We start from the raw sequence: 55,448 nt of genomic DNA, 5'->3' as shown, positions 1-55,448 counted from the left end.
AGAGCGGCACGCCCTACGCCTCGGTCAAGCTGAGCCTGCCGCCGGCGTTGAAGGCCCAGCCGGACCTGCACGCGGCCCTGTACGCGGCGGCCGTGCGCGACCTGCGCCAGTTCGTGGAGGGCGCCCAGGCCGACCGCACCGAGGCGGGGACCGAGCCGGGCATGGCGCCCTATGAGAAGACCATAGAGTTCAAACCCGCCGCCGAGACCGGCAAGCTGCTCAGCCTGGAGCGGGTGGACTACGACTTCACCGGCGGCGCCCATGGCAACAGCCTGTTCGCCGGGGTGCTGTGGGACAAGGCGCTGAAGCGTCAGATCACCACCGCCGACCTGTTCCGCAAGGGCGCCGACAGCCGGGCGCTGGACCAGGCCCTGTGCGCCGCAATCAACGCCGCCAAGAAAGAACGCTCGCCGGACGCCGAGCCGGTGTCGTTGGGCGGGACGCAGTGGTCGTGCCCGCGCGCGCTGACCACGCCGTTCGTGCTGACGCCCGGCACGGTTCCGGGCAAGGCGGGGGGGCTGACCTTCCTGATCGGGCCGTATCAGGTCGGGCCGTACGCCGAGGGTCCCTATGAAATCGTGGTGCCGCAGAGCGTGTTCCGCGCGCTGATCGCCCCGGCCTATGCCGAGGAGTTCGCCGGTGCGCCGATCAAGTCCGGCGACGCGCGGCCGGCCCAGGGCTGACGGTCACAAGGCCCAGACCGACGACCGCTTGACCGCCAGGTCCTCCAGCTCGCGCGTGGTCGGCACCTGGTATTCGGCCAGGAAGGTCAGGCCGTCGCGCGGGAAATAGGTGCGGCCCGGATCGCCGATCAGGACCCGCGCGCCTTGCACCCTGGCCTGGGCCAGCCAGGCCAGGACGCGGTCGGTCATCGGCTTTTCATAACAGACGTCGCCGGCGCAGACGACGTCGGCCGGGGGCGGCGGGGCGTCCAGCAGGTCGCGGTCGGTGAAGGCCAGATCGACGCCGTTGGCGGCGGCGTTCAGCGCGACGGCGGCGGCGCAGAAGGGGTCGATGTCGGCGCACAGCACGCCGGCGGCGCCCGCCTTCATCGCCGCGATCCCGACCAGGCCGGAGCCGCAGGCGAAGTCGACCACCCGCTTGCCCGCGACTTCCTCAGGGTGGTCCAGGATCCAGCGCGCCAGGGCCTGGCCGCCCGCCCAGGCGAAGGCCCAGAACGGCGGCGGCAGACCCATTTCGCCCAGTTCTTCTTCGGTCAGACGCCAGATGGGCGTGATCTCGTCGGCCAGCCAGAGCTGGATTTCCGGCGCGTGCGGCACGGCTTGCAGACGGGTGTTGGCGGCGATGAAGGCCGCCGGATCGGCGATGGTCATCCGCGCGCCGTCGCCGTCTTCAACACCTGGGCGTAGCCGTCCGCCGTCTCCATCCGCGCGCTCTCGGGCCGGGTGCGCAACGCGCGGTGCAGGTCGGGCAGGCGCCAGCAGGGGACGTGCATGAACAGGTGGTGCTCGGCGTGGAAATTGACCCAGTAGGGGGCGATGAAGGCGCGGGCCAGCCAACCGGCCCGCGTGGTGCGCGCGGCGCGGAAGGCGTCGTCGGCCGAACCCTCGACACAGGCGTGTTCGGCGATGTTGCGGATGCGGGTGACCATGGGGAACCAGGTCGCCATCGGCAGCAGCCACAGGACGAAATAGGCCCACCAGACGCCCGCCAGGGCGCAGATCGCCAACAGGCCCAGATTGACCAGCAGGAAGGGGGCGACCGACTGGCCGGTGACCACCGCGCCCTGGGCCAGGTCTTCGTCGCGGGCGTCGCGGAAGGCCTTCAGCGCGAACAGCACCCTTTGCTTGAAGAAGGTCTGGCCGGTCAGGTCGCGGATCAGTTTTCGCCGCAGAGAGGCGCGGGTGACGGGGAAGGGCGCCGACAGGGGCAGGTCCGGGTCCTGGGCCTGCTGGGCGTATTTGTGATGCGCCAGATGATAGGGGCGATAGGCGGCCAGGCTGGCGCCGATGGGGACGGCGCACAGCCAGTGGCCGAGCGCGTCGTTCAGAGACCGGTTCGGCGACAGGCCGCCGTGCGCCGCCTCATGCATCAGGATCGCCAGGCCCAGTTGGCGCGTGCCGATCACCATGACCGACAGGGGAATCAGCCAGGGCCAGATCACGCCGACCACGACTGCTGCGATGATCGCCGCCCAGCAGTGCAGCACCAGCAACGGCCCGATCCAGGCCGAGCGCCGCTGGAACGGCGCCCATTGTTCGGGCGTGAACAGACTGGCGGCGGCGATGCGGGGCGCGGCGGGCATGGGGCGAGGTTACGCCCTTGCGGCGGGTCTCGCAAAAGGACGAACTTGTGTCAGGCTGGCCCAACATTTTGTCAGGTTGACATGACATATTGTTCGTGTCAGGTTGTCCTTACACAAGGAGAACGACATGGAACTCGCTTCCGCCAAGGGCACGAACGCCCACAAGAAATACCTGTTGCGCACCATGGCCTTCATGGGCGGCTATGTGGCGATCAACGCCGCCGCCATAACCGGCGCCTTCGACGACATCGGACGCACGGCGGGCCTGGCCCTGGGGCTGGTGGTGGCTGCGCCGGTGGCCGGTCAGATCTGGGCCACCCTGGCCCTGATGGGTGAGAGCGACGAGTTCATGCGCGCCCTGCTGGCCAAACGGTTCATCGTCGCCTCGGGCCTGGCGATGGCCATCGCCTGCGCCTGGGGCTTCATGGAAAGCTATGGTGATGCGCCGCACGTTCCGGCCTGGATGATCTATCCGCTGTTCTGGGCCTTGTTCGGCATCGTCAGCCCCTTCATTCGGACCAGCCGCTGATGAGGAACCGTCTGAAGGTGCTGCGCGCCGAACACGGCTGGACGCAGCAGGATCTGGGCGACCGACTGGGCGTGTCGCGCCAGGCCGTCAACGCCCTGGAGACTGAGAAACATGATCCCTCGCTGGACCTGGCCTACCGCATCGCCGCGGTGTTCGGCCGCCCGGTGGAAGATATTTTCGACAACCCCCACGCCTGACGCGAAGTCAGGATAACCTTACAAGGACATCATCATGCTGCACATCGCTCGTCACGCGGGGCGCTCGACCCTGCGCGCCCTTCTGGTGGTCTCCGCCGTCGCCCTGGCGGCCGGAAGCGCGGTCTCCATCGCCCGCGCCGAGACATCGACGCAAGCCCAGGCCCAGGCGCCCTTCGTCTCTGACCGGCTGTCGGTCGAGGTGGTCGGGTCGGGACCCGACGTGGTGCTGATTCCCGGCCTGGGATCGTCGCGCGAAGTCTGGCGCGCCGAGGCCGAGCGGCTGAAGGCGACGCACCGTGTGCATCTGGTGCAGTTGGCCGGTTTCGCCGGAGAGCCGTGGAGCCATGGCGACGGCGCCTTCCTGCAGCCGGTGGTGGATGAGCTGGCCCGCTATGTCGCCGAACGGACCACGGGCCGCCCCGCCGTCATCGGCCATTCCATGGGCGCCCTGACCGGACTGTTGCTGGCCCAGCAGCATCCCGAGCGGGTCGATCGTCTGATGAGCGTCGACAGCCTGCCCTTCTTCGGCTCGTTGTTCGGCCCGACGGCGACGGTCGAGACCGTTCGTCCGGCGGCCGAGCAGATGGCCGCCGGCCTGGCCGCGACATCGGACGAGGACTTCCTGGCCGGGCAGCGGCAGACGGCCAATGGCATGTCGCGCAATCCGGCGGAGCGCGAGCGGATCGTGCAGTGGTCGCTGGCCGCCGACCGTCACGCCCTGGGCGCCGCCATGCGCGACGTCATGACCACCGACGCCCGTCCGGGCCTGGCGGCCATGACCACGCCGGTGACCGCCCTTTACGCCTCGGACGCCGACGGCGGCGCCCCGGCGGCCATGGCCGACGCCATGTGGTCGTCGCAATACGCCGCCCTGCCGGGCGTCAAACTGGCCCGCATCGACGACAGCCGCCACTTCATCATGGCCGACCAGCCCGAGGTCTTCGCCCGCGCCGTCGATGAATTCCTGAAATAGGGCGCGGCGCACCGCGTGAACCATGACCGCATGCGGCGGCCGACACAGCCGCTGCATGCATAACCTCAGTTGATCCAAAGCGCAGTTATAATCGATTTTCCCTGTTTCCTGTCCGGGTCTAGCCTCACCTGCAGATGACAATTCAGGAGGATCGACCATGGACGGCAATACAGGCGCTTCCGCCCCGAACAACGCCCCCAAGAAGGACCCCGCCAGCCTGCGGACCCTGTTGGGCCGCACCAACCAGGACTGGTGGCCCAAACAGTTGTCGATGGACATCCTGCATCAGCAGGGCAAGTCGGGCGACCCGATGGGCCAGGACTTCGACTACGCCAAGGCGTTCGAGAGCCTGGACTATGACGGGCTGAAACGCGACCTGACGGCCCTGATGACCGACAGCCAGCCGTGGTGGCCGGCCGACTACGGCCACTATGGACCCTTCTTCATCCGCATGGCCTGGCACAGCGCGGGCACCTACCGCACCGCCGACGGGCGCGGCGGAGCGGGCGCGGGGCAACAGCGGTTCGCGCCCCTGAACTCGTGGCCCGACAACGGCAATCTGGACAAGGCGCGGCGCCTGCTGTGGCCGATCAAGCAGAAATACGGGGCGGCCATCAGTTGGGCCGATCTGCTGATCCTGGCCGGAAACGTCGCCATCGAATCGATGGGCGGGCCGGTGTTCGGCTTCGGCGGCGGCCGCGCCGACGTGTGGGAGCCGGAGAAGGACGTCTATTGGGGCGCCGAGCAACAGTGGGTCGGCGAGCCGGGCAATGAAACCCGCATCCAGCCGGACAAGGGCCTGACGCTGGAGGCGCCGCTGGCGGCGATCCAGATGGGTCTGATCTACGTCAACCCGGAAGGTCCCGGCGGCGTGCCAGAGGCCCTGGCCTCGGCCCGCGACATCCGCGAGACCTTCGCCCGCATGGGCATGAATGACGAAGAGACCGCCGCCCTGACCGCCGGGGGCCACACCTTCGGCAAGGCGCATGGCGCGGGCGATGCGGCCAAGGTCGGCGCCGCGCCCGAGGCCGCCGCCATGGCCCAGCAGGGCCTGGGCTGGATCTCGGCTCACGCCAGCGGGGTGGGCGGAGACGCCATCACCTCGGGCCTGGAGGGCGCCTGGACGCCGACGCCGACGACCTGGGACATGAGCTTCTTCGACATGCTGCTGGACCACGACTACGAACTGGTCCGCAGCCCGGCGGGCGCCAAACAGTGGCAGCCGGTCGGCAATCCGCCCGAGACCCTGGCCCCGGCCGCCCATGCGTCGGGCCAGCGCGTGCCGACGATGATGACGACCGCCGACATGGCGTTCAAGATCGACCCCGCCTACCGCCAGATCATGGAGCGGTTCCGCGCCGATCCGGCCTATTTCGCCGACGCCTTCGCCCGGGCCTGGTTCAAACTGTGCCACCGGGACATGGGTCCCAAGGCCCGCTACCTGGGTCCCGATACGCCCGAAGAGGATCTGATCTGGCAGGACCCGATCCCGGAACGCAGCGGGCCGATGATCGGCGACGCCGAGGTGAAGGCGTTGAAGGCGGCGATCGCGGCCTCGGGCCTGTCGACGGCCGAGATGATTTCGACGGCCTGGGCCTCGGCGTCGACCTATCGCGGGTCGGACCATCGCGGCGGCGCCAACGGCGGGCGACTGAGGCTGGCGCCCCAGAAGGACTGGGCGGTCAATGAACCGGCCAAGCTGGCCAAGGTGCTGAAGGCCTATGAGGACATCCAGACTGCGTCGGGGACCAATGTCTCCATCGCCGATCTGATCGTTCTGGGCGGCTCGGTCGGGATCGAGCAGGCGGCCAAGGCCGCCGGCCACGCCGTCGAGGCTCCCTTCACGCCCGGCCGCACCGACGCCTCTCAGGACCAGACCGATGTCGAGGGCTTCGCCGTGCTGGAGCCTAGGGTCGATGGCTTCCGCAACTATCTGTCGACGCTCTTCAACGTGCCGACCGAGGATCTTTTGGTGGATCGCGCCCAGCTTCTGGGGCTGACGGCGCCGGAGATGACGGTGCTGGTCGGCGGCCTGCGGGTTCTGGGCGCCAACCACGGCGGATCGAGGCACGGCGTCCTGACCGACCGTCCGGGCATGTTGAGCAACGACTTCTTCGTCAACCTGTTGGACATGGGCACGGCGTGGACGGCGGCCGACGGCGCCGATGAAGAGGTGTTCGTGGGCGCCGATCGCGCCACCGGCGCGGCGCGCTGGACGGCCACGCGGGCCGATCTGGTGTTCGGCTCAAACGCTCAACTGCGGGCCTTGTCCGAGGTCTATGCCTCGGCCGACGCGGGCGAAAGGTTCATGAAGGCCTTCGTGGCCGCCTGGGTCAAGGTGATGAACGCCGACCGCTACGACCTGCCGCGGTCGGCGCGCAAGGCCGTCTGAGGTCCCGCTTCCCGACCCTCGTCGCGGGCGCGGCGGGGGTCGGATCAGGCGCTCAGGCCGCCAGACGGCCCTTGGCCTGGTCGGCCGAAAAGACGATGTCGGGATCGGGTTGGGCGGCTTGCAGGCCCGGGCGGTTCAGCCGGTGCAGGATGTGGCGGATGATGTTCAGCCGCGCCTTCTTCTTCTTGTCGGTGGCGACGACCGTCCAGGGGGCCGGGTCGGTGTGGGTTTGCGCCAGCATGCCGTCGCGGGCGGCGGAATAGGCGTCCCAGCGCTTCTGGGCCTCGGCGTCCAGGGGCGAGGTCTTGAAACGTTTCAAGGGGTCGGTGATCCGCGCCGCCAGGCGTTTGGCCTGTTCATCCTTGGAGATGTCGAGCCACAACTTGATCAGGATGACGCCGTCGTCGGTCAGCATCCGCTCAAACCCTGGGGCGTCGTGCAGGAATTGTTCGTGCTGGGCGGGCGTGCAGAAGCCCATGACCGGCTCGACCCCGCCGCGATTATACCAGGAGCGGTTGAAGATCACGACCTCGCCCCTGGCGGGCAGATGGGGAACGTAGCGCTGGAAATACCACTGGCCGGTTTCGCGCTCGGTCGGCTTGGGCAGGGCGACGACGCGGGTCTGACGCGGGGCCATGTATTCGGTGATGCGTTTGATCGCGCCGTCCTTGCCCGCGCTGTCGCGGCCCTCGAACAGGATCAGGATGCGCAGGCCCGTTTCGATGGCCCAGGCCTGGGTTTCGACCAGTTGGATCTGCAGCCGTTCCAGCTCGGTCTCATAGTCGTCGGATTTGCTCATGATCCCATGTTGCCGCCGGGACGCGGGCGGGTCCAGATGCGGCGTGCAAGCTGAACCGCTTGTAAGATGACCGCTCGTCGGCGGCGCGGTAGGGCTGGACCTCATGAAACGGGCGAATTCGATGATCCGGCTGAACCGTCGCGCCCTGGTCGGCGCCGTCGCCGCCGCCGTCGCGACCCCGAGCTGGGCGCGGCGGGCCGATGGACCTGACGCCGCCCTGAATGCCGCCCTGAATGCGGCCCTGGCGACGCCGGGCGCGCCGCCGGCGATGGCGGCCGGGATCGTGACGTCGGGCGGGCTGGAATGGTCGGGCGTGGGCGGAGTGCGGCGGGTTGGCGCCGATGAAGCGGCCACCAGCCAGGACCGCTGGCACATCGGCTCGAACACCAAGGCCATGACGGCGGCGGCCTATGCGCGCCTGGTCGAACGCGGCCTGGCCGACTGGGCGACGCCGCTGTCGGACATCTTCACGGGGGTGACGATCGATCCGGCCTTCGCCGCGGCCACGCCGGACGACCTGGCGCGGCATGTCGCGGGGCTGAGCGATCAGACGGCCTTGGTTCTGCCGATGGCGGCGCGGGCCGACACGCGGCCGGTGGTCGTCCAGCGCGCGGCCCAGGCTGCGATGGCCCTGGGCCGGCCGCCGGGCGGAACGCCGGGGCGGTTCGCCTATGGCAACGTCAACTATGTGCTGTTGGGCGCCGCCATCGAGCGGATCACCGGGCGGCCGTGGGAAGCGGTCATCGTCGACGAGGTCTTCAGGCCTCTGGGCCTGTCCGGTGCCGGGCTGGGCGCACCGGTGCACGACGCCTCGGGCCTGGGCAACGTCTGGGGCCATCAGGGACCGCCCGAGGCGCGGGTCGCGGTCGATCCGACGACGCCGTGGGCGGACAATCCGCCGATTCTGGGTCCGGCCGGGACGGCGCACATGACGCTGTACGACTATGCCCGCTGGCTGCAGGTCATGATCGGCGGCGAGCAGGCCTGGCTGTCGGCCGAAGGGGTGCGCGGCCTGATCACGCCGCGCGAGGGACAGCCCTATGCGCGCGGCTGGATCACGCGGCCCGAGACCTGGGCGGGCGGAACGACGACCATCGCCCATGAGGGGTCCAACACCCTGTGGCACGCGATCGCCGTGGCCGCGCCGGACAAGGGTCTGGGTTTCTTCGTGCTGTCCAACGGCGGGCTTGAGGGCCGGTCGGCGGCGGTTCCGCTGATCCGTCAACTGATCGTCGCCCGCACGGCCTGACCGCCGCCGCGCCTTGCCGAACCGCGTCAGACCGTTAAGGCTGACCGTCGATGGATCGCGATTTCGCCGATTTCTGGAATCTGATGTGGGAGTTGGGGCTGGGCCTGTGCGCGGCCTTCGCCCTGTTGAACCTGTTCGCGCCGCATCAGGACCTGCCGTGGAAGCCGCTGGACCTGAACCGGCCGGTGGGCGCGGCCACGGCGGCCAAGGTGGCCGACTTTGAACTGGCCCGCAGCGCCGCGGCCGAAGAGGTGGCGGCGACGACCGACGCCTGCATCCAGGTGCTGCGCGAGGCGGGCGTGCAGGTGGAGCGCGCGCCGGATCGCGACGACGGCGGTTTCTGCGTGGTGCGTGGCGCGGTTCGCATCACCGGCGGGGCGGTGACGCCGCTCAGCCCCGGCGGGCTGACCATGCAGTGCCCGCTGGCGGTGCGCTACGTCATCTGGGACCGGCAGGTGCTGCAACCGGCGGCCGAGGCGACGTTCGGATCGCGCGTGTCGCGGGTGGAGAATTACGGAACCTATTCCTGCCGCCGCATCAACGGTTCGACCGAGGTCAGCGACCGGCCCAGCGAACATGCGCGGGCCAATGCGCTGGACGTCTCGGCCCTGCGGCTGGAGGACGGGCGCACGATCAGCATCGCGGGCGATTGGGACGGACGGGGCGAGACCGGGACCGACGGGGCGCGGTTCCTGAAGCGCGTTCGCGACGGCGCCTGCCGCGTCTTCTCCACCGTGCTGACGCCGGACTACAACGCCGCCCACCAGGATCATCTGCATCTGGACGGTTCGCCGCGCGGCCTGTGCGCCTGACGCCGGTAACCATGTTCGCCTGAAGAGCGAACGCTTTGCTGTTGACCGTCCACAAATCACAGGCGAGAACTTCGCCGCAGTCCGGATACGACGCGGCCCAACGGCCGCGTTTCGCTCTTTCTACCGAACGAGCTTGTCCAGTTGGGCTGACGGGCGATCCCGAGGGACGCCCGCCTGGAAAGCGCGTTTACGGAGACGCAGACATGGCGACCGGCACGGTTAAGTGGTTCAACCCCACCAAGGGCTTTGGTTTCATCCAGCCCGAAGGCGGCGGCTCGGATGTGTTCGTACACATCACCGCCGTTCAGAAGGCGGGTCTCACGGGTCTCGATGAGAACGCCAAGGTCGAGTACGAGCTGGAGACCCAGCGCGGCAAGACGGCGGCGGTGGACCTGAAGCTGATCGGCTAAGCGGCCCTTCAGGCTTTGAGAATTGAAAGGCCCGGGAGCGATCCCGGGCTTTTCTTTTTTGTTGGCCCTAATGCTCGCCGCGCGGCGGTTTACGGCTTGAGGGCGCGGCTATGCGCGAGTCGGTGCGTCAGGTCATGGCGGGCTGTGGTGCGGGTGCCTGTCGTGACCGTTGGGCCAGCACGACGGCGGCCAGGACCAGGGCGCCGCCGGCGGCTTGAATGGGGGTCAGGGTCTCGCCGAAGACCCACCAGCCCAACAGGGCGGCGACGATCGGCTGGATCAGGATGGTCACAGCCGTGACCGAGGCGGGCAGACGGCCCAACGCCCAGGCCACGCCGCCCTGGCCGAACACGTGCATGACGCCCAGACCGACGCAGGCGGCCCAGCCGGCGGCGGTGGCGGGGATCATGTCCTCGCCCAGGATCAGGGCCAGTCCGCCCAGCAGGGGCGCGCCGACCAGGGTGGCCCAGAAGGTGACGCGCATCGCTCCCGCTGAAGTGCGGGCGCGCTGGACCGCCAGGAAATAGCCCGAGTACCAGACCGCCACGGACAGGCTGAACAGATCGCCGAGCAGGGGGTTGGAGCCTTGTCGGCCGTTCGCGCCAGCGGCCATGGCGAAAGCGCCCAGCAGCGCCAGGACCAGAGCGGCCACGAACAGGCGGCCCGGCCGCTCCTTCAGCACCAGCCAGGCGAACAGGGTGACGACGACGGGGGTCAGGTTGCACAGCACCGTGGCGTTGGCCACCGAGGTCATGACGATCCCATAGTGCCAGAAGCCCAGATCCAGGGCGAAGAACAGACCCGCCAGCAGCATCCATTTCGACGGTCGGCCCACGCCGGCTTTCGTCCCCTCGGCGGTTGGCCGCGCGGCCAGGACGAACAGCAACGGCAGGGCCAGGACGAAACGCCAGAAACCGGCGGCGGCCGGGCCGGTCTCGGTCAGGCGCACCAGGATCGGCGCCAGCCCCAGAACGCAGGCGGCGACCAGCAGAACGGCGAGGGCGCGTGCGCGTGAGGACATGAAGCGGCTGTATCCCGCGCTGTCTTCAGGGGGAAGGGAAACCCAGTTGGGCCTTCACCTGCGCCGCCGTCACGCCGCGTTCGCGCAGGTCGGTCAGGGTCGCGGCCTGATCGCGCTTGGCCAGGCGGCGGCCGTCGGGACCCAGGATCAGGCGGTGGTGGCGATAGATCGGCGTCGGCAGGTCCAGCAGGGCCTGAAGCACGCGCTGGACCGAGGTGACCGGGGCCAGGTCGACGCCGCGCACGATGTGGCTCATGCCCTGGGCCGCGTCGTCGACCACCGAGGCGACGACATAGCCGGCGCCGATGTCCTTGCGCCCCACCACCATGTCGCCAAGCGTTTGCGGCGCGGCGCGACGAAGGCCCGGCTCCAGCCCTTCTTCGGTCCAGGTCAGGCGGTCGAAGCCGCCCAGACGATCCTCGGCCGCGCCCAGCGACAGGCGCCAGGCGAAGGCCTCGCCGCGCGCGAGGCGTTCGGCCTCTTCGTCCGGCGAGGCGGGACCGCCGCGAAAGGCCTGGGCGTCGGCCGGATCGTCGCCGTGCGGCGCCGCGCCGGCCAAGGCCATCAGCTCCTTCCTGGTGCGGAAGCAGCGATAGAGGACGCCCTGGCCGCGCAAGGTCTCCAGGGCGGCGTCATAGGCGGGGCGATGCTCGGACTGACGCCGCACGGGCGTCTCCCAGTCCAGGCCCAGCCAGGCCAGGTCCTCGTGAATTCCAGCCTCGTACTCGGGACGACAGCGGGTGAAGTCGGTGTCCTCGATGCGCAGGACGAAGCGGCCGTCCGCCGCCTTGGCCGCAGACCAGGCGGTCAGGGCCGAAAAGGCGTGGCCCAGGTGCAGACGGCCGGTCGGCGACGGGGCGAAACGGGTGGCGAACACTCAGGCGACGGGGGTCATGGGACGCGGGCCAGGGCGCCGGCCTTGACCGCGCCCTCGACGGTCTGGCGCAGCCGATCGGGATCGTGGCCCTCGAACTCGGCCAGCAGGTCTTCGACGGCGAAGGCCGGCTGGGCGAACATCCAGCGCACCGGCGCGGCCATGGGACCAGGCGGGATGGGGTGATGCAGGCCGGTGACGCGATAGAAGGTCAGCACCGGCGCCTGGGGCAGGGCATAGGGCGCGATGCGCGGCGACAGCCGGGCCTGGGCGGCCATCATCTCTTCCAGCATGGCCGGACTGGACACCTGATCGGCCAGGCGGCGGGCCAGGTCGGCCAGATGCGCGGCCAGGGCCTGGCCGTCATCCGCATGGGCGGGCGGCAGGAAGGCGCGGAAGGCCGAATCCTGAACCAGGGTCTGGGCCAGAACGCCCAACAGGGCGCGCCCGTCCAACGGGGTGACGGAATAGGTCAGGTGCAGCGACGCTCCGCCGTCGGCCAGGGCGTCGTGGTACCAGCCGCGCGGCAGATACAGCAGGTCGCCGGGCTTCATGCGGATCTCGTGCATCACCGGGCCGCGCGTGGCTTCGACCCAGCGGCGCGCCTCGGGCGAGTCCGGCGGGAAGACGTGCGGGTTGTCGGCGCGGTTCTGATAGACCCGCCAGACCTTTTCGCCCTCCAGATGGAAGGCCCAGACGTCGTGGCTGTCGAAATGGGTTCCGAAGGCCCGCACCCCGTGGAAGGAGCAATAGACATTGGCCCCGACCAGGGCCGCGAACCGCCGCGACAGAACGTCGGCGACGGCCGCCATCCTGGGGCTTAGGAACTGGACCTCATTGGCGACCAGGCTGGCGCCGTCGGCCAGACAGACCTGAACCTTGGCGGGCGAGGGCCGCAGCGTCACCTGGCCGTCCTGGGTCGGCACGCGGTTGCAATAGTCGGTCTCGGGGATGCGGGTGACGTCCTTGTACAGCCGCAGATGGGCCGCGTTCCAGATCGAAGCCTGATCGAGCAGGGCGTTGAAACCGGCCCAGTCCAGCGGACGGCGGGCGGGCGAACCCCCGCCTTCGGCCGGGACGTACAGCGGTTTTCGGTCGTGATAGTCCGCGAAGAACTCGGCCGAGGTGATCGGCGCCAGGATTTCGTCCAGGGTGGTCATGCCCAGACGCTAAAGCGCCATCAAAAACCTGTCGATTCCGAAACCATGTCCAAGACCATCCCAGACGCGAAAGCCCTGGCCGCGGCGCGCGCGGCCTTGGTCCGGGCCGATCCGGCCCTGGCCCAGGCGCATGAGCGGACGCCCGTGTTTGAATGGCGGGCCAGGCCCGGCGGCTTTCAGGGCCTGTTGCGCATGATCGTGGAGCAGCAGGTGTCGACGGCGTCCGCGGCCGCCATCTGGCGACGCGTCGAGGCGGGCTTGGGCGAGATGACGCCGCAGGCCCTGTTGGCGCACGAGGTCGAGACCCTGCGCGGCTGGGGCCTGTCGGGACAGAAGGCGAAATACGGGCGCGAGATCGCCCTGGCCCAGGTCGAGGGCCGGATCGACCTGGAGCGGATGCAGGCGCTGAGCGACGACCAGGCCGTGGCGGCCTTGACGGCGATCAAGGGCGTCGGCCGCTGGACGGCCGAGACCTATCTGATGTTCTGCGAAGGGCGGACGGATGTCTTTCCCGGCGGCGACGTGGCCTTGCAGGAGGCCCTGCGCTGGGCCGACGGGACTCCGGCGCGTCCGACCGAGAAACAGGCCTATGCCCGGGCCGAGGCGTGGCGTCCCCATCGCGGGGTGGCGGCGCATCTGCTGTGGGGCTGGTACGGCGGGGTGAAGCGCGGGGAGATCATGCTAGAGGAGGCCGCATGACGACGCCTCTGGTCGACCCCGCCCTGACCGATCCCGAAACCGTGCTCGGCGCCCTGGACTACGCCGGGGTGGCCGTGTTCGCCGCGACCGGCGCCCTGGCCGCCGCGCGCGAGAAGCACGACTTGGTCACCTTCGCCTTCTTCGCGGCGATCACCGGCGTCGGGGGCGGGACGGTGCGGGATCTGTTGATCGGGGTTCCGGTCTTCTGGGTGCAGGACTGGCGCTATATCGCCGTCTGTCTGGCGGCGGCGGCGGCGGTGTGGCTGTTGGGCGCGCGGCCGTGGCGGTTCCGGCTGCTGCTGTGGCTGGATGCGCTGGGCCTGGGCGCCTATGGCGTCATGGGCGCCGCCAAGGCCGAGGCGGCGGGTGCGGCGCCGTTGATCTGCATTGTCATGGGGGCGTTGACGGCCTGTTTCGGCGGGGTGGTGCGCGACCTGCTGGCGGGCCAGCCCTCGATCCTGCTGCGGCGCGAGATCACCGTGTCGGCGGCCCTGCTGGCGGCGACGCTGTATGTGGTGATGCGGGCTTTCGACCTGCCGCCCTGGCCGTCGGCGATCACGGCGGCGACGGCGGGGTTCGGCCTGAGGGCCGGGGCGCTGGCCTGGGGCTGGAGCCTGCCGGGCTTTCCGGGGCGGGCGAATTGAGCGTCATGGTCCCGACGTCGAATCAGGCGTAGGCTCTTCCCGCTAGACAAGGGGGAGCGTGTCTTCAGTCCTGTCGCGTCGCACATTCCGAGGCGGAGGCTCTGATGCAGGGCCACGCGCGTCCTCACGGCGGTTTTCCGGCCTTGGTGCTGAACGCCGACTTTCGGCCGTTGTCCTATTACCCGCTGTCGATCTGGCCGTGGGAGGAGGCGGTCAAGGCGGTCTGGCAGGACCGGGTGGACGTGGTGTCCTGTTACGACAGGGTGGTGCGGTCGCCCTCGATCGAGATGCGGCTGCCCAGCGTCATCGCCCTGCGCCGCTATGTCGAACAGGACCGGCAGCCGGCCTTCACCCGTTTCAACGTCTTCCTGCGCGACGGTTTCGCCTGTCAGTACTGCGGCCACTCGGCCGAGCTGACGTTCGACCACGTCATTCCGCGCAGCCGGGGCGGGCGCACGTCCTGGGACAATATCGTCGCCGCCTGCGGTCCCTGCAATCTGCGCAAGGGCGGACGCACGCCCCAGCAGGCGGGCATGCCGATCCGACGCCGACCGCACCAGCCCAGCGCCTGGCAGCTTCAGGAAGCGGGGCGCCGCTTTCCGCCCAACCATCTGCACCAGAGCTGGCTCGACTACCTCTATTGGGACATCGAGCTGGAGCCGTAGAGGCGGACTCTGGTTCAGGAACCGGCGTTTTCATCATATCTTAGAGCCTCTTCCCCAACGTCACCGGCCTGGGAGCGGGGGGAGGCGTGCATGACGGATGCGACGACGACGACAGACAGGGCGGGCGCCCCGCCCGCGGATCGGGCGCACAAGACGCCTTTCTTCCATCGGATCATGGCCATAGGCCATCTGCGTTACTGGGTCATCGGGGCGTGGGGCCTGGCCTTGCTGACCACCGTGCCGTGGCACTGGGCCGCGATCTGGTACGTCGTGGCGACCGTGTCGGGCGTGGGACGAACCATCGCCGAGACCCGGATTCAGATGACGGACCCGAAACGGCACGCGCGGGTCAAGCTGATCGTCGCCACCATATCGGGCGCCTGCTGGGCCGGGGCGCCGTTGCTGAGCTTCTTCATGGGCGGGACGTTCGGCGGCATGCTGGCCATCGCCCTGCTGTGCGCCGGCTACACCCTGGTCTTCACCCAGATGCGGGCCAATTCGCGCGAGGCGATGATCGTCTCCATGCCCTATACGTTGACGGTCGCCATCATCGTGGCCAGCCTGTGGGGCCAGCCGGGGATGCTGACGGTGCTGGCCATCGGGCCGGTCATGGCCATGGCCCTGCTGATCAAGGTGGTCATCACCGAGATCAAGGACAATGAACTGGCCGCCATCAACGCCCGCCAGGCCGAGCTGATCGCGGCGCTGGTGGTGGCGGGCGAACAGGCGCGGGCGGCCTCGGACGCCAAGTCGAACTTCCTGGCGGTGGTGTCGCACGAACTGCGCACGCCGATGAACGGCGTCCTGGGCGCGGCCCAACTGCTGGAAAGCACGACCCGCCTGGGCGAGGCGCAACAGAATTATGTCTCCATCATCCGCCGGTCGGGCGAGAGCCTGCTGGTGCTGCTGAACGACATCCTGGACCTGGCCAAGATCGAAGCCGGGCGGATAGAGATCGACGCGGCCGAGACCTCCATGGCCGATCTGGTCGAACGCAGCGTGGGACCGTTCGAGGCCCAGGCGGCGGCCAAGGGGCTGGATTTCGAGGTCACGCGCGTGGGCGAACTGCCGCACCGGCTGAACACCGATGCCCTGCGCGTCGCCCAGATCGTGCAGAACCTGTTGAGCAATGCGGTGAAATTCACGCCCGAGGGCAAGGTGGAGCTGACCGTGCGCGGGCGCAGGATCGGCGAGACGCGGGCGCGGCTGGACTTCGCCGTGGCGGACAGCGGCGTGGGCATAGCCGAGGCCGATCAGGGCAAGCTGTTCCAGCCCTTCACCCAGGTCGACGCCTCTTCGACGCGCGGCTATGGCGGCACGGGCCTGGGGCTGAGCATCTGCCGCAAGCTGGCCCAGCTTCTGGGCGGGGACATCGCCCTGACGTCGGCGGCGGGGGCCGGATCGACCTTCACCCTGTCGCTGGACGTCGATGTCGAGAGCTGGGAGGCGACGCCGATCACGGAACGCGCGGACGCGGCGGTCGAGACCACGGCCGGGCCGTTGAACGTGCTGGTGGTCGAGGACCATCCGGTCAACAGAATGGTGCTGCAAGCCTGGCTGACCTCGATGGGTCATGCCTGCGCCATGGCCGAGAACGGACGCGAGGCGTTGGACGCGGCGGCCGAGGCGGCTTTCGACATCATCATCATGGACGTCAACATGCCGGTCATGGACGGGCTGACGGCGACGCGGGCGCTGCGCGGCGGCGACGGGCCGAACCGTGAGACGCCGGTGGCGGTGCTGTCGGCCTCGGCCCGGCCGGAAGACCACGCCTCGGGCTTTGCGGCGGGCGCCGACGCCTATGTCGACAAGCCGGTGGACTTCGCCGCCCTGGCGCGGGTGCTGGCGGCCACGCCTCATGGACGCGAGGCGGTGCGCGCCCTGCCGACCCTGAGCGCGGCGGCCTGAGGTCTAGTTCGAGGTGGTTCGCGCCGCCGCCTGGGCCGCACGGCGGCGCTCGGCCTCGGCCTTCTGCCAGTCCTGAAACTGTTCGACGTGCGGCAGACGGCGCAGCACGCGGTTGCGCGGGTCCAACAGGATGTGGGCGCCGGGTGCGGCGGTCAGCTCACCCCGGCCGTCGGTCATGGCCAGGGTCTGGACACGGCCGTCGATCTCGACCTCGACCGGCATGGGGAAGGGGCGGCCTGACGGCGTGATCCAGGACAGGCTGACCCGGTCGCCGTCGCGGACCATGCGCAGCTCGGGCAGGGCGGCGTTGTACAGATAGGCGTCGAAGAACCAGCCCAGGTCGCGGCCCGAGGCGCGCTCGGCATTGGCGATGAACTCGGGCGTCGTGCCGTAGCGCGGGCGGAAATTGCCGGGACGCGGGTCGGGGCGACCGTAAACGCTGGTGCGCACGGCGCTCCAGAAGGCCTCGTCGCCGATCAGCAGGCGCAGGGTATGGGCGATCAGGGCGCCCTTGCCGTAGATGTCCTGGCCCGGCCCGACGGTTCCTTCATAGACCTCGCCGGAGGTGTGGCTCTGACCCGAGACCAGGGGGAAGCGATTGGCCAGCCGCAACCGCATGGCCTGAAGCTCGCTCTCCATGGCCCGGTCGCCGTGCAGCCAGCGGGCGTAGAGCGGCTGCATATAGGTGCCGAACCCTTCATGCAGCCACATGTCGTCCCAGTCGGCATTGGTCAGTTGGTTGCCGAACCATTCGTGGGCCAGCTCGTGTTGCAGCAGCCAGTCATAGCCCTTGCCGTCGAACGCATAGCCGTTGCCGTAGGCGTTGATGGTCTGGTGCTCCATGCCCAGGTGCGGGGTCTCGACCACGCCCATCTTCTCGTCGCGGAAGGGGAAGGGACCGACCGTCGCCTCATAGAAGTCGAGCATGGGCGCGAACTGGGCGAACAGGTCGCGGGCCTTGACCGGGTCGTCCGAGGCCAGATGCCAGAAATGCAGCGGGAACCGGTCGCCGAACCGGCTGGCGTAGCTGTCGCTCAGCTCGACATAGGGACCGACGGCCAGGGTGATCGCATAGGTGTCGGGATCGCGCGTGGTCCAATTCCAGGTGGTCCAGCCGTCGCCGTGATCGACCTTGCCCAGGAAGCGGCCGTTGGACGGGGCCGACAGGTCGGACGGCACGGTGACGTGCAGATCGACGCGCGCCGGTTCGCCCTGGGGGTGGTCGATGCAGGGCCAGAACAGGTCGCAGCCCTCGCCCTGGACGGCGGTGGCGATCCACGGCTTGCCGTCGGGCGTGGCCGCCCAGACGAAGCCGCCGTCCCACGGTGCGCGCACGGCCCGGTGCGGCGCGCCGGAATAGGCGATGCGCACGCTGGTCGACCGCCCGGCGGGCAGGGTCTGGGCCAGGGGAATGGTCAGCCGCCCCTGGGGATTGGACCATTGGTCAGGCCGCAGGGCGCGGCCGTCGACGACGATCTGAGAGATCGGCAGGACGGTGTCCAGCTCCACGACCAGGGCGTCCAGCGGAGCGACGGCGGTGAAGTCCAGCACCGCCAGGCCGTCGATGGTCTTCGTATCGGGATGAATGCGGAAGCTGAGATCGGCCTTGTCGAACCGCATCGCCAGTTGCTCGGGCGTGCGCGGCGAACCGGTGCTGAGGGTGAAGGGCGTCGAGACGGGCGCCGCGGGGTCGGGCGTCGGAGCCGCGGCCGGAGCCGGGGCCGGAGCGACGGCCGGGGCGGTGGCGCAGGCGGCCAGAACCAGGACGGAGGCGGAGACCAGAAGACGACGGACCATGACGCGGCTTTCACTGGGGGATGTCGCGCCCAGACTATCGGCCGAGAAAGCGCCGCAAAAGTTGCGAGTTTGTAATCCCGGCTCAGGCCAGGCCGCGCGCCCGGCGCTGGGCCATGGTCGCGCGGCGCGCCCAGGCCTTTTCGATCTGTTCGCGCAGCCGATCGTCGTCGGCGACGGTGTAGCGCACCAGCACGGCGGGCCAGCCCTGATAATGGGGCGTCTGGAAATAGGTCTCCGGCTCGGTCTCCATCAGGAAGGCCAGGGTCTCCAGGTCCAGGGCCAGAGCCAGGGCGTCGGCCTCGCGCGATTCATTGACGATCCAGTGGCCGCGCACCCGCACGCAGCGGCCGCCGTGCAGGGTCGAATCCTCGGCGCCCGGCTGTTCGAGGGCGCAGGCGAACATCTGATCGCGGGTCATCGTCCTCCCCCAGCGAAGCGAACGGAGGAGGGGGACCACGAAGTGATGGAGGGGGCAAGCCGCAAGCGCCGGTGGATGGGAGGCTCCCCCCACCGCCTTTGGCGGTCCCCCTCCCCCGATGGGGGAGGATCAAAAAGAAAAAGGCCGGTGTCTCCACCGGCCTCGTTCAGTTGGGCTGCGTCGCCTGGATCAGGCGGCGGCTTGTTCGGCCAGCTTGGCCTTGACCTGGCGCTTGATGCGCTGGGCGGCGACCGAGAGCTGCTCGTCGCGGGCCTTGACGATGAAGGCGTCCAGGCCGCCCTTGAAATCCAGGGTGCGCAGCGCGGCGTTCGAGATGCGCAGCGAGAAGGTCTGACCCAGGGCGTCCGAGGTCACCTTCACCGACTTCAGCGACGGCAGGAAGCGGCGCTTGGTCTTGATGTTCGAGTGGCTGACCGAATTGCCGACCATCGGGCCGACACCGGTGAGTTCGCAACGACGCGACATCGTCAGATCCTTGGGCTTGCGTCCCGTCGGAACGCATGAAACGGAAGCGCGCGGGAGACGGGTCCCGCGCGAGAGGGGGCCGTATAGTCGAAAGGCCGGGGCCGGGTCAAGGCGCCAGCGGGCCGGAAAGCTTGTTCAGCCGTCGTTCAACCGCCACCTTCTAACGCTATAGCCCATGAGCTTCAGGATCGAGAGACCCAAGATGAGCATCCAGTCCCTGACCCGCGCCGTCGCCATGATCGCCCCCCTGGCCGTCGGCGCCGCCGTGCTGGCCGCGCCGGGCGTGGCCGGAAGCCAGACCAACGACCAGCCTCAGCCGGGCTATTGGACCTATACGACCAGCGTGCTGGGCGTGCGCGACACCGAGACCAAATGCGTCCGCCCCAGCGAGATCAACCGCTTCTTCGGCGGCCTGTCGACGCGGAAATGGCAATGCGTCTATCCGGTGCGCGTGGTCGGCAACGGCAACGCCCGTTTCGAGGGGACCTGCACCGACCACAAGGGACGGCGGGTCAATGTGCGGCTGAACGGTCCCTATACGTCCGAGACCTTCACCTTCCGGGGCGGCGCCCAGCTCTCGCGCGGCACGCCCTATATCCCGGCCAGCATCACGGCGCGCCGTCTGGCGGCCCAGTGCCCGGCGAACGCCGAGTATTTCTGAGGCCCTGAGGGTGAGGGGGAGAACCCCTCCACCGCTTCGCGGTCCCCCTCCCCATGAAATGGGGAGGGGGAAAAGCAAAAGGCCCGGACAGTGATGTCCGGGCCTTTCGTTCGTCTGGAGCCTTGAGAAGGATCAGGCCGCTTCGGCGGCGGCGACGATCGGCTTCTTGGCGCTGAGCGACTTGGCCAGCAGCTCGACGGCGGCGTCCTTGTCGATGCGGTTGGCGGCGGCGACTTCGCGGGCCATGCGGTCCAGCGCCGATTCATAGAGCTGGCGCTCCGAATAGGACTGTTCCGGCTGGCTGTCGGCGCGGTGCAGGTCGCGGACCACCTCGGCGATCGAGATCAGGTCGCCCGAGTTGATCTTGGCTTCGTATTCCTGGGCGCGGCGCGACCACATGGTGCGCTTGATGCGGGCGCGGCCCTTCAGCGTGGTCAGGGCCTTGGTCACGACGTCTTCGCCGGCCAGGGTGCGCAGACCGGCCGTCTTGGCCTTCTTGGTCGGGACGCGCAGGGTCATCTTCTCGTGGTCGAAGGTCACGACATAGACCTCCAGCGACATGCCGGCGACTTCCTGGGTCTCGATGGCCGCCACCTTGCCGACGCCGTGCGCCGGATAGACGACCGCGTCGCCAACCTTGAATTCCAGACCGCTCTTGCTCGTCATGTCTTCAGTCCTTTCTGGCGCAGGACGGACGGCGAGACGAACCCCCGGAGAAGGCGACACGGCTTCGCCCGGCGATGCGGCCGGGTGAGAGCAGTCTGACCTTCAAACGTGGAAACGGATCACCGAACCTCTGGCCGACCCCGCCTGCATGGGCGGAGTTCTGTCGCAAACACGGGCGGCGCGGGAATTCCCGATCCGCCCGATCCAATAGATAAGAACCTATCACAAATTTGCGGAATTTCAAAACATCCACAGCGTCAGTTGGTCCGACGCCGGAATCCGCTGCCGCGAAAGCCCCGCGGTCGCGTCAGGACCCCTTGCCGGGCTTCTCGCTGAAATACTTTTCAAACTTGCCGGTTTCGCGCTCGAACTGCTCCTTGTCGGCGGGGGGCGTGCCCTTGACCGTGATGTTGGGCCAGACCTTGGCGTATTCGGCGTTGACCTGAAGCCATTTGCCGTCCGGCTCGTCCTCGGTGTCGGGCTTGATGGCGTCGACGGGGCATTCCGGCTCGCAGACGCCGCAGTCGATGCATTCGTCCGGCGCGATCACCAGGAAATTCTCGCCCTCATAGAAGCAGTCGACCGGACACACCTCGACGCAGTCCATGAATTTGCAGCGCACACAGGCGTCAGTGACGATGTAGGTCATGGAACTTGGGACGGGGGCGGCGAAACCGGTCACGGCGGGGAGTGCCGGGGGAGATGCGGCGCGAGGCCGCCGGTGTCAACTCCGGGTCTCCCCGGAGGACGGGATCAAGGCATAGAGGGCGCGCGCCTCGCTTGCCGGGCCGCGCCGTTCGCCCAGGGTCTCGACGCGAACCTCGGTCAGGCGGCCGTTCACGACGAATAGCACCAGGTCGCCGGGGTGAACCGCGCGGCTGGGCTTGTCCAGGCGGCTCTGGCGGCCCTGGTGGGTCAGGCGCACCGCCCCGGCCTCGACCAGGGCGGCGGCGATCACGCGGGTCTTGGCGAAGCGCGCGCGCCACAGCCAGACGTCGATGCGGCAGGTTTCAGGACCGGCCATCGGACCTCGCGGCGGCCTTGCGGCGGTGACGGCGCGGCGCGCGGCGCGCGGGCGTGTCGGGCCGAGTCAGGTCGGCCAGGGCGGCGAAGGGGCTGTCGGGGCGCGACAAGACGACCGGCAGGCCGGGCTTGTCCGGTTGCTGACGGCGCGTGGGGCGCAGGGCGGTCAGGATCTCTTTCGCCTGGCTTTCGGTCCAGCCCAGTTCGGCCAGGGCGGCGTCGGACAGGCGGCCCCCGCCCTCGGTCCGCAGGACGGCCAGACGCTCGGCGGTCTCGACCGGCACGGCCCAGCGTCCGGCGGCGAGGCGGCCGTGGGCCGACAGGGCGCGCTCGGACGGGGCGGGATCGGACAGGCGGATCAGCCCTTGGCCGGGCAAGGCGGGACCGGGCAGGGCGGGGACGAAGGCTTGGGCCAGGATCAGGGCGCGGGGCTTGAGCACGGCGGGCAGCCAGACGGCGAAGGCGCCGATGCGCACGGCGAACGGCTTCAGGGCGCGCCGCTCGGCCTGGCTGAGGGCGGCGAGATCGCGATCCAGCCCGGCGCGGCCGGTGACGCCACCCGCCTCGATCAGGCGGAAGGCGACGCCGCGCGCCAAACCCTTCAAGGCGCCGTCCTCGATCGCGCGGCGCAGGCGGGCCAGGGGGCGCAGGGCGCGGCCCGCCTCGGCCGTCAGCCAGGTCTCGATGCGCCGTCGCGCCCGCTCGCGGGCCGGTTCCGGTCCCAGGTCGCCCAGCAGGCGGATGCGTGGCGAAAAAGGATCGCCGCCCGCGATCTGAGCCGTCAGGGCGCCGCGCCACAAGACGCCGCCGTCGGCCGTGATGGAGAAGGCCTCGTCCGGGTCGGCGGCCAGGCGGCCCAGGCGGCGGGCCACCTCGGGTCCCACGGCGCGCACGGCGGCGGCGCGGAGGGCGCGGTCGGCCAGGGCCGAACCGCCCGCCTCAGGCGCAAACCGGACGCCGTCCAGACGGCCGACGCTGGCGCCCTCGATCAGGACCGCGCCGTCGTCGCCGACCTCGGTTCCCAGATCGGGCCGATCGTTCAGGGCGCGCATCAGGGCGGTGGTCTTGCGGTCGACGAAGCGGGCGGTCAGCCGTTCGTGCAGGACGTCGGACAGCCGGTCCTCCAGGGCGCGGGCGGCCTCGCGCCATTCCTGAGGCCGGTCCAGCCAGTCGGGGCGGGCGGCGATATAGGCCAGGGTTCGCACCCCCGACAGGCGCGCCGACAACTGGTCGATCTGGCCGTCGTCGCGGTCCAGGTCCTTGAAACGGGCGGCGAACCAATCGTGGGTCAGGCGGCCGCGTCGACCGGTCAGGGCCTGGAAGATGTCGCGCGCCAGGCGGGCGTGTTCGTCGGGGGTGGTCTTCTGAAAGTCCGGCAGGCGGCAGGTCTCCCACAACCGCATGACGGCGCCGCGCGAGCGGGCGATCTTCTGAATGTCCGGGTCGGCGGCGGCGCGGCGCAACAGGGTCTCGTCCAACGATTCGGCCGTCAGGGTCAGGCCGGGCACGTCCGGCTGGACGGTCAGGGAGCGCAACAGGTCGGGCAGGGTGTCGAAATCCAGCCGCGCGTTGCGCCACTGGGCCGCCTCCAGCGGATCGAAGCGATGCTCCACGACCTGTTCGACCAGATCGGGGTCCAGATCCTCGGCCTCGCCCGTGACGCCGAAGGTTCCGTCGCGCAGATGGCGGCCCGCGCGACCGGCGATCTGGCCGATCTCATGAGCGTGCAGCCAGCGGGTGCGGCGGCCGTCGAACTTGCGCAAGCCCGCGAAGGCGACATGGTCGACGTCCATGTTCAGCCCCATGCCGATGGCGTCGGTGGCGACCAGGAAATCGACCTCGCCCGATTGGAACAGGGCGACCTGGGCGTTGCGGGTGCGGGGCGACAGACTGCCCATGACCACGGCGGCGCCGCCCCTCTGGCGGCGGATCAGCTCGGCGATGGCGTAGACCTGTTCCGCGCTGAAGGCGACGATGGCGCTGCGTCGAGGCAGGCGGGTCAGCTTCTTGGACCCGGCATAGGCCAGGTTCGACAACCGGTCGCGCGTGACGACCTCGACGTCCGTGACCAGCCGCCGGATCAGGGGCGCGGCGGTTCCGGCGCCCAGGAACATGGTCTCGAACCGTCCGCGCGCGTGCAGCAGGCGCTGGGTGAAGACATGGCCCCGTTCCGGGTCGGCGATCAGTTGGATCTCGTCGATGGCCAGGAAGTCGACCGACCGCTCCATCGGCATGGCCTCGACGGTCGAGACGACATAGGCCGGGCGCGGCGGGACGATCTTCTCCTCGCCGGTGATCAGGGCCACGGCGGCGGCGCCCCGGCGGACGACGATCCGCTCATAGATCTCGCGCGCCAGCAGCCGCAGCGGCAGGCCGATCATGCCCGAGGCATGACCCAGCATCCGCTCGACCGCCAGGTGGGTCTTGCCGGTGTTGGTCGGTCCCAGCACGGCGGTGACGCGCGAAGGAGCCAGGCCGGGGGAACGGTCGCTCATGACACGGGACAAGGTGGCGATTCCCGAGCGTTTGCTCAAGCGGCGTCGGGGCGGTTAACGGCGGGCGGCGAAGGCGCGGAACAGGCGCGAAACGAATCAGGACCGAATCACCGACACGGCCCGATTCGGGATTTGTTCCCTACAAGATATTGTATCTTAAGCTCGATTAACCACAATCGAATTCGATGTGATGCGGAAGGGGCTAGGCGAACGCCGCGCCAGCCGCTAGGTCCGCCCCCACGTGGCCCCGTAGCTCAGCCGCATAGAGCAAGGCTTTCCTAAAGCCGAGGTCGCAGGTTGGAGTCCTGCCGGGGTCGCCATAAGCTTCCGCTTTGACGGGCGCGGGGGGTGATCTTGAAAAAATTCCTGGCCAATCCGGGGGTCAAATATCTGCTGACCTTCGGCATCGTGGCGCTGGCGCTGTTCAGCGTCCTGGCGACGCCGTGGGCGGACAAGGGGTTCACCCAGCCGTTCACGCGGATGCTGGTCGATCTGTCGGCCGCGCTGATCGCGCCGTTCGACAGCCGCGTGGTCGCCGAGGGCGACATCCTGCGGTTCAATGACGGGCGCGGCGCGGTTCAGGTGCTGGCCGGGTGCAATGCGGTGGAGGTCTGCGCCCTGTTGGTGGCGGCCATACTGGCGTTTCCGGGGCGGCTGCGGGACGGGCTGATCGGGGCCGCGGTCGGGGTGCTGGCCCTGCAAGTGGTCAATCTGGGCCGGATCATCAGCCTGTTGTACCTGTCGCGCGGGTCCGAGCACCTGTTCGACTTCTTCCACGCCTATGTGTGGGACGCGATGATCGGGCTGGAGGGGCTTCTTATCTTCTTCTTCTGGACGCGCTGGCAGGAGCGGCAGGGCCGAAAGGCGGCCGAGGCCAAGGCCGCTTCGGAAGGGACCGCGTCATGAGCGGCTGGCGCGAGGCGATCCGGGCCAAGACGCCCGAGGAAGAGGCCCGGCGCCGGTTCGGCCTGTGGGCCTTGGGCGCGCTGATCGTGCTGTTGCCCCTGTGGTGGTGGGTCGGGGCGGACCTGGCGGCGGCGGCGTTGCGGCCGATCGCGGCGTTGGTCCTGCGGCTGTTCGGCATGAACGGCGAGATCGGCGCGCGCGCCGACGGCGGCTGGGACATCGGCGTCAACATCGTCCAGAACGGCCGCGACTATGTCTATGGCTTGCCGCACGAGGTGGTGAAACGGCTGCTGTTGGGCGTGCCGCTGTTCGCGGCCTTCATGATCGCGCCGCCCCGGACGGATCGGCCGGTGCGGGCCGCCCTGATCGGCGTCGGGGTGATCGTGGCGCTGTTCCTGCTGTCGGTGGCGGCGGTGGTGTGGGGCGAGATCGCGCCCATGCTGAACCCGGCCCTGGCGACCCAGCCGGGCGGAAGCCGCCTGGTCGGCGAACCGCTGAACCCGATGGCGGCCCAGATCGCCATCGTCGGCCGCTATCTGGCGCTGTCGGTGGCGCCGCTGGTCCTGGCGGTGGTGACCTGGGCGGCGGTCAATCCGGCCGGGCGCGAGACCCTGTTGGGCGCGCTGGGCGAGGCGAAGGCCGAGGACGCCTAGGACTTGCGTCGGGTCTTCCAGGGCGAGCCTTCGCCGTGGCCGCCGACGCTGGAGAACTGGGCCTGTTCGGCCTTGTGGATGTATTGCTCGGCCACCAGCCAGCCCTTCAACGGCCGCAGCACGGCCAGACAGCCCAGGGTCAGCAACGGCAGGGTGACGACCATATGCACCCAGACCGGCGGATGGACCGTGAACTCGAAGCCCATGAAGGCGACCATGCCGATGACGCCGACCAGGCTCATGCCGAAGAAGGCCGGGCCGTCGGCCGGGTCGGCGAAGCCGTAGTCCAGGCCGCATTTCGGGCAGGACTCGCGGATGGTCAGAAAGCCCTTGAGCAGCGGCCCTTGGCCGCAACGGGGACAGCGACAGGCCAGGCCCGTCTTCAAGGTGTTCAGCGGCGGCCAGGCGGGATCGGACATGGTCGGGATGTCGGCCCGAAGGGCCGTGCGCGCAAGCGTCGTCTTTGTCGCAGGCGGGTCACGGTGAACGGGCGTTAACCGCGATGAAAGGGCGCGCGCGTGAGGGTGCGCGCGAATGTCCGGCCCTCGTTCCAGCAAGCGCTTTCTGAAGTCGACCGTGGCCGCCGCCGCGGCCGGCGCGGTCGTGTTCGCGCCGATGGCGCCCCTGGCCCAGGAACAGGCGTCCTCCGGCGACCCGATCGAGATCCGCGTCGGGGCCAACGCCGGCTTCACCCGCGTGGAGTTCGCCGGGGTCATCGGCGCCCGGTCGCGCATCCGGCGCGAGGGTCAGGCGGTGATCGTGCGCATCGGTTCGACGGCCGCGCCCGACGTGTCGCGCCTGAAGGTCGATCCGCCCAAGGGGGTGACCGCGGTCGAGACCCGCGCCGTGCAGGGCGCGACCGAACTGGTCCTGACCCTGGCCGAGGGCGCCGATGCGCGCACCGGCAATGCCGACGGGGCGGTGTGGCTGAACCTCTATTCGCCCGAACAGGCCCCGGCCGCACCCGAGGTCGCCGCCGAGACCGCACGCGTGGCCCCGGTGCGCGCCGTGGCGGCCGCCGACCGGGTGGTGCTGAGCTTCGACTGGACCGCGCCCGTGGGGGCGGCGGTGTTCCGGCGCGGCGAGGCAGTGTGGATCGTCTTCGACACGGCCGCGCGCATGGACCTGAGCGGGGCCAAGGCCCTGGGTCCGGCCGAGAGCGCCCACTGGGCGGCGGGACCGGACTACACCGTGGTGCGGGTCAAGGCGGCCGAGAACCTGCCGGTCGCGGCCGTGGCCGACGGCAACGGCTGGAAGGTGACCATCGGCGGCGCGTCCCAGGCGGCCGGGGGCGTCGAGGTGGTGCGCGACGACCAGGGGACCAACGCCCTGGTGGCGCGGATGGCCGGGGCGACGCGGACGGTGTGGCTGACCGATCCCATGGTCGGCGACCGCTTCGCGGCGGTGACGGCCCTGGCCCCCGGCAAGGGGTTCGCCGACCGGCGCGAGACGGTGGACCTGACCCTGTTGCCGACCGCCCAGGGCCTGGCGATCGAAAGCCGAGCCGACAATCTGACGATCGCCGCCGAGGGCGATCTGGTGACCCTGAACCGGCCGGGGGGCCTGACCCTGTCGGCGCCGTCGGCGGCGCTGGAGGCGGCGGCGGCCGAAGACCATGCGCCCAAGAAGGCGCCGCATCCGGGCCTGATCCTGGCCGAGTGGGCGGCGCCGGCCGACGGCGGCTTCACCACCCGTTATCGCGACCTTCAGGCCAAGGCGGCCGAGGAGACGGCCAAGGCGGGCGAGGACCCGCGCGCGCCGGTCGAGGCGCGGCTGGCCCTGGCCCGGTTTCTGATCGGCTCGGGCCTGGCCTATGAGGCGATCGGGGTGCTGAACGCCCTGGTCAAGACGGCGCCCAACATGTTGGGCGAACCGGAGGTGCGCGGCCTGCGCGGCGCGGCCCGCGCCCAGATCGGGCGGCTGGACGAGGCCCAGGCGGACTTCTCGGGCGCCTCGGTGGCGGGCGATCCGGCGACCAAGGTGTGGCTGGGCTATATCGCCGCCGAGCACGGCGACTGGGCCGGCGCGCGCCAGGCCTTCACGGCCGGCGCCGGGGTGATCGACGACTTCCCGGCCGAATGGCGGGCGCGGTTCGGCGCGGCCCACGCCCTGGCGGCGCTGGAGACCGGGGACATGACCGCGGCGGCTTCGCTGCTGGACTATAGTTTCAGCCAGAACGCCTCGGCGGCCGACCAGTTGTCGGCGCGGCTGGTGCAGGCGCGGATGTTTGAACTGCAAGGCCAGACGGATCGCGCGGTGCGGGTCTATCAGGCGGTGGCGCGCGCGCCGCTGGACGGGATCGCGACCCCCGCCAAGCTGGGGCTGGTGCGCATCGGTCTGGCCAAGGGGACGATGAAGCCCGACGCGGCGGCGGCCGAGCTGGAATCGCTGAAATGGCGCTGGCGCGGCGATGCGACCGAACTGGCGGTGATCCGCACCCTGGGCAGTCTGTATCTGTCGCAGGGCCGGTACCGCGAGGCGCTGGACGCCCTGCGCGGGGCGGGCAAGCGGATGGCCCAACTGCCGGGCGCCGCCGAAATCCAGACCGATCTGAACGAGGCGTTCAAGAGTCTGTTCCTGGACGGGACGGCCGACGGCTTGCAGCCGATCCAGGCCCTGGCCCTGTTCTACGATTTCCGCGACCTGACCCCGATCGGGGCGGACGGCGACGAGATGGTGCGGCGCCTGGCGCGGCGGCTGATCGACGTCGACCTGCTGAAACAGGCGGCGGAACTGTTGAAATACCAGGTCGACAACCGGCTGGAGGGCGTGGCCAAGGCCCAGGTGGCGACCGATCTGGCCGCCGTCTATCTGATGGACCGCCAGCCCGAGGCGGCGTTGCAGGCCCTGTGGGGATCGCGCACCACCCTATTGCCCACGGCCATGAACGCCGAGCGCCGGGCGCTGGAGGCGCGGGCGCTGATGGACCTGGGCCGGTTCGACCACGCGCTGGAGCTGCTGGAGAACGACAACAGCCCGGCGGCGCGCGAGGTGCGGGCCGACGTCTTCTGGAAACAGGAGAAATGGGGCGAGGCGGCGGCCCTGTATGAGGCGCGGCTGGGCGATCGCTACAAGGACACGGCCACGGCCCTGACGCCGGACGAAGAGGCGCGGCTGCTGCGCGCCGGGATCGGCTATTCCCTGGGCCGGGACGCGGGCGCCCTGGCGCGGCTGTCGCGCAACTATCAGCCCTTCGTGGCGCGGGCGCGAAGCGCCGATGGTCTGAGGATCGCGCTGGACGGCCTGGACGGCATGGGCGGGGCGACGTCGGCCGGTGATTTCGCGGCCCTGGCGGCGGGCGTCGACACCTTCAACGGCTGGGTCACGGCCATGAAGGCCAACATCAGACAGAAAACGGGCGGGAACCGACCCGCGGCGCCCGCCCGTCCTGCTCAAGCGGCGCCGGCCCCTGCGAGGCCGGCGGCCTGATCCGTCTTACTTGTTGACGGCGTCCTTCAGCGGCTTGGACACGCGGAAGCGTACGGCCTTGGAGGCGGCGATCTTGATGGTCGCGCCGGTGGCCGGGTTACGGCCTTCACGGGCGGCGCGCGAGGCGGTGTCGAACACGCCCAGGTTCGAGATGCGGACGTCGCCGCCCGACTTCAGGGATTTGTGGATGTTCTCGACGATGGCGGTCAGCACCTTGCCGGCGTCGGCTTGCGAGACACCCGCGTCCTTGGCGACGGCGGCGATGAGTTCGGCTTGAGTGGTCATGATGGCGTTTCCAGTTGGTCGCCCGATTCCAGGCGAAGACTGGAGGATCAACACGCTTTTCACGCGACTTGGCAAGCGGCCCTGCTGCGGAAAGCCTTTGAGGCTGGGGATTCAGCCTGTTCCAGAGGCCCTCTGGAAGCTCTCGACCAGGCTGCCGGCGACCTGTCTCCAGCCGTCCACGAGTACGAAAAAGATCAGCTTGAACGGCAGGGAAACCACCACCGGAGGCAGCATCATCATACCCATGGACATGAGCACGCTGGCGACCACCAGATCGATCACAAGGAACGGAACAAAAAGAAGAAATCCGATCTCGAAGGCAGTCTTCAACTCGCTGATCATGAAGGCCGGGGTGACCACGCGCAGGGGCAGGTCGGCGGGGGCGGTGTTAGCCTCGACGCGGGACAGGCGGGTGAACAGGGCGAGGTCGGATCGATCGACCTGCGACAACATGAACGTCTTCACCGGTTCAGAGGCCGCGTCGAACGCCTGGGGCAGCTCCATCTGCTGGTCCATCAGGGGCCTGATTCCCGAATCATAGGCGTCCTGCCAGGTCGGAGCCATGACGATGGCGGACAGGAACAGGGCCAGGGAGACCAGGACCGCGTTGGGCGGCGACTGCTGCATCCCCAGAGCGGTGCGCAGCAGGGACAACACCACGACGATGCGCACGAAACTGGTGGTCATGATGACGATCGACGGCGCCAAGGACAGAACGGTCATCAGGCCGACCAGTTGGACCACACGCTCGGACAGGCCTGCGCCGCTGCCCAGGTCGATGTTGATGGCGCTGCCGGTCGCGGCCGCGTCCTGGGCCAAGGCCACCAGGGGGAAGGCCAGGCACAGCAGGGTGGTCAGCAGCGACAGGGCCGCCGCGCGCTTCAACTCGTCGCGGGTCGGGATGCAGAACAGCTTCTCCCTCCTCCTGCGGGGGAGGGTGTCTGAGCCTGAAGGGCGAAGACGGGTGGGGCGATCCACGGCTGGACCCCAGCCGATGCTGCGCGCCACCCTCCCCATAAAGGGGAGGGAGAGGAACGGCGCCTTCACTTCGGGCCTCCGATCTGGCGCGGTTCGATCAGTTCGCGGCCTTCGCCCAGCAGCAGCAGGCGCTCCTCCTCATCGACGCGGACCAGGACCAGGCGGCGGGCCGGGTCCAGCACCAGGGTCTCGACGACCTGAAGACGGCGCTCGCCGCGCTCGGCGTTCATTCGGGCCAAAAGCTGGGGCGCGTAGCGGCGCGCGGCCCAGGCGCACAGGCCGATAATCCCCAGGGTGAAGGCCAGGCCGAAGACGGCGCGGGCGAGGTCGAGGAAATTCATGCACGGACCCGGATTCGGCGCGCGGATCGCGGCGCCGGTTCCGCCCGACTGTTAAGCGACACGGTTAACGGTTGGTTTAGGGAAACCTCTTCTTAACCATGAGCCGGGCATTTTTCGCCGGGTGTTGAATGGGCGCGTCATGCGTCCCCACGGGAACCGGTCATGGGCGTCGTCGACCTGCCGCTGCTGGATCAGATCAAGGGCCGCCTGGGATGGCTGGACCAGCGCCAGCGCGTGATCGCCCAGAACGTGGCCAATTCGGACACGCCCGGATACGTCGCCCGCGATCTGGCCGCGCCGAAGGATTTCGCCGCCGCCCTGAGGGGCCAGGGCGGGCCGTTGCAGATGACCCGGACCAGCGCCGCCCACATCGCGCCCGCGGGTCCCGCCGCCCGCTATCAGTCGAACGAGACGCCGGATTCCGAGACCACGCTGGACGGCAATTCGGTGGTGGTCGAAGAACAGATGCTGAAGATGGCCGAGAGCCGCATGGCCTATGACGCCGCCATCGGCTTCTACCAGAAGTCGTTGCAGATGATCCGCATGGCCGCCCGGCCGCCGGGTCGCTGAAGAAGGGTTGAGCCGTGGCTGATCCGATCCCGCCCCGAAACCCGGCCATGGCCGCCGCCGCCTCGGCGCTGCGGGCGCAGCAGTCGCGCATGCGGGTCATCGCCGAGAACATCGCCAACGCCGAATCCACCGCCTCCACGGCGGGCGGCCAGCCCTATCGTCGTCAGACGCCGGTGTTTCAGGCGCGCGAGATCAACGGGGCGACCGGCGTCGTCCTGGCCGAGGTGCGGCCCGACATGAGCGACTTCCGCAGCGAATACGATCCGACCCACCCGGCGGCCAACGCCGAGGGCTATGTCACCCGGCCCAATGTCGACACCCTGATCGAGGCCATGGACATGCGCGAGGCGCAGCGGGCCTATGAAGCCAATCTGAACGTCATCGAGACGGCGCGCGCCATGGAGATGCGCACCCTCGACCTGCTGAAGAAGTGAGGGGCTGAGCCATGAATCCCATGATGGCGGCCCGGGCCTATCAGGCCATCCAGACCGGCGCCTCGCCGGCGGGCGAGGCGGGCGGCGCGGCGGCGGCCCAGGGACCCGGCTTCGGCGAACTGTTGCAGAACGTCATGTCCAGCGCGACGGAACAGACCCGCGCGGCCGAAACCCAGATGGCCAGCGCCGTCCAGGGCCAGGGCAGTCTGATCGACGTGGTCACCGCCGTCAGCTCGGCCGAGGCCTCGCTGGAAACCGTCATGGCCGTGCGCGACCAGGTGATCCAGGCCTATCAAGAGATCATGCGCATGCCGATCTGACGGCGCGCGCGCATGCTTGCGCCGCCGATCCGCCTCCTTGCGTAGGGTGGAGGGATCAGCCCCTGACCAGCCGCAGGAATTCCTCGCGGGTCCGGGCGTCGTCGCGGACCACGCCGACCAGGTGGCTGGTGATCAGGCTGGTTCCGGGCGCGTTGACGCCGCGCAGCGTCATGCAGCTATGCTCGGCCTCGATGACCACGCCGACGCCTTGAGGCTTGAGCACCTCCTGGATGGCGCGCGCGATCTCGGCCGTCATCTTTTCCTGGATCTGGAGGCGGCGGGCGTAGCCGCGCACCACGCGGGCCAGTTTGGAGATGCCGACGACGCGATCGGTCGGCAGATAGGCGACGTGCGCCTTGCCGATGACGGGCAGCATATGGTGCTCGCAGACGCTGACGAAACGGATGTCCTTGAGCACGATCAGCTCGTCATAGCCGCCGACCTCCTCGAAGGTCCGCTCCAGATATTCGCGGGGATCGACGTCATAGCCGGCGAACATCTCGCGATAGCTGCGGGCGACGCGATCGGGGGTGTCCACCAGGCCTTCGCGGTCAGGATTGTCGCCGGTCCAGCGGATCAGGGTTCTGACGGCGGCGCGCACCTCGTCTTCATCGGGAAGGTCCGCCTCGGGCCGACGCCCGCCACGACGGGGCAGCGGCGTGCCCGCCGCGCGGGCCAGGGCTTCGCGTTCGATCCAACTGCCGTCGCAGTCGGCGTCGTGGTCGTGGCGGCGGGTGTCGTCCATGGATCGGTCCTGTGCGCGAGGCGTGGCTCATAGCTGGTGTGGGCGGCGCTGGCGAGCAAGGTCGATCCTAACGCGACATTAACCATGCACCCGGCAATTTCAGCCCAGTACCCGGGAGCGAGTGTTAATGAACGGCGCCGAAGTTCTGGACGTGGGGCGGGACGCCCTGTGGCTGACCATCCAGCTCTGTGCGCCGGTGCTTATCGTCGGCCTGGTGGTCGGCGTGGTCATCGGCCTGTTTCAGGCCCTGACCCAGATTCAGGAACAGACCCTGATCTATGCGCCCAAGATCATCGCCATCTTCGTGTCTCTGCTGCTGTTCCTGCCGCTGATGGGGGCGCTGTTGGGCGGCTTCATGCAGCAGATCGCGGCCCGCATCGCGGGCATGTAGTGGAGCCTTACGCCACATCGGATCAGGTCTGGGCCGGGGCGCTGATCTTCGCCCGAATCGGCGCGGTCCTGATGATGCTGCCCGGCATCGGCGAGAGCTATGTGCCGCCTCGGGTGCGTCTGGGGCTGGCGCTGATGATCACCCTGGCCTTGTGGCCGGTGGTGGCTGGATCGTTGCCGGCCCTGCCCGCCAGCGTCGGCGGCATGGTCGGCTGGGTGCTGCGCGAGGTCATCGTGGGCCTGATGATCGGCGCCCTGCTGCGGTCGTTCATGACGGCCCTGGGGACGGCGGGCGAGATCGTGTCCTTGCAGACCACCCTGGGCTTCGCCCAGACGGCCAACCCCTTGCAGGCCCAGCCGGGCACGACGCTGTCGGCCTTTCTGACGCTGTTGGGCGTGACCCTGCTGTTCGCCACCAACACCCACCACCTGTTCGTCGCCGGGCTGGTGGGATCGTACGAGCTGATCGCCCCGGCGCGGCCGCTGGTGACGGCGGACTTCACCACCCTGGCGATACGGACGCTGGGCGATTCCTTCCTGTTGGGGGTGCAGTTGGCCGGGCCTGTGCTGGTCTTCGCCCTGGTGTTCAACATCGCCACCGGCCTGATCGGGCGGGTGATGCCGCAGTTCCAGGTCTTTTTCGCCGCCGCCCCGCTGAGCGTGATCCTGGGCCTGTCGGTGTTCGCCTTGAGTCTCGGGGTGCTGGGGACGGTCTTCATCGACCGCTATCGCCGCCTGGCCGAGATCTTCGCGGCGGGTTCGGGAGGCGCCCTTGGCTGAAGGCGCAGATCCCGAATCCAAAACAGAAGAGGCGACCCCGCGAAAACTCGAAGAGGCGCGAAAGAAGGGCGACGTCGCCAAGTCCCAGGACGTCGCCCCAGCTCTGGCCCTGATGGGGGGGGCGGCCGTCATCCTGATGGGCGGCGGCTGGTTCGCCACCTCGACGGCCGAACAGTTGCTGCCCTTCATCGCCAGCCCGCACGCCATGGTCGGGGCGCTGGAATCCGGCGCGGGGATCGAGATCGGCGCGCGCGCCCTGTGGTCGGTGACGCCCCTGTTCGCGGCGGTGATGATCGCGGTGATCGTGGGCGGCGCGGGCGGCAATCTGATGCAGTCGGGCCTGATCTTCACCGCCGACAAGATCAAGCCCAAATGGGACAAGGTCAGCCCCCTGTCGGGCTTCAAACGCATCTTCGGTCCCGATGGCCTGGTGCAGTTCCTGAAGACCTTCATCAAGCTGATCGCGGTGTCGGCCGTCTGCTGGATGGTGCTGAAGCCGCACACGCGCGAGCTGGAGAATCTGGCGGCCATGAGTCCGGCCGAACAACTGCCGTTCGCGCGGGACCTGATCGTGGCCCTGATGGCGGCGACCCTGGTGCTGCTGGGCTTCACCGCCGGAGCGGACTTCATCTGGCAGAAGATGCGCTTCGCCAAGCGGATGCGCATGACCAAGGAAGAGCTGAAGGAAGACTACAAGCAGTCCGAGGGCGATCCGCACGTCAAGGCCAAGCTGAAGCAGATCCGCATGCAGCGCAGCCGCAAGCGGATGATGCAGGCGGTGCCGACGGCGACCGTGATCGTGACCAACCCGACCCACTATTCGGTGGCCCTGCGCTATGAGCCGGACAAGGGCGACGCCGCCCCGGTCTGCGTCGCCAAGGGCGTCGACGCCCTGGCCCTGAAGATCCGCGAGGTCGCGCGCGAGCACGAGGTGCCGATCGTCGAGAACGTGCCGCTGGCGCGGGCGCTGTATGCGGCGGTGGATGTGGACGAGACCATTCCGCGCGAACATTTCGAGGCGGCGGCCAAGGTCATCGGCTTCGTCATGCAGAAGCGGCGGCGGCGCTGAAACGCGCTAGTATCCAACAATTGATTCGCGCGCGGGGTTTCATGGAAGCGCACAGCCGACGCCTGCCGTTCGACGCCCTGGCCGGGGTGATGGTCGTCGGCTTCGTGGCGGCCGTGGCGGCCCTGGCCTATCCGGCGTTCCGGTCGGACCCGTGGTCGGCGCCGGGGCTGATGCTGATCTTCACCGCCGGGGCCGTGGCCCTGATCGGTCTGTTCGCCTTCGGCCGGGCGGGCGCGCCGCGACGACCCAGCGGCGACGCGGCGGTCGAGATGCTGGACGCCCTGGCCGAACCGGCGGCCCTGGTCTGGGCCTCGGGCCAGGTGCTGGCCTTCAACCACGCCTGGGTCGAGGCGAACGGGGCGACGACGGCCCTGCCGCGCGGGCGGTCGAACCAGGCGCTGTACATGGCCTTCGCCCAGGCCAAACAGGGCCATGAGGGCCGCGCCATCGTCACCATCGGCGAGCGCGAGACCGAGGTGGCGATCGGCCGGGCCGGTCCCGATCGCTTCCTGGTGCGCCAGGCGCCCGACCTGCACGCAGCCGCGCCGACACCGGTCGCGGTCCTGGCGGTTCAGACCGGCGACGCACGGGCCATGGCGGCGGGGGCGCCGTTCGGCTCGGCCGTGATCATGGGCGAGGACCTGTTCGCGGGCCAGGCCGAGGAGCCGAACCCGGCCCTGGCGGTGCTGACCGGGCCTGCGGCGGCGCGCGACGCGGCCTTCGGCCATCTGTTCGAGCCGACGGGCGTGGCCGAGGCGCGCACGCGGCTGGCGGCGGGGTCGTCGGGACCGATCGAACTGGTGGCGCGGGCGCACCCGGACAAGATGCTGCATCTGTACGTCGCGCCCGAGGGCGAGAAACGGCGCGTCTGGCTGTTTGACGTCTCGGCCCAGAAGTCGATGGAGCTGCAACTCTCCCAGGCCCAGAAGATGCAGGCGGTGGGCCAGTTGGCGGGCGGGGTGGCGCACGATTTCAACAATCTGCTGACCGCGATCCAGCTTCAGTTGTCGGGTCTGCTGGAACGGCACCCGGTCGGTGATCCGTCGTACGAGGGGCTGAACGAAATCCGCCAGACGGCGATCCGGGCGGCGGATCTGGTGCGCAAGCTGCTGGCCTTCTCGCGCAAGTCGACGGTGCGGCGCGAGCGGCTGGATCTGGGCGAGCTGGTCGGTGAATTCGCCGTGCTGCTGCGCCGCCTGCTGCGCGAGGACGTGCGGTTGGAGACCGACTATGGCCGCGATCTGCCGGTGGTGCTGGCCGACAAGAGCCAGTTGGAGACGGCGGTGATGAACCTGGCCGTCAACGCCCGCGACGCCATGCGCGGCGTGGTCGCGCCGGGCGACGCCGTGGTCACCATCACCACCCGCCGCCTGACGCGCGACCAGGCCAAGGGTCTGGGCTGGCTGGAGGTCTCGACCGACGACGCGGCCATGATCGAGGTGTCGGACACCGGGCCGGGCGTGCCGGCCGAGATCGTCGACAAGATCTTTGAACCCTTCTTCACCACCAAGGCGGTGAACGAGGGCACGGGCATGGGCCTGGCCACCGTCTACGGCATCGTTCAGCAGGCGGGCGGCCACATCACGGTGGCGAACATCGAGGGGGCGGGGGCGGCTTTCCGCATCTTCCTGCCCGCCGCGGGCGAAGCCGAACTGGCCGAGGCGCCGCCGGTCGAGGTCAAGACCGCGCGCCAGCCGCGCGACCTGTCGGGCGCCGGGCGCATCCTGTTCGTCGAGGATGAGGCCGCCGTGCGCGGCATCGCCGCCCGGCTGCTGCGCCAGCGCGGCTATGACGTCATTGAGGCGGCGGACGGCGAAGAGGCGCTTCTGCTGGCCGAAGAGCACGCCGGGACCATCGACATGCTGATCTCGGACGTCATCATGCCGGGCCTGGACGGGCCGTCCCTGCTGAAGAAGGCGCGCCAGTATCTGGGCGACGCGCCGGTGATGTTCATCTCGGGATACGCCGAGAGCGACTTCTCGGATCTGTTGCAGGACGAGACGGGGGTGTCCTTCCTGCCCAAGCCGCTGGACATCAAGACCCTGGCCGAACGGGTGAAGCAGGAACTGCACGCGGCCTGACCGGTCGTCCCTTGCAATCGTCCAAGTCCCGCGCGACGGTCCCGGCCCTGTTCAAGAGAGGGTCTGAGATGCGTCTGGTGAGTTCGGCGGTTTTGGCGGCGACCCTGGTGCTGGGCGGCGCGCCGGCCCTGGCGCAGACGCCGCCGCCGCCGGTCGAATACGATCTCCGCTTCGACAACGCGGCCCACCGCGAGGCGCGGATCACGGTGACCTATCGCGGGCTGGAGCCGGGACCGGTGCGGTTCCGCATGGCGCGTTCGTCGCCCGGCCGTTATGCGATCCACGAGTTCGCCAAGAACGTCTATTCCGTCTCGGCCGTCGACGGCGCCGGACGGCCCCTGACCATCGAGCGCACCGATCCCTATGGCTGGACCGTGCCGAGCCATGACGGGGCGGTGACCATCGCTTACACCCTGTGGGCCGACCGCGGCGACGGCACCTATGCCCAGATCGACACCAGCCATGCGCGGCTGAACGCCCCCGCAAGCCTGATGTGGGCCGAGGGGTATGACGACCGGCCCGCCCGCGTGCGCCTGCGCCGCCCCGACCCGCGCTGGCGGATCGCCACCCAACTGGCGCCGACCTCGGACCCCGAGGTCTTCACCGCCCCGAATTTCCAATATCTGATGGACAGCCCGATGGAGCTGAGCGACCACATGGTGCGGGAATGGCGGGTCGACGACGCGGGCACGCCGCGCACCATCCGCATCGCCCTGCATCATCTGGGCACGGCGGCCGAGGCCGATGAGTTCGCGGCCCGCGCCAAGAAGGTGGTGGACGCCCAGATCGCCATCTTCGGCGACGTGCCCGACTTCGACTTCGGGACCTACACCTTCCTGGCCGACTATCTGCCGTGGATCAGCGGCGACGGCATGGAGCATCGCAACTCCACCGTCATCAGCACCACGCGCGGCCTGGCCGAGGCCGACTACGGCCAGATCGGCACGCTGAGCCACGAATTCTTCCATGCCTGGAACGTCGAGCGCATCCGCCCGGCCGAGCTGGAGCCGTTCGACTTCACCCAGGCCGATCCGACGCCGTCGCTGTGGCTGTCGGAGGGGTTCACCAACTACTACGGCCCGCTGGCGATCCGACGTGCGGGGGTGGGGACGGTCGACGCCTTCCTGGGCGCGATCGGCGGGCAGGTGAATTTCATCGTCAACAATCCGGCGCGCGCCTATGGCGGGCCGCAGGAGATGAGTCTGAGGGCGCCCTTCGCCGATGCGGCGACGGCGATCGATCCGACCAACGACAACATCTTCGCCACCTACTATCTGTGGGGGGCGACGATCGCCACGGCGCTGGATTTGACGCTGCGCGAGCGGTTCCCCGGCGTGACGCTGGACCACTATATGCGCTGGCTGTGGACCCATCACGGAGTGACCGAGGTTCCGTTCACGCCCGACGACCTGCAACGGGGCCTGGCTGAGGTGACGGGCGACGCCGCCTTCGCCGCCGACTTCTTCGACCGCGTCGTTCGCGGCGGCGAACTGCCCGATTTCGCCCCGCTGCTGGCCCAGGCGGGCATCGTCATGCAGCCTCAGAATCCCGGCCGGGGCTGGGCCGGGCCGACGCCGCTGCAATTCACCGGAACCGCGGCCAAGGTGTCGGGCGCCACGGCGCCGGGCACGCCGCTGTACGACATCGGCCTGGACCGGGGCGACGAGATCGTGGCGGTCGGCGACACGGCCATCGACAGCCAGGCGGATTGGAGCAAGGTGATCCAGGACGCGCGCCCCGGCGACGAGATCGCGGTGCGTTTCATCCGGCGCGGGCGTGAAGGCGTGGCGCGGATGCGTTTCGCCGCCGATCCGTCGTTCAAACTGGTCCGCACCGAGGCGGCCGGCGGCCAGGCGACCGAGGCGCAACTGGCCTTCCGCCGCGCCTGGCTGGGCGAAGAGACCGCGCCCGCGAACTGACCATATCGTAACTTGCGAAACGTCCTATCGCGGGCTTAGCGTCGTGGGTGAAACGCTGGAGTTCGCCATGATCGACCGTCGCCGCATGCTGATGACCGCCGCCGCCGGAGCGGGGATCGCCGCCACGGGAGCCTGCGCCTCCATACCGGGCCTGAGTGCGGCGACGCCCGCGGGTCCGGCCGCGTCGGACCCAGCCGTCAAGGCGGCGCTGGACGCCTTCATGGACCGGACGTTCGAGCGGATTCTGGACGAGTCGCCCGAAACGACGACCGCCTTCGGCCTGGACGTCGGCGCCCGCGCGGCGGCCAAGTCCAAACTGTCGGTTCCGACGCTGGAGGAAGAGGAGAAGGGCCGACGCTTGACCCGCGCCCTGCGCGCCGAACTGGCGGCCGTGGACCGGTCCAAGCTCGCGGGGGTGGACGCCGTCCGCTACGACACCATCGCCGCCAGCTATGATGCGGTGATCGCCACCTTCGCCATACCCTACGGCCAGGGCGGCTGGCCCCAGGTCTATCGCGTCAGCCAGCAGTCGGGCGCCTATCAATCGACGCCGACCTTCCTGGACACCCAGCACGGCATCGAGACGGCCGCCGACGCCGACGCCTATGTGTCGCGCGTCGACATGTTCGCCGATGTGCTGAACGCCGAGACGGATCGGATGTTGGAGGACTATGGGCGCGGCGTGGTTCCGCCAGACTTCATCCTGTCGAACGCCATCGGCCTGCAAGAGGGGATGCTGCGCACGTCGGCTGCGGATTCCACCCTGGTCGGATCGGTCACGCGGCGGACCCAGGCCCAGGGCCTGACCGGCGACTGGGGCGCGCGGACGCAGCGGCTGGTGGAGGGCCGGGTCTATCCGGCGCTGCGCCGTCAGTTGGAGGCGATGAAGGCCAGGCTGCCGACCGCCGGGCATGAGGCGGGCGTGTGGCGTTTCCCGCAGGGCGACGCCTATTACGCCAACAGCCTGCACTACATCACCACGACGCGGCTGAGCGCCGACGAGATCCACCGCATCGGCCGCGAACAGGTGGCCGAACTGAGCGCGCGCGCCGACGCTCTGTTGAAGGCCCAGGGCCTGACGCAAGGCTCGGTGGGCCAGCGGATCGGGGCGCTGGGCGACGATCCGAAATACATCTATCCGAACACCGAGGCGGGCCGCACGGCCCTGATCGCCGATCTGAACCGGCAGATGGCGGACATGCAGGCGCGCCTGCCGCAGTATTTCGGCCGCCTGCCGCGCTCGCCCGTCGAGATCCGGCGCGTGCCGGCCGAGATCGAGGCGGGGGCCGGACTGGGCTACTACAACTCGCCCAGCCTGGATGGGTCGCGGCCGGGCGCCTACTACATCAACCTGCGCGACACGTCGGAATGGCCGAAGTGGACCTTGCCGACCCTGACCTATCACGAGGCGGCGCCGGGCCATCACCTGCAGATCGCCATCCAGCAGGAGAGCGAGGCCGCGCCCAAGCTGATGAACACCCTGTTCTTCTCCAGCTATGTCGAGGGCTGGGGCCTGTACGCCGAACAGTTGGCGGACGAGATGGGGGTCTATGCCGACGATCCGATGGGTCAGATCGGCTATCTGCAATCGCAGATGTTCCGGGCGGTGCGCCTGGTGGTCGACACCGGCATCCACGCCAAGCGCTGGAGCCGCGAACAGGCCGTCCGCTACATGGTCGAGACCCTGGGCGACCAAGAGAGCGCGGTGACCTCGGAGGTCGACCGCTATTGCGGCTGGCCGGGCCAGGCCTGCGCCTACATGGTCGGCAAGCTGGAGTGGGTGCGGTTGCGCGAAAAGGCGCGGCGGGCGCTGGGCGACCGGTTCGACATCCGGGGCTTCCACGACGCGGGCCTGGGCGGCGGGGGCGTGCCGCTGACGGTGCTGGAGCGGGTGATCGACGACTGGACGGCGTCGGTGCGGCGCGGCTGATTTAGGGTGTGAACTCCTGAACCTCGTCACCCTCGGGCTTGTCCCGAGGGGCCATGAGGGCCGCAGGCTGGACCAGAGGTCGTTGTGATCGATGGTCAAGACCATCCGCGTTCGAGGATGACGCAAGGATAGGCCCTCGGGACAAGCCCGAGGGTGACGAGCCTTTGAAGATCTTTATGAAACTCGGACCCGATTACGGGTTCACACCCTAGCGCGTGCGCCAGCGGGTCGGCCACAGGTCGAAGGGCGCGCCCCAGCATTCGCCCATGCTGATCTCATGGGACAGGACGAAGGCGTGGCCGGTCCAGGTCCATTTCTGGAAGGTCCCGCAGTCGCCGATGCCGCGCCCCTTGTAGAATTGGCGCAGGGTGCGCTCGGCCGGATCGTATTCGGGATTGGTCACGACATAGTCCGGGTCGCCGTCCACCCCTTGCAGGGCGATGGCGCGCGGGTCCGACCCGTTCGGCCCGGTGATCCAGAACCGCATCATCAGATTATAGGCGCCCGCGTCGCAGGGCACGCCCCACAGCTCGGTGTCGGCGTCCAGGCGGGCGCGGCTGGTCTGTTTGAACAGCTCCGGGTTCCAGCCGAGGTTCGCGCGGCATTCGCGGACGGCCGCCAGGTCGGTCAGGGTGCGCGGCAGGGCGGGTCCGGGACCTTCGGGATCGGGCATGCCGGTCTGGTCGGCCGCGGGGGCGGGGGCGACGACGGGCAGCGCGGGCGCCGCCGGAACGGCCGAGGCCGGACGCGCGCCGCGCCGTCGCAGGGCGGTGACCGTGTCCAACCGTCCCTGACGCTCGTCGATCCACAGCAGGGCCGCCGCCGCGCCGTTCGGCGACAGGGCGACGGTGTTCGATCCCTTGACCAGGGTCAGGCGGCGCGCGTCGCCCAGAGCGCGGATCACGGCCTGGGCCTGGCGGCCGGTCGCGCGGCCGATATCGCCGCCGTCCTGTTCGGGATCGGGCGCAATGACGAACTCTTGCCCGTCGATCTGAAGACGCAGAGGGGCTGCGGCGTTCTGAGGTTCGCCGTCGCCCCAAAGGCCGACATGGACCGTCGCCGCCGCCGCCGGACCCGCCGCCATCGCCACCCGCAGCCAGCCTGTGCCGCTGTCGGTCGGTCCCGCGAAGGCGACGCAGTCATTGCCGTTGTCGCAGCCCGCCAGCCAGTCGCGGAAGGTGCGGTCAACGGGCTGGGCCGTCGCGGCGGGCGCCGCCTGGGTTGAGAGGCCCTCGGCCGCGGCGCCCTTGGCCGCGCTCGGTTCGGCGCCGCAGGCCGCCAGAACGGCCGCCGTGGTCAGGATGAACTTACGCATGGCCGTCTCCTGAAGATGCAGAGGCAGCATAGCGCCCAACGACCGCCGCTCGGCAAGCCCGCCGTTCCTGACGCCGCGCCCTTTGCGCACCGCGCCGCGGCTCGCTATACCCGCCGCCAATCCCGATCCTCCCCTTCGACAGAGAGAACCCATGGCCAAGATCAAGGTCGCCAACCCCATCGTGGACATCGACGGCGACGAGATGACCCGCATCATCTGGCAGATGATCAAGGACAAGCTGGTCTTCCCGTTCCTGGACCTGGAGCTGGACTACTACGACCTGGGCATGGAGAACCGCGACGCCACCGACGATCAGGTGACGATCGACGCGGCCGAGGCCATCAAGCGTCACGGCGTCGGCGTGAAATGCGCCACCATCACCCCCGACGAAGCGCGGGTGAAGGAGTTCAACCTCAAGAAGATGTGGAAGTCGCCGAACGGCACCATCCGCAACATCCTGGGCGGCGTGGTCTTCCGCGAGCCGATCATCTGCCGCAACGTGCCGCGCCTGGTGCCGGGCTGGACCCAGCCGATCGTGGTCGGCCGTCACGCCTTCGGCGACCAGTACAAGGCCACCGACTTCCTGGTTCCCGGTCCCGGCAAGCTGATCATGAAATGGGTCGGCAATGACGGTCAGGAGCTGAACTACGACGTGTTCGACTTCCCGTCGTCGGGCGTGGCGATGGGGATGTACAACCTGGATGACTCGATCACCGAGTTCGCCCGCGCCAGCTTCGCCTACGGCCTGAACCGCAACTATCCGGTCTATCTGTCGACCAAGAACACCATCCTGAAAGCCTATGACGGGCGCTTCAAGGACATCTTCCAGAAGGTGTTCGACGAAGAGTTCGCCGACCAGTTCAAGGCCAAGGGTCTGACCTATGAGCACCGGCTGATCGACGACATGGTGGCCGCGGCCATCAAATGGTCGGGCGGCTTCGTTTGGGCGTGCAAGAACTACGACGGCGACGTGCAGTCGGACGTGGTGGCGCAGGGCTTTGGCTCTTTGGGTCTGATGACCAGCGTGCTGATGACCCCGGACGGCAAGATCCTGGAGTCGGAAGCCGCCCACGGCACGGTCACCCGCCACTATCGCCAGCACCAGAAGGGCGAGGCGACCTCGACCAATTCCATCGCCTCGATCTACGCCTGGACCCGCGGCTTCAAGCACCGCGGCAAGCTGGACGGCAACCAAGAGCTGATCACCTTCGCCGAGACCCTGGAGCGCGTGGTGGTCGAGACCGTCGAGGCCGGACACATGACCAAGGACCTGGCGCTGCTGGTCGGCGATCAGCAGGGCTGGCTGTCGACCGAAGGCTTCCTGGACAAGGTGGCCGAGAACATCCGGGCGGCCATGGCTTAATTCTGGTCGCTAACGCTCGCGGCGCGGTCGCTCGCTGCTTGAGCGACATTTCAGCAAGCCCCGCCGGTTCGCGCCGGCGGGGCTTTCGTTTGAGCGAGGCGGCTGTTCGTGCATTGATGGGCCGCGAGACGGAGGGGCGTATGAGCAAGCTGTTGTTCAATCTGGTGCTGACGGCGGTCGTGGCCGCGGTCATCGCCTTCTTCGCGGCGCCCGGCGTGGTGTTCTTCGGCATCCGTTCGGCGGGCGACGCCAATGATGCGGCGGCGCTGGCGAAACTGGTCGATTTCGGCGCGGTGCGGTCGTCGCTGCGGCCCCAGATGGGCGGCGATCCGCGCGCCCTGGCTCCGGCCCCGTCCTTCATCGAAGACCCCATCGGCGCGGTGCGGCGCCAGTTCGATCAGAACCCGGCGGTGCGCCCGCCCGACGTGGACGCTTATCTGACGCCTCACGCCCTGGCGGCCCTGACGCGGGGCGAGGGACGGCTGGCGTCGCAGCGCAGTGCCCAGGGGGCCGAGCCGTCCAAGGGCGACCGCTGGCCCAGCCCCGTCTATTGGGGCGTCAACAGCGCCCGCATGGCCGTGGCCGACGAGGGCGGATCACGCACCGTCTTCACCTTCGCCCGCAAGGGACCGTTCGAGTGGAAACTGGTCCACATCGGCCTGCCCGACGGCGTGGCCCCGGCCGCGCCGCGCCCGCTGCTGGCGGAACCCGTGGCCGACTCCAAGAGCGGCAAGACCGGCGGCTGATCGGCGAAAGCCGCTGGCGGCGCCCGGCGAGTCGCGCTTAACCTGCGGACGGGCGCGGCTGTCTTCGCGCGGGAGTTCGGTATGAAGCGTAAGCTGTGGGTCGGCCTGGCCTCGGCGGCGGTCGCCGTCTTCGTGGGCGCCTACGCCCTGTCGCCGGTGTTCGCGGCCCACGCCCTGATCCAGGCGGGCAAGCGCGGCGATGCCGAGACCCTGCGTCGGCTGGTCGATTTCCCCGCCTTTCGCGCCAGCCTGAAAGACGAACTGAATCAGGTTCTGGCCGGCGAAATGCGCGACCAGGGCGGCGAGGCGGGCGAAGTGCTGGCCGGTCTGGGCATGTTGCTGGCCCCGGCCCTGGTGTCGGGGGCGGTCGATACGCTGGTCACGCCCGAAGCCGTCGGCCAGATGGTGCGATCCGGCCAGGCGCCCGATCCCACCGACCGCCAGGCGCCCGCCAAGGCCCAACCCAAGGCCGACGGCGACGACATTCATCAGGCCTGGGGCTATCGCAACCTGGACACCTTCGCCGTCACCCTGACGCGCAAGGACCGGCCGGATCGGCGACTGGCCCTGGTGATGAGCCGGCGCGGCCTGTTCGACTGGAAGCTGACGGGCGTGGACTTCCAGCGGGATCGATGACCCTCTCCCGTTGGGAGAGGGCTTGAGCCGCCCGAGAGCGAAGCGATCGGTCCTGCGCGAAAGGGTGAGGGTCGGCTGTCGGTTTACGGCTCGCGCCGATGGACAGAGCCGACCCTCATCCGACCCTTCGGGCCACCTTCTCCCAATGGGAGAAGGATCAGGATTTGAGCGCCGTCCGCACCGCCGCCAGGCCGTCTTCCGCCTTCGCGCCGTCCGGGGCGCCGCCCTGGGCGAAGTCCGGCTTGCCGCCCGCGCCCTGGCCGCCCATGGCCAGGACGGCGGCGCGAGCCAGATCGGCGGCGTTGACGCGATCAGTGACGTCGGCGGTCACGGCCACGGTCACGGCGGCCTTGCCGTCGGCCAGGCCGATCAGGGCGACGACGCCCGAGCCGACCTGTTTGCGGAAGTCTTCGGCCACGCCGCGCAGGCCCTTGCCGTCGACGCCGTCCAGGATACGCGCGATCAGCTTGATCCCGCCGATCTCTTCCGGCGCGCCGCCGCCGCCCGAACCGCCGCCCACCGACCCCGCCAGGGCCAGTTGTTTCTTCAGCTCGGCGACCTGCTTCTCCAGCGTCTTGACCGAGCCGGACAGGGTCTCGACGCGGGCCGGAACATCGGCGGGCTGGATCTTGAAGTCGCGCGCCAGGTTGCGGGCGACCTTGGCCTGACCTTCCAGATATTGGCGCGCGGCCTCGCCGGTCAGGGCCTCGATGCGGCGAACCCCGGCGGCGATGCCGCTCTCGGCCGTGATCTTGAACAGGGCGATGTCGCCGGTGCGGCCCACATGGGTGCCGCCGCACAGTTCGACCGAATAGGCCTTGGCGTCGTCGCTCAGGGACCGGCCCAGCGTCAGCACCCGGACCTCGTCGCCGTATTTTTCGCCGAACAGGGCCACGGCGCCCGCCTCGATGGCCTTGTCCGGCGCCATCAGGTCCGTGGCGGAGGGCAGGTTCTGGCGGATGACGGCGTTGACCTGGCTCTCCATGGCCGCCAGCTCGTCCTCGGTCACCGGGGCGTTGTGGCTGAAGTCGAAACGCAGGCGCTCGGCGTCGACCATCTGGCCCTTCTGGGCGACGTGATCGCCCAGCACGTTCTTCAGCGCCGTGTGCAGCAGGTGGGCGGCCGAATGGTTGGCGCGCGTCGTGCGGCGCTTGTCGGCATCGACCATCAGCGCCGCGCGGACGCCGGTCGTCAGGGCGCCCGAGGTGATCTCGGCCACATGGACGTGCAGATCCCCGGCGTGTTTCTTCACGTCGATGACCTCGGCCGAACCGCCCGGCCATTCGATCAGGCCGTGGTCGCCGGCCTGGCCGCCGCCCTCGCCATAGAAGGGGGTGGCGTCGAACAGAACCTCGACGATGTCGCCGACATCGGCCGCATCGACCGCCGCGCCGTCCTTCATGATCGCCAGGACCTGGCCCGAGCCGTCGACGCCGTCATAGCCGGTGAACACCGTCGCCCCCAGCCGGTCGCGGATCGACAGCCATTCGGCGGCGTTGGCGACCTGGCCGGACCCCTTCCAATGCTCGCGCGAGCGGGCGCGCTGTTCGGCCATGGCGTGCTGGAAGCCGTCGACATTGACCGAGAAGCCGCGGCGACGGGCCTCGTCCTGGGTCAGGTCCAGCGGGAAGCCGTAGGTGTCATACAGGGTGAAGGCCGTCTGGCCGTCCAGCATGTCGCCGGGGCGGAAGCCCTGAACCGCCGTCTCGAACAGGGTCATGCCCTTGGACAGGGTGGTGCGGAAGCGGATCTCTTCCTGTTTCAGCGTGTCCTCGACGAAGGCCTGGGCGCGCTTCAGCTCGGGATAGGCCTCGCCCATCTCCGACACCAGGGTCGGGACCAGGCGGTGCATCAAAGGCTCGCTCGCGCCCAGCAGGTGGGCGTGGCGCATGGCCCGGCGCATGATGCGGCGCAGCACATAGCCGCGCCCCTCGTTCGACGGCGTCACCCCGTCGGCGATCAGGAAGGACGACGAGCGCAGGTGGTCGGCGATGACCCGGTGGCTGGGTGCGCGTTCTTCATCGGACTTGGTCTTGGTTAGGTCTTCCGACGCCGCGATCAGGGTTTGGAACAGGTCGGTGTCGAACACCGAATTCTTGCCTTGCAGCACCGAGGCGATGCGCTCCAGCCCCATGCCGGTGTCGACCGACGGCTTGGGAAGGTCACGAACGATGACGTCGTTTTCCTTCTCATACTGCATGAAGACGTTGTTCCAGATCTCGACGAAGCGATCGCCGTCCTCGTCGGGGGACCCCGGAGGGCCGCCCGGAACATGGTCGCCGTAGTCCCAGAAGATCTCGGTGCACGGGCCGCACGGGCCGTTGTCGCCCATGGCCCAGAAGTTGTCGGACCCGGCGATGCGGATCACCTTGTCGTCGGAAAAGCCGGTGATCTTCTTCCAGATGGCGGCGGCCTCATCGTCGTCGATATAGACGGTGACCAGCAGGCGTTTGGGGTCCAGGCCGAAATCCTGGGTGACCAGTTTCCACGCCTGTTCGATGGCGTGTTCCTTGAAATAGTCGCCGAAGGAGAAATTCCCCAGCATCTCGAAGAAGGTCAGGTGCCGGGCGGTGTAGCCGACATTGTCCAGGTCATTGTGCTTGCCGCCCGCGCGGACGCATTTCTGGCTGCTGACGGCGCGCGGATAGGGCGGCGTGGCGGCGCCGGTGAAATAGTCCTTGAACGGCACCATGCCGGCGTTGACGAACAACAGGGTCGGATCGTTCTGCGGCACCAGCGGCGCCGAATGCACCTTCTCGTGGCCGTCAGCGGCGAAGAAGTCGAGGAAGGTGGAGCGGATCTGTTTCAGGCTGGCCATGGCGGTGCGCGTTCGGTCAGGTCCCCGTTGGGCGGGGAGGGCGTGAGGAGGAAGGCGCCTCCATATAGGGTTTTCACGCCCGGCGCATCACCCGGTCGTGATCGGAGAGCCGCAAGAAAAAAGGCCGCCTGACCCGTGAGGATCAGACGGCCGCTCCGGCCCAGACCGATCCCAGCGGGGTCGGATGGCGGGTCGCGGGGACCGGCCGGGCGGAGTTTCGGGGAAGGCCCGTCATCGACGGCGAAAAACCGCGTCTATCGAGTCTATCGAGTCGATTTGGTCGATCCGATCAGGATCAGCCCTCCAGGTCCTGGCCCTCGTCAGGCTCGGGCGTGCCCAAGAGGTCGTCGGCGATCTTGTTGGTCGAGGCGCGCACGGCTTTTTCGATGCCGTCGGCGATGTCGGGATTGGCCTTGAGGAAGGCGCGCACGTTCTCGCGCCCCTGGCCGATGCGCTGGCTGTCATAGGAGAACCAGCTTCCCGACTTCTCGATGATGCCGGCCTTGACGCCCAGGTCGATGATCTCGCCCAGTTTGGAGATGCCCTCGCCGTACATGATGTCGAAGATGACCTCGCGGAACGGCGGGGCGACCTTGTTCTTGACCACCTTGACGCGGGTGGTGTTGCCGGTGACCTCGTCGCGGTCCTTGATCGCGCCGGTGCGGCGGATGTCCAGGCGCACCGAGGCGTAGAATTTCAGCGCATTGCCGCCCGTAGTCGTCTCAGGGCTGCCGTACATCACCCCGATCTTGTGACGGATCTGGTTGATGAACAGGACGATGCATTTCGACTTGGAGATCGAGGCCGTCAGCTTGCGCAGGGCCTGGCTCATCAACCGGGCCTGAAGACCGGGCAGGCTGTCGCCCATCTCGCCCTCGATCTCGGCGCGGGGCGTCAGGGCGGCGACCGAATCGACCACCACGATGTCCACGGCGCCCGAGCGCACCAGGGTGTCGACGATCTCCAGCGCCTGTTCGCCGTGATCCGGCTGGCTGACCAGCAGATCGTCCAGATTGACGCCCAGCTTGCCCGCATAGATCGGGTCCAGTGCGTGTTCGGCGTCGACGAAGGCGGCCACGCCGCCCTTCTTCTGGACCTCGGCCACGGTGTGCAGGGCCAGGGTGGTCTTGCCCGAGGATTCGGGACCGAACACCTCGATCACCCGGCCGACCGGCAGGCCGCCGATGCCCAGGGCCATGTCCAGACCCAGCGAACCGGTCGAGACGCTCTCGATCTCGGCCACGACCCCGGCCTTGCCCAGTTTCATCACCGAGCCTTTGCCGAACGCACGGTCGATCTGGGCGATCGCCGCCTCGAGCGCGCGTTGCTTGTCGCCGTCTTCCTTGCCCACCAGTTTCAAAGCCGCCTGTGCCACTGCCTTACTCTCCCTTGCCATGATTCCCGTTCAGGTTCCGGGAGAGACCCGCCATGGACCCGCTCCCTGTGTGAGCCGGACTATGTGCATGGTTTGTTCTGGTTGCCAATATGTTCTTTTTCGGGCCTGCGCGGATACGACCGGAATTGACGTGGGCCGGTTCCGGGCGACGATGATTGGCGGGTTCAGCGCGCCGACCTTTTCGGGGTGGCGGGCGCCCTGAGGCGCGGGGCGGGCGCTCTCGAATCCTCACGATCCCGCTGCGCGTAAAATTGTGCGCGTGCGGCGATGCAACCTTCACGAGCGAGCGCCGTTCTTCAAACGTGCCGCAAGGCTGGGAGGGACATTATGGATTTGGTGCGCATCGCGGCGGTCGCCGCGCTGGGGTTGGCGGCGTCGTCCGCGGCGGCGGATGAAAAGACCACCTATCGCTATGACGCCGACGGGCGGGTGACCGCGACGACGATCGCGCGGTCGTCGGGCGCCAGCCTCTATGTCAGCTACGCCTTCGATGACGCCGACAATCGGGACCAGCGCGCTACGGTGACCGTGCCGGTCCGCGCGGCCTCGAACGAACTGCGGTCGAACGAGACCCTGATCCCGCAGCAGTCGATCTTCTCCAACGACAACCGGTTCGAGCTGAGGTTCCAGGTCGATGGGAACATCGTCCTTTATTTCGGCGCCACGGTGCTGTGGTCCAGCGCGACGGCGAACGGCGAGGGGATGGTGCTGGGGATGCAGGGGGACGGGAATCTGGTCCTGTATTCGCCCGACCTGACGGCGCTGTGGGCCAGCGGCACGGCGGGCAGCAGCGGCGCCTTCCTGAGGGTCCAGAACGACGGGAACGTCGTGATGTACCTGGGCGCGACGCCGATCTGGGCCACCAACACCTGCTGTCACTGAGGACCAACCCATGAAGACGATGCAACTGCGCGCGCTGCTTCTGGGCGCCTCCTCCATCGGCGCCCTGGCGCTGGCCACGCCGGCCCTGGCCCAGGTGCCGCAACAGCCGGTGCCGCCCGAACACTACACCCAGGACCCGCGCGGCGTGGACCTGGTGACGGGGGCCTTCAACTACGCCACGACCGAGGTGGTGATCGGCCAGCCGGGCCAGGGCGGCATCGCCCACGGGCGCCTGTTCCTGGGATCGCCGTCGGGCGGCGGCTGGCGCTACAGCCTGATGGGCACGATCAACGCCTCGGGTTCAGTCTATACCGTCAGCGTGGGCGGCGAGTCCGAGATCTTCATCAAGACCGGCTCCACCTATTCCGCCCAATCGAACCGAGGCTTCACCCTGACGCAGTCGGGTTCGACCTACACCCTGACCACGCCGTCGGGAGTGACGGCGACCTTCTCCAGCGGTTGGGTGGGCAGCTACAGCCCCTATCAGGCCAATGTGGCGGTGGTGACCAGCTATGCCCAGGCCAATGGCGAGACCCTGACCTACACCTATCAGGGGGCCAACGTCTGTTCGCGGTTCGACGACCAGGGCGAGTGCGAACAGACGCGCGCGGCGGCCCGGCTTCAGTCCGTCGGCAACAATCGCGGCTATCAGATCCACTATGACTATGTCTCGGACGACCCGCTGACCGGTTATGACTGGCTGGAGCTGGCCACGGCCACCGGGTTCAACATGACGGTGGACTATTGCGCGCCCGGCGCCGACGACTGCACCTTCAGCCAGACTTGGCCCAGCATCACCTACAACGGCTATCTGCCGACCACGGCCCAGGACCAGTCCAGCCGGACCACCACCTACACCTATGGCACGGGCGGCCTGTCGGGCGTCCAGTATCCGGGATCGACCGGCAACGACATCGCCGTCACCTATGACGGATCGCAGAGGGTCAGCGGCGTCACCGACGCCAGCGGCGCCTGGAGCTATGGCTATGCGGATGTGGGCACGACGCGCACGACCACGGCCACAGGTCCGCTGAGCCAAGTCGTCACGGCGGTGTCGGACCTGACCATCGGCCGAGCCACCTCGGTGGACGTGGCGGGCGACGCCTGGACCTTCGCCTACGACAGCCAGAACCGCCTGGAGCGGACGACCGCGCCGGAGGGGAATGCGGTCGAACTGACCTATGACGGTTTCGGCAACGTCATCAAGACGGCGTACAAGGCCAAGCCGGGCACGCCCAGCCTACCCGACATCGAGGTGTCGTCGACCTATCCGAGCAGTTGTTCGACGCTGCGGGTCCTGTGCCATCGGCCGCTGACGACGACCGACGCCAACGGCAACGTCACGGACTATGTCTGGGATTCGACCCACGCGGGGCTGTTGAGCGTCACCTTGCCGTTGCCCACATCGAGCGCCACTGTGCGACCGCAGACCCGCTATGCCTATTCCAGCCTGACGGCGCGGTATCATGACACGGCGACGACCTTCGCCAACGGTTCGGCCATCGTGATGCCGGTGTCGTCCTCGGCCTGTGTGACCGGGAGTTCCTGCGCCTATTCGACCACTGAGTTGAAGACGACCCTGGCCTATCCCAGTTCATCGACGCCGAACAATCTGTTGCCGGTCTCGTCGGCGGTCGGCGCGGGCTGGGGATCGCTGGTGGCGACCACGACCATGACCTGGACCGACAATGGCGATCTGGCCTCGGTCACCGGGCCGATGGGAACGGGCTATACGACCGAGTATCGGTACAACGCCGCGCGGGAAATGGTGGGCATGATCGGTCCCGACCCGGACAGCGGCGGCGGGCGGTTGCATCGCGCGGCCCGCTATACCCGCAATCCTCGCGGCCAGGTCGAGCTGACCGAGGTCGGTACGACGACGGCGTATGGAAACACCGGCTGGGCGTCGTTCAACACCTTGCAGCGGCAGGAGACCGCCTATGACGCCATGGGGCGGCCGATCCAGGCCGAGACCCAGTCGGCGGGCGGAACGACGCGCGCCCTGACCCAGGTGTCCTATGACGCCGCTGGACGGCCGTCGTGCACGGCGGTGCGGATGAACCCGGCGACCTTCGCCAGCCCGCCAAGCTCGGCCTGTTCGCTGGCGACCCAGGGCGGCTATGGTCCTGATCGCATTCTCCAGACGGCCTATGACGCCGCGGGCCGCGCCATCTCGACCACGACGGGCCTGGGCACGGGGGCGGCGGCGACCGAGAGCGTGACCTATACCGACAACGGCCAGGCCGCGACCCTGACCGACGGCGACGGCAACGTCTCGACCCTGGCCTATGACCGCTATGACCGGATGGCGTCGCTGACCTATCCGGGCGGGGCGCTGTCGGAACAGTACGGCTATGACGCGGCGTCGAACGTCACCAGCTATACGGACCGTTCGGGGCGGGTGTTCACCAACGCCTACGACAATCTGAACCGGCTGAAGATGGTGTATCAGCCGCACCCGGCGCCGGTTCAGGCCTATACCTATGACAATCTGAACCGCGTGCTGACGGTCAACAACTATACGACCGGCACGATCACCATGACCTGGGACATCCTGGGCCGGATGATCAGTCAGGACGGGGTCCTGGGCGCGATGACGTTCGAGTACGACATCGGGGGGCGTCGCACGGGGCTGATCTGGCCGGACTCCATCAAGATGGAATACGTCTATGACCAGACGAACAACGTCACGGGCATCTATCCGGCGGGCGGCGGGGCGGTGTCGCAATACGCCTATGACAACCTGGGCCGCCGCACGGCGGTGTATCGCCCGAACGGGGTGACGACCGACTACAGCTATGACGACGTGTCGCGTCTGACGGGGCTGTCGATCACCCATCCGACGTCGACCTATGACGTGGCCTGGAGCTATGGCTACAACCCGGCCGGTCAGGTGATCAGCCAGACCCAGTCGAACAATCTGTACAACTTCACGGCGCGGACGGCGGGGACGACGAACTATACGAACAATGCGCTGAACCAGGCGACGGCGGCGGGGGGCGCGACGCTGACGTACAACACCGAGGGGGACCTGACCTCGGACGGTTCGCTGGGGCGGACCTACGCCTATGACCGCTACAGTCGGCCGGTGACGCTGAACAACAGCCAGACGATCACCTGGGACGCCCTGGGCCGGTTGAAGACGATGACGGGGACGCTGGGGGCGGACTATCTGTATGACGCCGACGGTCAGTTGGCGGGGACGACGCTGAACGGCTCGACCATCGCCAACCGGCTGGTGCCCGGGCCGTGGCCGGACGAGATCGCCCTGGCCTGGCAGGGACCGGACCTGACCTATCCGCTGTGGTCGGCGCAGGACCGGCTGGGGTCGGTGGTCAGCATCACCGACGGCTCAGGCGGCATGATCGTGCTGAACACCTATGACGAATACGGTCGGCCCGGCTACGGCAACGGCGGTCGGTTGATGTACACGGGTCAGATGTGGCTGCCGGACTGGGGCATGTACCACTACAAGGGCCGCCAATACCGCCCCGACCTGGGAAGGTTCCTGCAGACCGACCCGATCGGGTACCAGGCCGGGATGAACCTGTATGGGTATGTGTCGGGCGATCCGGTGAATCTGGTGGATCCGTTTGGGCTGGAGGGACTCAATCCGGGCGATTTGGTGACTCCCGGTCAGTGTCGCGCTGGAGGAGGAAGGGTCCTTACCGACAGTAGAGGACAGTACTGCGACATTACTGCTCCACCAGCTCCCGTCTATCCTGTCAGTGGTGGAGATTCAGGGCGCGCCGGTAGAGGTGGTGCTGGGGGAGGTGGCAATGGTGGAAGCCTGGCTCCAACTGTATGCCCGATCCTAGGCCGGGAGCGGGCCTATCAAGCTTCGCAAAAAATGGGGAATCTTTCCACGTGGAGCGGAGTCGCAGGATTTGGTGCGACTACTTCCGGCCTCATGATTGCAGGCTCGCAGGCGGGTCTTAATCCTGTTACTGATGTTGTCGGTGGCGTGCTCATAGGAACGGGTATGACGCTGGGAATTTTGTCTACGACTTCTGGACTGGTCGGGATTGGTCTGTACGGATATTCAACAGGGGACTACACGCCAGCCCTTGCTCAAGGTCTTGCGTACACGTTTGGAGCTTTGTCTGGGAGTTCGGGTATATCTAACGCTATTTCTCAGAGAATCATAGCGGACGGCGGCAGCCTATCGGCTGGAGAGTTTGCGAGCGCGGCAACCGAAACGCAATGCTCGGAGGCGGGGGAATGAGGAAAAAGCACAATGCGATATCAATCGTTCTAACAATTTTATCAGGAATCATTTTCATAACTCATTCTTTGATTGGTATATTTGGCGGCATTGATGCTTTTTACGTGGGATATGGTAGAGTTATATTTATAATTCTTATTCTAGTAATGATTTTATCAATGCTATTTAAGGAAAATTACAGCCCAATTGATAATAATATACCAAAAGATATAAAAAGAAATTTACTCAAGATGAGTAATTTTGGAATATTATTTACATTAACTGGAATTATATCTTTATATGCAGTAATTGTCTTGGCGTCGATAGGTTCAATTAGGTACGTATTTGGGTGTCTATTCTTATTTATAACATGTCTTGGGTGGGTGTTTTTGGTAACTTCTGATTATATATACAGTAAATACACTTCATAGTGCGGATCAAATCCCGACTGCGGATTCGCCGCCATGGTGGCGGCGATCAAGCTGCCGAGTTTGGTTATGATTGTGAGCTACAGCTATGACGACGTGTCGCGTCTGACGGGGCTGTCGATCACCCATCCGACGTCGACCTATGACGTGGCCTGGAGCTATGGCTACAACCCGGCCGGTCAGGTGATCAGCCAGACCCAGTCGAACAATCTGTACAACTTCACGGCGCGGACGGCGGGGACGACGAACTATACGAACAATGCGCTGAACCAGGCGACGGCGGCGGGGCGTCGCCTCTGACCCGCCCCTCGCCCCCTCGCCCCTTCGCCCCTTATCCCCGCACGGCGATGACCGATTTGGTCAGCGGGCCGATCTTCTCGTCGTGGTGGGCGGCGTCGGGGTAGAGGAAGCGGAACTGGGTCTTGTCCAGCAGGCGCGCGTGCTGGACGTCGCGCATGGCGGCGCCGACGTCGGGCGCCTTTTGCGAAAAGCCGTGGGCGCGGCGCATCAGGGCGCGGGCGCGGCTCTGTTCACTGCGCCAGTGGAAGAAGGGGGCCGAGAAATGCGGCTCGATCGGGAACCAGAAATAGGGCGTCTGGACATAGTAGCGCGGGGCCAGACGGCGGCATTCGGCGGCGAAGGCCTCCATGCGCGGCCAGTCGCCGACGTGCTCGATGACCGAGTTG

The 55,448-nt window shown here is 68.4% G+C and carries 52 protein-coding genes, 1 tRNA gene and 1 pseudogene (1 of these 54 running past the window's edge); 32 read left to right on the top strand and 22 right to left on the bottom strand.

Translation table 11 applies throughout. The features are described 5' to 3' along the window. Window positions 1-683 carry the 3' portion of a DUF3298 and DUF4163 domain-containing protein gene (locus V7D63_RS03715; RefSeq protein ID WP_333590907.1) on the top strand. 154 nt of this gene lie to the left of the window's left edge, so only the last 683 of its 837 coding nucleotides appear in the window; its start codon lies beyond the left edge, outside the window; it ends in the stop codon at window positions 681-683. A gap of 3 nt (window positions 684-686) precedes the next feature. On the opposite strand, the gene V7D63_RS03710 is transcribed toward V7D63_RS03715, so the two are convergent. Beyond that, on the bottom strand, window positions 687-1,334 hold the full coding sequence (locus V7D63_RS03710) for a class I SAM-dependent methyltransferase (RefSeq protein WP_333590906.1): 648 nt from the start codon (window positions 1,332-1,334) through the stop codon (window positions 687-689). Next, the gene (locus V7D63_RS03705; RefSeq protein ID WP_333590905.1) at window positions 1,331-2,266 is read right to left on the bottom strand and encodes a fatty acid desaturase family protein; all 936 of its coding nucleotides are present in this window, start codon (window positions 2,264-2,266) and stop codon (window positions 1,331-1,333) included. Before V7D63_RS03705 ends, V7D63_RS03710 begins: the two co-directional genes overlap by 4 nt. A gap of 127 nt (window positions 2,267-2,393) precedes the next feature. Here V7D63_RS03705 and V7D63_RS03700 point away from each other — a divergent pair, with 127 nt between their 5' ends. The 4 genes from V7D63_RS03700 (at window position 2,394) to katG (ending at window position 6,357) form a co-directional block, all read left to right on the top strand. Next, window positions 2,394-2,795 carry a hypothetical protein gene (locus tag V7D63_RS03700; protein WP_333590904.1) on the top strand — a complete coding sequence of 134 codons (402 nt, stop codon included), beginning with the start codon at window positions 2,394-2,396 and terminating at the stop codon, window positions 2,793-2,795. Continuing rightward, window positions 2,795-2,992 (top strand): helix-turn-helix transcriptional regulator, encoded by a 198-nt coding sequence (locus V7D63_RS03695; RefSeq protein WP_333590903.1) that lies wholly within the window; start codon window positions 2,795-2,797, stop codon window positions 2,990-2,992. The genes V7D63_RS03700 and V7D63_RS03695 overlap by 1 nt, the downstream gene beginning before the upstream one ends. 34 nt (window positions 2,993-3,026) lie before the next feature. Further along, window positions 3,027-3,965 (top strand): alpha/beta fold hydrolase, encoded by a 939-nt coding sequence (locus tag V7D63_RS03690; RefSeq protein ID WP_333590902.1) that lies wholly within the window; start codon window positions 3,027-3,029, stop codon window positions 3,963-3,965. A 157-nt stretch (window positions 3,966-4,122) separates the two neighbouring features. After that, on the top strand, window positions 4,123-6,357 hold the full coding sequence (gene katG / locus V7D63_RS03685; RefSeq protein ID WP_333590901.1) for a catalase/peroxidase HPI: 2,235 nt from the start codon (window positions 4,123-4,125) through the stop codon (window positions 6,355-6,357). Window positions 6,358-6,409: 52 nt separating this feature from the next. On the opposite strand, the gene ppk2 is transcribed toward katG, so the two are convergent. Next, window positions 6,410-7,156, bottom strand: coding sequence for a polyphosphate kinase 2 (gene ppk2, locus V7D63_RS03680; RefSeq protein ID WP_333590900.1), 747 nt, complete (start codon window positions 7,154-7,156; stop codon window positions 6,410-6,412). 121 nt (window positions 7,157-7,277) lie between these two features. Between ppk2 and V7D63_RS03675 the strand changes: the two genes are divergently transcribed. The 3 genes from V7D63_RS03675 (at window position 7,278) to V7D63_RS03665 (ending at window position 9,627) form a co-directional block, all read left to right on the top strand. Then, window positions 7,278-8,405, top strand: a complete 1,128-nt coding sequence (locus V7D63_RS03675; RefSeq protein ID WP_333590899.1) for a serine hydrolase domain-containing protein — start codon at window positions 7,278-7,280, stop codon at window positions 8,403-8,405. A 50-nt stretch (window positions 8,406-8,455) separates the two neighbouring features. Then, the gene (locus V7D63_RS03670) at window positions 8,456-9,217 is read left to right on the top strand and encodes an extensin-like domain-containing protein (protein ID WP_333590898.1); all 762 of its coding nucleotides are present in this window, start codon (window positions 8,456-8,458) and stop codon (window positions 9,215-9,217) included. A 203-nt stretch (window positions 9,218-9,420) separates the two neighbouring features. Next, window positions 9,421-9,627, top strand: a complete 207-nt coding sequence (locus tag V7D63_RS03665) for a cold-shock protein (RefSeq protein WP_333590897.1) — start codon at window positions 9,421-9,423, stop codon at window positions 9,625-9,627. Window positions 9,628-9,754: 127 nt separating this feature from the next. On the opposite strand, the gene V7D63_RS03660 is transcribed toward V7D63_RS03665, so the two are convergent. From V7D63_RS03660 to V7D63_RS03650, 3 genes are read right to left on the bottom strand one after another with little or no spacing between them, the layout of a single operon-like run. Further along, window positions 9,755-10,648 carry a DMT family transporter gene (locus V7D63_RS03660; protein WP_333590896.1) on the bottom strand — a complete coding sequence of 298 codons (894 nt, stop codon included), beginning with the start codon at window positions 10,646-10,648 and terminating at the stop codon, window positions 9,755-9,757. 25 nt (window positions 10,649-10,673) lie between these two features. Then, entirely contained in the window at window positions 10,674-11,525 is an 852-nt protein-coding gene (gene gluQRS, locus V7D63_RS03655; RefSeq protein ID WP_333590895.1) for a tRNA glutamyl-Q(34) synthetase GluQRS, read from the bottom strand. 14 nt (window positions 11,526-11,539) lie between these two features. Continuing rightward, entirely contained in the window at window positions 11,540-12,682 is a 1,143-nt protein-coding gene (locus tag V7D63_RS03650; RefSeq protein ID WP_333590894.1) for a JmjC domain-containing protein, read from the bottom strand. Between the two features lie 45 nt (window positions 12,683-12,727). Between V7D63_RS03650 and V7D63_RS03645 the strand changes: the two genes are divergently transcribed. From V7D63_RS03645 to V7D63_RS03630, 4 genes are all read left to right on the top strand, one after another. Continuing rightward, a complete protein-coding gene (locus V7D63_RS03645) occupies window positions 12,728-13,381 on the top strand; it encodes a DNA-3-methyladenine glycosylase family protein (RefSeq protein ID WP_333590893.1) in 654 nt (217 codons plus the stop codon). Further along, entirely contained in the window at window positions 13,378-14,025 is a 648-nt protein-coding gene (locus V7D63_RS03640) for a trimeric intracellular cation channel family protein (protein WP_333590892.1), read from the top strand. The genes V7D63_RS03645 and V7D63_RS03640 overlap by 4 nt, the downstream gene beginning before the upstream one ends. A gap of 104 nt (window positions 14,026-14,129) precedes the next feature. Beyond that, entirely contained in the window at window positions 14,130-14,690 is a 561-nt protein-coding gene (locus tag V7D63_RS03635) for an HNH endonuclease (RefSeq protein WP_333590891.1), read from the top strand. Window positions 14,691-14,864: 174 nt separating this feature from the next. Beyond that, window positions 14,865-16,598, top strand: coding sequence for an ATP-binding protein (locus tag V7D63_RS03630; protein WP_333590890.1), 1,734 nt, complete (start codon window positions 14,865-14,867; stop codon window positions 16,596-16,598). A gap of 3 nt (window positions 16,599-16,601) precedes the next feature. Here the strand turns inward: V7D63_RS03630 and V7D63_RS03625 are convergent, their stop codons facing one another. The 3 genes from V7D63_RS03625 to rpmB all read right to left on the bottom strand — a co-directional run bounded on the left by V7D63_RS03625 (window position 16,602) and on the right by rpmB (window position 19,299). Continuing rightward, window positions 16,602-18,395, bottom strand: coding sequence for a M1 family metallopeptidase (locus V7D63_RS03625; RefSeq protein WP_333590889.1), 1,794 nt, complete (start codon window positions 18,393-18,395; stop codon window positions 16,602-16,604). 82 nt (window positions 18,396-18,477) lie between these two features. Beyond that, window positions 18,478-18,813, bottom strand: a complete 336-nt coding sequence (locus V7D63_RS03620; RefSeq protein WP_333590888.1) for an MmcQ/YjbR family DNA-binding protein — start codon at window positions 18,811-18,813, stop codon at window positions 18,478-18,480. A 189-nt stretch (window positions 18,814-19,002) separates the two neighbouring features. Beyond that, complete coding sequence (gene rpmB / locus V7D63_RS03615) at window positions 19,003-19,299, bottom strand: 50S ribosomal protein L28 (protein ID WP_333590887.1); 297 nt, start codon at window positions 19,297-19,299, stop codon at window positions 19,003-19,005. A gap of 202 nt (window positions 19,300-19,501) precedes the next feature. Here rpmB and V7D63_RS03610 point away from each other — a divergent pair, with 202 nt between their 5' ends. Further along, window positions 19,502-19,960, top strand: a complete 459-nt coding sequence (locus V7D63_RS03610) for a DUF3617 domain-containing protein (protein WP_333590886.1) — start codon at window positions 19,502-19,504, stop codon at window positions 19,958-19,960. Between the two features lie 132 nt (window positions 19,961-20,092). Here the strand turns inward: V7D63_RS03610 and V7D63_RS03605 are convergent, their stop codons facing one another. The 4 genes from V7D63_RS03605 to V7D63_RS03590 all read right to left on the bottom strand — a co-directional run bounded on the left by V7D63_RS03605 (window position 20,093) and on the right by V7D63_RS03590 (window position 24,144). Continuing rightward, window positions 20,093-20,626, bottom strand: a complete 534-nt coding sequence (locus tag V7D63_RS03605; protein WP_333590885.1) for a CarD family transcriptional regulator — start codon at window positions 20,624-20,626, stop codon at window positions 20,093-20,095. A gap of 307 nt (window positions 20,627-20,933) precedes the next feature. After that, the gene (gene fdxA, locus V7D63_RS03600; RefSeq protein WP_183203309.1) at window positions 20,934-21,275 is read right to left on the bottom strand and encodes a ferredoxin FdxA; all 342 of its coding nucleotides are present in this window, start codon (window positions 21,273-21,275) and stop codon (window positions 20,934-20,936) included. 75 nt (window positions 21,276-21,350) lie between these two features. After that, window positions 21,351-21,650: an RNA-binding S4 domain-containing protein gene (locus tag V7D63_RS03595; protein WP_333590884.1), complete on the bottom strand. Its 300-nt coding sequence runs from the start codon at window positions 21,648-21,650 to the stop codon at window positions 21,351-21,353. Further along, the gene (locus V7D63_RS03590; protein ID WP_333590883.1) at window positions 21,637-24,144 is read right to left on the bottom strand and encodes a helicase-related protein; all 2,508 of its coding nucleotides are present in this window, start codon (window positions 24,142-24,144) and stop codon (window positions 21,637-21,639) included. The genes V7D63_RS03595 and V7D63_RS03590 overlap by 14 nt, the downstream gene beginning before the upstream one ends. Before the next feature lie 243 nt (window positions 24,145-24,387). Between V7D63_RS03590 and V7D63_RS03585 the strand changes: the two genes are divergently transcribed. The 3 genes from V7D63_RS03585 to V7D63_RS03575 all read left to right on the top strand — a co-directional run bounded on the left by V7D63_RS03585 (window position 24,388) and on the right by V7D63_RS03575 (window position 25,703). Then, window positions 24,388-24,464: transfer RNA gene (locus V7D63_RS03585), tRNA-Arg, on the top strand. A gap of 34 nt (window positions 24,465-24,498) precedes the next feature. Next, the gene (xrtH, locus tag V7D63_RS03580) at window positions 24,499-25,050 is read left to right on the top strand and encodes an exosortase H (protein ID WP_333590882.1); all 552 of its coding nucleotides are present in this window, start codon (window positions 24,499-24,501) and stop codon (window positions 25,048-25,050) included. After that, window positions 25,047-25,703, top strand: coding sequence for an exosortase H-associated membrane protein (locus tag V7D63_RS03575; protein ID WP_333590881.1), 657 nt, complete (start codon window positions 25,047-25,049; stop codon window positions 25,701-25,703). Before xrtH ends, V7D63_RS03575 begins: the two co-directional genes overlap by 4 nt. Here the strand turns inward: V7D63_RS03575 and V7D63_RS03570 are convergent. Next, window positions 25,700-26,122: a DUF983 domain-containing protein gene (locus V7D63_RS03570; RefSeq protein ID WP_333590880.1), complete on the bottom strand. Its 423-nt coding sequence runs from the start codon at window positions 26,120-26,122 to the stop codon at window positions 25,700-25,702. The genes V7D63_RS03575 and V7D63_RS03570 overlap by 4 nt on opposite strands. A 115-nt stretch (window positions 26,123-26,237) precedes the next feature. Between V7D63_RS03570 and V7D63_RS03565 the strand changes: the two genes are divergently transcribed. Continuing rightward, complete coding sequence (locus V7D63_RS03565; RefSeq protein ID WP_333590879.1) at window positions 26,238-29,132, top strand: tetratricopeptide repeat protein; 2,895 nt, start codon at window positions 26,238-26,240, stop codon at window positions 29,130-29,132. Between the two features lie 6 nt (window positions 29,133-29,138). Here the strand turns inward: V7D63_RS03565 and V7D63_RS03560 are convergent, their stop codons facing one another. The 3 genes from V7D63_RS03560 to V7D63_RS03550 form a co-directional block, all read right to left on the bottom strand. Next, window positions 29,139-29,417 carry an HU family DNA-binding protein gene (locus tag V7D63_RS03560; protein ID WP_333590878.1) on the bottom strand — a complete coding sequence of 93 codons (279 nt, stop codon included), beginning with the start codon at window positions 29,415-29,417 and terminating at the stop codon, window positions 29,139-29,141. Window positions 29,418-29,528: 111 nt separating this feature from the next. Next, window positions 29,529-30,320 carry a flagellar type III secretion system pore protein FliP gene (gene fliP, locus V7D63_RS03555; RefSeq protein WP_442882110.1) on the bottom strand — a complete coding sequence of 264 codons (792 nt, stop codon included), beginning with the start codon at window positions 30,318-30,320 and terminating at the stop codon, window positions 29,529-29,531. A gap of 140 nt (window positions 30,321-30,460) precedes the next feature. After that, window positions 30,461-30,736 carry a flagellar biosynthetic protein FliO gene (locus V7D63_RS03550; protein ID WP_333590877.1) on the bottom strand — a complete coding sequence of 92 codons (276 nt, stop codon included), beginning with the start codon at window positions 30,734-30,736 and terminating at the stop codon, window positions 30,461-30,463. 162 nt (window positions 30,737-30,898) lie between these two features. Between V7D63_RS03550 and flgB the strand changes: the two genes are divergently transcribed. From flgB to V7D63_RS03535, 3 genes are read left to right on the top strand one after another with little or no spacing between them, the layout of a single operon-like run. After that, on the top strand, window positions 30,899-31,306 hold the full coding sequence (flgB, locus tag V7D63_RS03545) for a flagellar basal body rod protein FlgB (protein WP_333590876.1): 408 nt from the start codon (window positions 30,899-30,901) through the stop codon (window positions 31,304-31,306). 47 nt (window positions 31,307-31,353) lie between these two features. Next, complete coding sequence (gene flgC, locus V7D63_RS03540; RefSeq protein ID WP_333590946.1) at window positions 31,354-31,740, top strand: flagellar basal body rod protein FlgC; 387 nt, start codon at window positions 31,354-31,356, stop codon at window positions 31,738-31,740. An 11-nt stretch (window positions 31,741-31,751) separates the two neighbouring features. Next, window positions 31,752-32,060 (top strand): flagellar hook-basal body complex protein FliE, encoded by a 309-nt coding sequence (locus tag V7D63_RS03535; RefSeq protein ID WP_333590875.1) that lies wholly within the window; start codon window positions 31,752-31,754, stop codon window positions 32,058-32,060. 55 nt (window positions 32,061-32,115) lie between these two features. Here the strand turns inward: V7D63_RS03535 and folE are convergent, their stop codons facing one another. Further along, window positions 32,116-32,805: a GTP cyclohydrolase I FolE gene (gene folE / locus V7D63_RS03530; RefSeq protein ID WP_333590874.1), complete on the bottom strand. Its 690-nt coding sequence runs from the start codon at window positions 32,803-32,805 to the stop codon at window positions 32,116-32,118. A 127-nt stretch (window positions 32,806-32,932) separates the two neighbouring features. On the opposite strand from folE, the gene fliQ reads away from it, so the two are divergent. The 6 genes from fliQ (at window position 32,933) to V7D63_RS03500 (ending at window position 40,974) form a co-directional block, all read left to right on the top strand. Further along, window positions 32,933-33,196, top strand: coding sequence for a flagellar biosynthesis protein FliQ (gene fliQ, locus V7D63_RS03525; RefSeq protein ID WP_333590873.1), 264 nt, complete (start codon window positions 32,933-32,935; stop codon window positions 33,194-33,196). Continuing rightward, the gene (fliR, locus tag V7D63_RS03520; protein WP_333590872.1) at window positions 33,196-33,975 is read left to right on the top strand and encodes a flagellar biosynthetic protein FliR; all 780 of its coding nucleotides are present in this window, start codon (window positions 33,196-33,198) and stop codon (window positions 33,973-33,975) included. The genes fliQ and fliR overlap by 1 nt, the downstream gene beginning before the upstream one ends. After that, window positions 33,968-35,044 (top strand): flagellar biosynthesis protein FlhB, encoded by a 1,077-nt coding sequence (gene flhB / locus V7D63_RS03515; protein ID WP_333590871.1) that lies wholly within the window; start codon window positions 33,968-33,970, stop codon window positions 35,042-35,044. The genes fliR and flhB overlap by 8 nt, the downstream gene beginning before the upstream one ends. A gap of 41 nt (window positions 35,045-35,085) precedes the next feature. Continuing rightward, window positions 35,086-37,125, top strand: a complete 2,040-nt coding sequence (cckA, locus tag V7D63_RS03510; protein ID WP_333590870.1) for a cell cycle histidine kinase CckA — start codon at window positions 35,086-35,088, stop codon at window positions 37,123-37,125. A gap of 68 nt (window positions 37,126-37,193) precedes the next feature. Then, complete coding sequence (locus V7D63_RS03505; RefSeq protein ID WP_333590869.1) at window positions 37,194-39,044, top strand: M61 family metallopeptidase; 1,851 nt, start codon at window positions 37,194-37,196, stop codon at window positions 39,042-39,044. 67 nt (window positions 39,045-39,111) lie between these two features. Further along, window positions 39,112-40,974, top strand: a complete 1,863-nt coding sequence (locus V7D63_RS03500; RefSeq protein WP_333590868.1) for a DUF885 domain-containing protein — start codon at window positions 39,112-39,114, stop codon at window positions 40,972-40,974. A 208-nt stretch (window positions 40,975-41,182) separates the two neighbouring features. On the opposite strand, the gene V7D63_RS03495 is transcribed toward V7D63_RS03500, so the two are convergent. Then, window positions 41,183-42,289: a DUF1176 domain-containing protein gene (locus V7D63_RS03495; protein ID WP_333590867.1), complete on the bottom strand. Its 1,107-nt coding sequence runs from the start codon at window positions 42,287-42,289 to the stop codon at window positions 41,183-41,185. Window positions 42,290-42,440: 151 nt separating this feature from the next. On the opposite strand from V7D63_RS03495, the gene V7D63_RS03490 reads away from it, so the two are divergent. The 3 genes from V7D63_RS03490 (at window position 42,441) to V7D63_RS03480 (ending at window position 45,034) form a co-directional block, all read left to right on the top strand. Then, window positions 42,441-43,652 (top strand): NADP-dependent isocitrate dehydrogenase, encoded by a 1,212-nt coding sequence (locus V7D63_RS03490; RefSeq protein WP_333590866.1) that lies wholly within the window; start codon window positions 42,441-42,443, stop codon window positions 43,650-43,652. Between the two features lie 140 nt (window positions 43,653-43,792). Further along, window positions 43,793-44,398 (top strand): DUF2939 domain-containing protein, encoded by a 606-nt coding sequence (locus V7D63_RS03485; RefSeq protein ID WP_333590865.1) that lies wholly within the window; start codon window positions 43,793-43,795, stop codon window positions 44,396-44,398. 81 nt (window positions 44,399-44,479) lie between these two features. Then, the gene (locus V7D63_RS03480; RefSeq protein ID WP_333590864.1) at window positions 44,480-45,034 is read left to right on the top strand and encodes a DUF2939 domain-containing protein; all 555 of its coding nucleotides are present in this window, start codon (window positions 44,480-44,482) and stop codon (window positions 45,032-45,034) included. Window positions 45,035-45,191: 157 nt separating this feature from the next. On the opposite strand, the gene alaS is transcribed toward V7D63_RS03480, so the two are convergent. Next, window positions 45,192-47,852, bottom strand: coding sequence for an alanine--tRNA ligase (alaS, locus tag V7D63_RS03475; RefSeq protein WP_333590863.1), 2,661 nt, complete (start codon window positions 47,850-47,852; stop codon window positions 45,192-45,194). A gap of 295 nt (window positions 47,853-48,147) precedes the next feature. Then, on the bottom strand, window positions 48,148-49,248 hold the full coding sequence (recA, locus tag V7D63_RS03470) for a recombinase RecA (RefSeq protein ID WP_333590862.1): 1,101 nt from the start codon (window positions 49,246-49,248) through the stop codon (window positions 48,148-48,150). A gap of 327 nt (window positions 49,249-49,575) precedes the next feature. On the opposite strand from recA, the gene V7D63_RS03465 reads away from it, so the two are divergent. From V7D63_RS03465 to V7D63_RS03455, 3 genes are all read left to right on the top strand, one after another. Further along, window positions 49,576-50,130 carry a hypothetical protein gene (locus tag V7D63_RS03465; protein ID WP_333590861.1) on the top strand — a complete coding sequence of 185 codons (555 nt, stop codon included), beginning with the start codon at window positions 49,576-49,578 and terminating at the stop codon, window positions 50,128-50,130. A 10-nt stretch (window positions 50,131-50,140) separates the two neighbouring features. After that, window positions 50,141-54,355: an RHS repeat domain-containing protein gene (locus V7D63_RS03460; protein ID WP_333590860.1), complete on the top strand. Its 4,215-nt coding sequence runs from the start codon at window positions 50,141-50,143 to the stop codon at window positions 54,353-54,355. A gap of 470 nt (window positions 54,356-54,825) precedes the next feature. After that, window positions 54,826-55,062: a hypothetical protein gene (locus tag V7D63_RS03455; protein WP_333590859.1), complete on the top strand. Its 237-nt coding sequence runs from the start codon at window positions 54,826-54,828 to the stop codon at window positions 55,060-55,062. Between the two features lie 31 nt (window positions 55,063-55,093). Here V7D63_RS03455 and V7D63_RS03450 read toward each other — a convergent pair. After that, a pseudogene (locus V7D63_RS03450) lies at window positions 55,094-55,448 on the bottom strand (class I SAM-dependent methyltransferase); the annotation flags it as partial.

The sequence above is a fragment of the Brevundimonas sp. genome (assembly GCF_036732845.1).
Lineage (GTDB): Bacteria > Pseudomonadota > Alphaproteobacteria > Caulobacterales > Caulobacteraceae > Brevundimonas.
This window is presented reverse-complemented; position numbering and strand designations above follow the sequence as displayed.

Coding starts and splice junctions, on each gene's coding strand:
- V7D63_RS03710 (WP_333590906.1), bottom strand. CDS start 1,334: ATGACCATCGCCGATCCGGCGGCCTTCATCGCCGCCAACACCCGTCTG.
- V7D63_RS03705 (WP_333590905.1), bottom strand. CDS start 2,266: ATGCCCGCCGCGCCCCGCATCGCCGCCGCCAGTCTGTTCACGCCCGAA.
- V7D63_RS03700 (WP_333590904.1), top strand. CDS start 2,394: ATGGAACTCGCTTCCGCCAAGGGCACGAACGCCCACAAGAAATACCTG.
- V7D63_RS03695 (WP_333590903.1), top strand. CDS start 2,795: ATGAGGAACCGTCTGAAGGTGCTGCGCGCCGAACACGGCTGGACGCAG.
- V7D63_RS03690 (WP_333590902.1), top strand. CDS start 3,027: ATGCTGCACATCGCTCGTCACGCGGGGCGCTCGACCCTGCGCGCCCTT.
- katG (WP_333590901.1), top strand. CDS start 4,123: ATGGACGGCAATACAGGCGCTTCCGCCCCGAACAACGCCCCCAAGAAG.
- ppk2 (WP_333590900.1), bottom strand. CDS start 7,156: ATGAGCAAATCCGACGACTATGAGACCGAGCTGGAACGGCTGCAGATC.
- V7D63_RS03675 (WP_333590899.1), top strand. CDS start 7,278: ATGATCCGGCTGAACCGTCGCGCCCTGGTCGGCGCCGTCGCCGCCGCC.
- V7D63_RS03670 (WP_333590898.1), top strand. CDS start 8,456: ATGGATCGCGATTTCGCCGATTTCTGGAATCTGATGTGGGAGTTGGGG.
- V7D63_RS03665 (WP_333590897.1), top strand. CDS start 9,421: ATGGCGACCGGCACGGTTAAGTGGTTCAACCCCACCAAGGGCTTTGGT.
- V7D63_RS03660 (WP_333590896.1), bottom strand. CDS start 10,648: ATGTCCTCACGCGCACGCGCCCTCGCCGTTCTGCTGGTCGCCGCCTGC.
- V7D63_RS03650 (WP_333590894.1), bottom strand. CDS start 12,682: ATGACCACCCTGGACGAAATCCTGGCGCCGATCACCTCGGCCGAGTTC.
- V7D63_RS03645 (WP_333590893.1), top strand. CDS start 12,728: ATGTCCAAGACCATCCCAGACGCGAAAGCCCTGGCCGCGGCGCGCGCG.
- V7D63_RS03640 (WP_333590892.1), top strand. CDS start 13,378: ATGACGACGCCTCTGGTCGACCCCGCCCTGACCGATCCCGAAACCGTG.
- V7D63_RS03635 (WP_333590891.1), top strand. CDS start 14,130: ATGCAGGGCCACGCGCGTCCTCACGGCGGTTTTCCGGCCTTGGTGCTG.
- V7D63_RS03630 (WP_333590890.1), top strand. CDS start 14,865: ATGGCCATAGGCCATCTGCGTTACTGGGTCATCGGGGCGTGGGGCCTG.
- V7D63_RS03625 (WP_333590889.1), bottom strand. CDS start 18,395: ATGGTCCGTCGTCTTCTGGTCTCCGCCTCCGTCCTGGTTCTGGCCGCC.
- V7D63_RS03620 (WP_333590888.1), bottom strand. CDS start 18,813: ATGACCCGCGATCAGATGTTCGCCTGCGCCCTCGAACAGCCGGGCGCC.
- rpmB (WP_333590887.1), bottom strand. CDS start 19,299: ATGTCGCGTCGTTGCGAACTCACCGGTGTCGGCCCGATGGTCGGCAAT.
- V7D63_RS03610 (WP_333590886.1), top strand. CDS start 19,502: ATGAGCATCCAGTCCCTGACCCGCGCCGTCGCCATGATCGCCCCCCTG.
- V7D63_RS03605 (WP_333590885.1), bottom strand. CDS start 20,626: ATGACGAGCAAGAGCGGTCTGGAATTCAAGGTTGGCGACGCGGTCGTC.
- fdxA (WP_183203309.1), bottom strand. CDS start 21,275: ATGACCTACATCGTCACTGACGCCTGTGTGCGCTGCAAATTCATGGAC.
- V7D63_RS03595 (WP_333590884.1), bottom strand. CDS start 21,650: ATGGCCGGTCCTGAAACCTGCCGCATCGACGTCTGGCTGTGGCGCGCG.
- V7D63_RS03590 (WP_333590883.1), bottom strand. CDS start 24,144: ATGAGCGACCGTTCCCCCGGCCTGGCTCCTTCGCGCGTCACCGCCGTG.
- V7D63_RS03575 (WP_333590881.1), top strand. CDS start 25,047: ATGAGCGGCTGGCGCGAGGCGATCCGGGCCAAGACGCCCGAGGAAGAG.
- V7D63_RS03570 (WP_333590880.1), bottom strand. CDS start 26,122: ATGTCCGATCCCGCCTGGCCGCCGCTGAACACCTTGAAGACGGGCCTG.
- V7D63_RS03565 (WP_333590879.1), top strand. CDS start 26,238: ATGTCCGGCCCTCGTTCCAGCAAGCGCTTTCTGAAGTCGACCGTGGCC.
- V7D63_RS03560 (WP_333590878.1), bottom strand. CDS start 29,417: ATGACCACTCAAGCCGAACTCATCGCCGCCGTCGCCAAGGACGCGGGT.
- V7D63_RS03550 (WP_333590877.1), bottom strand. CDS start 30,736: ATGAATTTCCTCGACCTCGCCCGCGCCGTCTTCGGCCTGGCCTTCACC.
- flgB (WP_333590876.1), top strand. CDS start 30,899: ATGGGCGTCGTCGACCTGCCGCTGCTGGATCAGATCAAGGGCCGCCTG.
- flgC (WP_333590946.1), top strand. CDS start 31,354: ATGGCCGCCGCCGCCTCGGCGCTGCGGGCGCAGCAGTCGCGCATGCGG.
- V7D63_RS03535 (WP_333590875.1), top strand. CDS start 31,752: ATGAATCCCATGATGGCGGCCCGGGCCTATCAGGCCATCCAGACCGGC.
- folE (WP_333590874.1), bottom strand. CDS start 32,805: ATGGACGACACCCGCCGCCACGACCACGACGCCGACTGCGACGGCAGT.
- fliQ (WP_333590873.1), top strand. CDS start 32,933: ATGAACGGCGCCGAAGTTCTGGACGTGGGGCGGGACGCCCTGTGGCTG.
- cckA (WP_333590870.1), top strand. CDS start 35,086: ATGGAAGCGCACAGCCGACGCCTGCCGTTCGACGCCCTGGCCGGGGTG.
- V7D63_RS03505 (WP_333590869.1), top strand. CDS start 37,194: ATGCGTCTGGTGAGTTCGGCGGTTTTGGCGGCGACCCTGGTGCTGGGC.
- V7D63_RS03500 (WP_333590868.1), top strand. CDS start 39,112: ATGATCGACCGTCGCCGCATGCTGATGACCGCCGCCGCCGGAGCGGGG.
- V7D63_RS03495 (WP_333590867.1), bottom strand. CDS start 42,289: ATGCGTAAGTTCATCCTGACCACGGCGGCCGTTCTGGCGGCCTGCGGC.
- V7D63_RS03490 (WP_333590866.1), top strand. CDS start 42,441: ATGGCCAAGATCAAGGTCGCCAACCCCATCGTGGACATCGACGGCGAC.
- V7D63_RS03485 (WP_333590865.1), top strand. CDS start 43,793: ATGAGCAAGCTGTTGTTCAATCTGGTGCTGACGGCGGTCGTGGCCGCG.
- V7D63_RS03480 (WP_333590864.1), top strand. CDS start 44,480: ATGAAGCGTAAGCTGTGGGTCGGCCTGGCCTCGGCGGCGGTCGCCGTC.
- alaS (WP_333590863.1), bottom strand. CDS start 47,852: ATGGCCAGCCTGAAACAGATCCGCTCCACCTTCCTCGACTTCTTCGCC.
- recA (WP_333590862.1), bottom strand. CDS start 49,248: ATGGCAAGGGAGAGTAAGGCAGTGGCACAGGCGGCTTTGAAACTGGTG.
- V7D63_RS03465 (WP_333590861.1), top strand. CDS start 49,576: ATGGATTTGGTGCGCATCGCGGCGGTCGCCGCGCTGGGGTTGGCGGCG.
- V7D63_RS03460 (WP_333590860.1), top strand. CDS start 50,141: ATGAAGACGATGCAACTGCGCGCGCTGCTTCTGGGCGCCTCCTCCATC.